Source organism: Methanosarcina sp. Kolksee (assembly GCF_000969945.1).
GTDB lineage: Archaea > Halobacteriota > Methanosarcinia > Methanosarcinales > Methanosarcinaceae > Methanosarcina > Methanosarcina vacuolata.
In genome coordinates, this window is record NZ_CP009523.1 from 1 (window position 1) to 54,381 (window position 54,381).

Annotated in this window: 35 protein-coding genes and 1 pseudogene; 21 read left to right on the forward strand and 15 right to left on the reverse strand. The window is 34.3% G+C overall.

Features of this window, described 5'->3' with window-relative positions; translation table 11 throughout:
- The first annotated feature begins 1,871 nt into the window (after positions 1 to 1,871).
- Both MSKOL_RS00005 and MSKOL_RS00010 read left to right on the forward strand, forming a co-directional pair.
- The gene (locus MSKOL_RS00005) at positions 1,872 to 3,161 is read left to right on the forward strand and encodes a Cdc6/Cdc18 family protein (RefSeq protein WP_048116492.1); all 1,290 of its coding nucleotides are present in this window, start codon (positions 1,872 to 1,874) and stop codon (positions 3,159 to 3,161) included.
- A 1,853-nt stretch (positions 3,162 to 5,014) separates the two neighbouring features.
- Entirely contained in the window at positions 5,015 to 5,422 is a 408-nt protein-coding gene (locus MSKOL_RS00010) for a DUF1699 family protein (protein WP_048116495.1), read from the forward strand.
- Positions 5,423 to 5,560: 138 nt separating this feature from the next.
- Here MSKOL_RS00010 and MSKOL_RS00015 read toward each other — a convergent pair whose 3' ends face one another.
- From MSKOL_RS00015 to MSKOL_RS00030, 3 genes are all read right to left on the reverse strand, one after another.
- The gene (locus tag MSKOL_RS00015; RefSeq protein WP_048116498.1) at positions 5,561 to 6,208 is read right to left on the reverse strand and encodes a site-specific integrase; all 648 of its coding nucleotides are present in this window, start codon (positions 6,206 to 6,208) and stop codon (positions 5,561 to 5,563) included.
- Between the two features lie 360 nt (positions 6,209 to 6,568).
- Positions 6,569 to 7,609 (reverse strand): glycoside hydrolase family 18 protein, encoded by a 1,041-nt coding sequence (locus MSKOL_RS00025; RefSeq protein WP_048116504.1) that lies wholly within the window; start codon positions 7,607 to 7,609, stop codon positions 6,569 to 6,571.
- 171 nt (positions 7,610 to 7,780) lie between these two features.
- Positions 7,781 to 8,482 carry a DapH/DapD/GlmU-related protein gene (locus tag MSKOL_RS00030; RefSeq protein WP_052725288.1) on the reverse strand — a complete coding sequence of 234 codons (702 nt, stop codon included), beginning with the start codon at positions 8,480 to 8,482 and terminating at the stop codon, positions 7,781 to 7,783.
- A gap of 1,169 nt (positions 8,483 to 9,651) precedes the next feature.
- On the opposite strand from MSKOL_RS00030, the gene MSKOL_RS00035 reads away from it, so the two are divergent.
- Positions 9,652 to 9,846 (forward strand): hypothetical protein, encoded by a 195-nt coding sequence (locus tag MSKOL_RS00035; RefSeq protein ID WP_048116507.1) that lies wholly within the window; start codon positions 9,652 to 9,654, stop codon positions 9,844 to 9,846.
- 192 nt (positions 9,847 to 10,038) lie between these two features.
- On the opposite strand, the gene MSKOL_RS00040 is transcribed toward MSKOL_RS00035, so the two are convergent.
- The gene (locus MSKOL_RS00040) at positions 10,039 to 10,911 is read right to left on the reverse strand and encodes a CPBP family intramembrane glutamic endopeptidase (protein ID WP_156150914.1); all 873 of its coding nucleotides are present in this window, start codon (positions 10,909 to 10,911) and stop codon (positions 10,039 to 10,041) included.
- A gap of 102 nt (positions 10,912 to 11,013) precedes the next feature.
- Positions 11,014 to 11,592 (reverse strand): metal-dependent hydrolase, encoded by a 579-nt coding sequence (locus tag MSKOL_RS00045; protein ID WP_048153178.1) that lies wholly within the window; start codon positions 11,590 to 11,592, stop codon positions 11,014 to 11,016.
- 1,229 nt (positions 11,593 to 12,821) lie between these two features.
- On the opposite strand from MSKOL_RS00045, the gene MSKOL_RS00050 reads away from it, so the two are divergent.
- The 8 genes from MSKOL_RS00050 (at position 12,822) to MSKOL_RS00085 (ending at position 23,398) form a co-directional block, all read left to right on the forward strand.
- Complete coding sequence (locus MSKOL_RS00050; RefSeq protein ID WP_048153179.1) at positions 12,822 to 13,676, forward strand: polysaccharide deacetylase family protein; 855 nt, start codon at positions 12,822 to 12,824, stop codon at positions 13,674 to 13,676.
- 833 nt (positions 13,677 to 14,509) lie between these two features.
- Positions 14,510 to 15,031 (forward strand): DapH/DapD/GlmU-related protein, encoded by a 522-nt coding sequence (locus MSKOL_RS00055; RefSeq protein WP_048116515.1) that lies wholly within the window; start codon positions 14,510 to 14,512, stop codon positions 15,029 to 15,031.
- Positions 15,032 to 15,139: 108 nt separating this feature from the next.
- Positions 15,140 to 16,243: a glycosyltransferase family 4 protein gene (locus MSKOL_RS00060; protein WP_052725289.1), complete on the forward strand. Its 1,104-nt coding sequence runs from the start codon at positions 15,140 to 15,142 to the stop codon at positions 16,241 to 16,243.
- Between the two features lie 126 nt (positions 16,244 to 16,369).
- Positions 16,370 to 17,362: an NAD-dependent epimerase/dehydratase family protein gene (locus MSKOL_RS00065; protein ID WP_048153180.1), complete on the forward strand. Its 993-nt coding sequence runs from the start codon at positions 16,370 to 16,372 to the stop codon at positions 17,360 to 17,362.
- Positions 17,363 to 17,384: 22 nt separating this feature from the next.
- Positions 17,385 to 18,665: a phenylacetate--CoA ligase family protein gene (locus MSKOL_RS00070; protein ID WP_048116521.1), complete on the forward strand. Its 1,281-nt coding sequence runs from the start codon at positions 17,385 to 17,387 to the stop codon at positions 18,663 to 18,665.
- Positions 18,666 to 18,857: 192 nt separating this feature from the next.
- Positions 18,858 to 19,985, forward strand: a complete 1,128-nt coding sequence (locus MSKOL_RS00075; RefSeq protein ID WP_231592155.1) for a glycosyltransferase — start codon at positions 18,858 to 18,860, stop codon at positions 19,983 to 19,985.
- Between the two features lie 338 nt (positions 19,986 to 20,323).
- Positions 20,324 to 22,099 carry a hypothetical protein gene (locus tag MSKOL_RS00080; RefSeq protein WP_156150915.1) on the forward strand — a complete coding sequence of 592 codons (1,776 nt, stop codon included), beginning with the start codon at positions 20,324 to 20,326 and terminating at the stop codon, positions 22,097 to 22,099.
- 15 nt (positions 22,100 to 22,114) lie between these two features.
- The gene (locus MSKOL_RS00085) at positions 22,115 to 23,398 is read left to right on the forward strand and encodes a glycosyltransferase (RefSeq protein ID WP_048153183.1); all 1,284 of its coding nucleotides are present in this window, start codon (positions 22,115 to 22,117) and stop codon (positions 23,396 to 23,398) included.
- Between the two features lie 314 nt (positions 23,399 to 23,712).
- On the opposite strand, the gene MSKOL_RS00090 is transcribed toward MSKOL_RS00085, so the two are convergent.
- From MSKOL_RS00090 to MSKOL_RS00100, 3 genes are all read right to left on the reverse strand, one after another.
- On the reverse strand, positions 23,713 to 25,161 hold the full coding sequence (locus MSKOL_RS00090; protein WP_048116534.1) for a flippase: 1,449 nt from the start codon (positions 25,159 to 25,161) through the stop codon (positions 23,713 to 23,715).
- 340 nt (positions 25,162 to 25,501) lie between these two features.
- Positions 25,502 to 26,524 carry a polysaccharide deacetylase family protein gene (locus tag MSKOL_RS00095; RefSeq protein ID WP_048153198.1) on the reverse strand — a complete coding sequence of 341 codons (1,023 nt, stop codon included), beginning with the start codon at positions 26,522 to 26,524 and terminating at the stop codon, positions 25,502 to 25,504.
- A 527-nt stretch (positions 26,525 to 27,051) separates the two neighbouring features.
- A complete protein-coding gene (locus tag MSKOL_RS00100) occupies positions 27,052 to 28,203 on the reverse strand; it encodes a hypothetical protein (protein ID WP_048153184.1) in 1,152 nt (383 codons plus the stop codon).
- Between the two features lie 816 nt (positions 28,204 to 29,019).
- Here MSKOL_RS00100 and MSKOL_RS00105 point away from each other — a divergent pair.
- Both MSKOL_RS00105 and MSKOL_RS00110 read left to right on the forward strand, forming a co-directional pair.
- Positions 29,020 to 30,069 carry an acyltransferase family protein gene (locus tag MSKOL_RS00105; protein ID WP_082090988.1) on the forward strand — a complete coding sequence of 350 codons (1,050 nt, stop codon included), beginning with the start codon at positions 29,020 to 29,022 and terminating at the stop codon, positions 30,067 to 30,069.
- A 376-nt stretch (positions 30,070 to 30,445) separates the two neighbouring features.
- Positions 30,446 to 32,191, forward strand: a complete 1,746-nt coding sequence (locus tag MSKOL_RS00110) for a hypothetical protein (protein ID WP_048153186.1) — start codon at positions 30,446 to 30,448, stop codon at positions 32,189 to 32,191.
- Between the two features lie 61 nt (positions 32,192 to 32,252).
- On the opposite strand, the gene MSKOL_RS00115 is transcribed toward MSKOL_RS00110, so the two are convergent.
- Entirely contained in the window at positions 32,253 to 33,842 is a 1,590-nt protein-coding gene (locus MSKOL_RS00115) for a lipopolysaccharide biosynthesis protein (RefSeq protein WP_231592152.1), read from the reverse strand.
- Between the two features lie 110 nt (positions 33,843 to 33,952).
- The gene (locus tag MSKOL_RS00120) at positions 33,953 to 34,174 is read right to left on the reverse strand and encodes a hypothetical protein (protein WP_048153188.1); all 222 of its coding nucleotides are present in this window, start codon (positions 34,172 to 34,174) and stop codon (positions 33,953 to 33,955) included.
- A 540-nt stretch (positions 34,175 to 34,714) separates the two neighbouring features.
- Between MSKOL_RS00120 and MSKOL_RS00125 the strand changes: the two genes are divergently transcribed.
- Genes MSKOL_RS00125 through MSKOL_RS00145 form a run of 5 tightly spaced genes read left to right on the forward strand, consistent with a single transcriptional unit; the run spans position 34,715 to position 39,982 of the window.
- Positions 34,715 to 35,476: a glycosyltransferase family 2 protein gene (locus MSKOL_RS00125; RefSeq protein WP_082090989.1), complete on the forward strand. Its 762-nt coding sequence runs from the start codon at positions 34,715 to 34,717 to the stop codon at positions 35,474 to 35,476.
- Between the two features lie 39 nt (positions 35,477 to 35,515).
- Positions 35,516 to 36,628 carry a DUF354 domain-containing protein gene (locus tag MSKOL_RS00130; protein WP_048153189.1) on the forward strand — a complete coding sequence of 371 codons (1,113 nt, stop codon included), beginning with the start codon at positions 35,516 to 35,518 and terminating at the stop codon, positions 36,626 to 36,628.
- Positions 36,625 to 37,689, forward strand: a complete 1,065-nt coding sequence (gene wecB, locus MSKOL_RS00135; RefSeq protein WP_048153190.1) for a non-hydrolyzing UDP-N-acetylglucosamine 2-epimerase — start codon at positions 36,625 to 36,627, stop codon at positions 37,687 to 37,689. The genes MSKOL_RS00130 and wecB overlap by 4 nt, the downstream gene beginning before the upstream one ends.
- A gap of 20 nt (positions 37,690 to 37,709) precedes the next feature.
- Positions 37,710 to 38,912 (forward strand): hypothetical protein, encoded by a 1,203-nt coding sequence (locus MSKOL_RS00140; protein WP_048153191.1) that lies wholly within the window; start codon positions 37,710 to 37,712, stop codon positions 38,910 to 38,912.
- Positions 38,906 to 39,982, forward strand: coding sequence for a glycosyltransferase (locus MSKOL_RS00145; protein ID WP_048153192.1), 1,077 nt, complete (start codon positions 38,906 to 38,908; stop codon positions 39,980 to 39,982). Before MSKOL_RS00140 ends, MSKOL_RS00145 begins: the two co-directional genes overlap by 7 nt.
- Before the next feature lie 389 nt (positions 39,983 to 40,371).
- Here the strand turns inward: MSKOL_RS00145 and MSKOL_RS18575 are convergent, their stop codons facing one another.
- The 4 genes from MSKOL_RS18575 to MSKOL_RS00165 form a co-directional block, all read right to left on the reverse strand.
- Positions 40,372 to 44,112 carry a PKD domain-containing protein gene (locus MSKOL_RS18575; protein WP_052725290.1) on the reverse strand — a complete coding sequence of 1,247 codons (3,741 nt, stop codon included), beginning with the start codon at positions 44,110 to 44,112 and terminating at the stop codon, positions 40,372 to 40,374.
- Between the two features lie 1,042 nt (positions 44,113 to 45,154).
- Positions 45,155 to 46,234, reverse strand: a complete 1,080-nt coding sequence (locus MSKOL_RS00155; protein ID WP_052725291.1) for a hypothetical protein — start codon at positions 46,232 to 46,234, stop codon at positions 45,155 to 45,157.
- A 2-nt stretch (positions 46,235 to 46,236) separates the two neighbouring features.
- Positions 46,237 to 48,603, reverse strand: coding sequence for a LamG-like jellyroll fold domain-containing protein (locus MSKOL_RS00160; protein WP_197078746.1), 2,367 nt, complete (start codon positions 48,601 to 48,603; stop codon positions 46,237 to 46,239).
- Between the two features lie 523 nt (positions 48,604 to 49,126).
- Positions 49,127 to 51,508, reverse strand: a complete 2,382-nt coding sequence (locus MSKOL_RS00165; protein WP_197078747.1) for a LamG domain-containing protein — start codon at positions 51,506 to 51,508, stop codon at positions 49,127 to 49,129.
- A gap of 1,120 nt (positions 51,509 to 52,628) precedes the next feature.
- Between MSKOL_RS00165 and MSKOL_RS00175 the strand changes: the two genes are divergently transcribed.
- Both MSKOL_RS00175 and MSKOL_RS00180 read left to right on the forward strand, forming a co-directional pair.
- A complete protein-coding gene (locus MSKOL_RS00175) occupies positions 52,629 to 53,393 on the forward strand; it encodes a ParA family protein (RefSeq protein WP_048116487.1) in 765 nt (254 codons plus the stop codon).
- Entirely contained in the window at positions 53,390 to 53,749 is a 360-nt protein-coding gene (locus MSKOL_RS00180; RefSeq protein ID WP_048153196.1) for a hypothetical protein, read from the forward strand. Before MSKOL_RS00175 ends, MSKOL_RS00180 begins: the two co-directional genes overlap by 4 nt.
- 113 nt (positions 53,750 to 53,862) lie before the next feature.
- Here MSKOL_RS00180 and MSKOL_RS21505 read toward each other — a convergent pair.
- Positions 53,863 to 54,070: pseudogene (locus MSKOL_RS21505) on the reverse strand (transposase); the annotation flags it as partial.
- On the opposite strand from MSKOL_RS21505, the gene MSKOL_RS20830 reads away from it, so the two are divergent.
- Complete coding sequence (locus MSKOL_RS20830) at positions 54,048 to 54,203, forward strand: hypothetical protein (protein WP_231592153.1); 156 nt, start codon at positions 54,048 to 54,050, stop codon at positions 54,201 to 54,203. The pseudogene MSKOL_RS21505 and the gene MSKOL_RS20830 overlap by 23 nt on opposite strands.
- Positions 54,204 to 54,381: the final 178 nt, after the last annotated feature.

Genomic DNA, 54,381 nt, shown 5'->3' on the forward strand with positions numbered 1-54,381 from the left:
CGTGTAAAGTGGAAAACGACAACAGGAAAGCATGAGAATAGTGAAAGTGAAACCTGTAAAGTGGAAACGGTAGTAGGAAAAAAATGCTAGAATAGTGAAAGTAAAACATATAAAATGAAAAACGACAACAGGAAAGCATGAGAATAGTGAAAGTGAAACCTGTAAAGTGGAAACGGTAGTAGGAAAAAAATGCTAGAATAGTGAAAGTAAAACATATAAAATGAAAAACGACAACAGGAAAGCATGAGAATAGTGAAAGTGAAACCTGTAAAGTGGAAACGGTAGTAGGAAAAAAGCTAGAATAGTGAAAGTGAAACCTGTAAAGTGGAAACGGTAGTAGGAAAAAAAGCTAGAATAGTGAAAGTAAAACATATAAAATGAAAAACGACAACAGGAAAGCATGAGAATAGTGAAAGTGAAACCTGTAAAGTGGAAACGGTAGTAGGAAAAAAATGCTAGAATAGTGAAAGTAAAACATATAAAATGAAAAACGACAACAGGAAAGCATGAGAATAGTGAAAGTGAAACCTGTAAAGTGGAAACGGTAGTAGGAAAAAAGCTAGAATAGTGAAAGTAAAACATATAAAATGAAAAACGACAACAGGAAAGCATGAGAATAGTGAAAGTGAAACATGTAAAGTGGAAACGGTAGTAGGAAAAAAAGCTAGAATAGTGAAAGTAAAACATATAAAATGAAAAACGACAACAGGAAAGCATGAGAATAGTGAAAGTGAAACATGTAAAGTGGAAACGGTAGTAAGAAAAAAACGCTAGAATAGTAATGAGTGAAACATGTAAAGTGGAAAACGATAGCATGAAAGCATGATAATAGCGAAAGTGAAACCTGTAAAGTGGAAACGGTAGTAGGAAAAAAATGCTAGAATAGTGAAAGTGAAACATAGAAAGTGCTGTAATAGTGAGTAAAACCTATAAAGTAAAAAACAATAAAAAAAAGTTTGACAGAATGCGGTTTGACTTTACGTAGTCAAACCATTAGTTTGACAATATAAAAACCATGTTGTAGGGTTATGAAATTAATACAATAAATAATTATGTATGACATTTACTTAAAACTTTTATAAAAACTAGTTTTGAAATCTATCAAAAACTTCAGAAATATACTTTATGCTCAAATATGATATTCAAATAAGCAATTTTGAGTTTTGAAACCAGCTCTACCACAAAAGAAAACAAGTGTTCAACTTTATATTCTTTATTTGTAGGTTGAGTCTTTAACATATATCATTTAAATTAGAATATTGTGTTCTACACTGATTTCCACTTTATGCGTTTCACTTTCACTAATAAAATTGTTATATATTAAATATATTATTTATATAGTACCTCTAAAGTGGACATGTCTTATATTCACTCTAATGAATTATAATCTAAAAGCATTGTTTTATTCTTTTCTTTATTTATATTTTTATATATAGTATATGTCCGTAACTTAGGGATATCATTTTTTTAATTGTAAATTATACCTTTTGCTGATTTCCACTTTACGTGCTTCACTAACGTATTACTCTTTTACATTTGTCATTTAAAAATTATAATATTATTCCCTTTATTGTTTTCCACTTTACATGTTTCACTTTTACTGATAATATTATTTATATATTAAATATATGGTTTATATAGTACGCGTAAAATAGAACTGTATTGTGTCTACTTTGATGCACCCTAACCTAAAGCATTATTTTACTTTGATATCTCTTACATTATTATAAATATCATTATGTTGCATGCTGGACAAGATGTACTATTTTTAATCAGAAAATTGTATTACATTGATTTCCACTTTACGCCTTTCACTTTCACTGATAAAAATCGTTAAATATTGAATATGTCATTTATATAGTACAAATAAAGTGGACGTGGATAATATTAACTCTGATACACCACAACCTAAAACATTATTCAATTTTAATAATATTAAAATTTTTAAAAACCCGCATATATTAGATACTGGTTATGTTCCAGATGTGCTGGTTGGTAGAGACGATGAAATTCGAGCCGTGGCTGATATATTTTATCCAATATTTATACATGGGACCCCTGGACATGCTTTTATCTATGGACCCCCTGGAGCTGGTAAAACTGTAGTTTTGGAGCACGTGTTTAGACAATTATATCTCGAAGCTGAAAGTAGCGGCAATTTTCCAGATGGACTTAATTTAAAACACATTACTGTCTCGTGCAAAAAACACGATACAACTGTAAGAATTCTGATGTATTTAATTGCGGAACTGGGGTATACAGGTAAGGTATCTAAGCGCGGGGTCACTTCTGGATATTATTATGACATATTTTATAAGGCTTTAAAAGAAAAAAGTTATTCATTAACAATTATTTTTGATGAAATAGATCGTCTTAGGGATGATAATATCCTGTATAATTTTAGTCGTTCAGGTGAACTTAAAGACTTAAACGAGGGACAGTTTATACACATTATAGGGGTTTCCAATTCAGGTTTATTCATTAATTCGCTTGATCCAAGAGTAGACTCTTCTATGCAAAGGGAAACTATTATATTTCCTCCATATAACGAAGATCAACTTATACAAATTCTAAATATGCGCGTACCATTAGCGTTTTACCCTAATGTTGTAAGTGAGGATACAGTCAACAGATGTGCCAAAGAAGCTGCAGAGGATGAAGGTGATGCAAGACGTGCTATCTATCTTCTTCAGACAGCGGGACATATTGCAATAAAGACATCATGTTATACTGTTCAGCCAGCGCATGTGGTACTGGCAGCACAAAAAATAAAAGAAGATATCAGTTTACAGTTTGTATTAAATATGTCCTATCAGGAAAAATTTGTGTTGCTTGCAATGTTAAATACCGATATATATCTTAAAAAAGGAAAATATTTCACTACAGGAGACGTTTATCGAATTTATTATGACATGTGTAAATTTGTTGGCGAAGAAGAATTCTCTTTAGCTGCAATATCACAAAAGGTATCTAAATTTAAAATGATGGGAATTGTCAATGCTAATACGACAAGCAAGGGGAGAGGTGGACTTACATCTCAAATAGTATTTATTGGCGATCCGACAACACTAAAAAATGCTATCTTTAAAGATGGTAAATTTATACGATTTGTAACATATGTGCCAGATGTAAAAAAGATATGCTCTACTCAAATATGGTAATTTTCATCACTATAAGAGCACGTTTCCACTTTACAGGTTTCACTCACTAACGTGGTTGAATTTTGAAATTCTGAGTAAGATTTCAGAGTTTGGCCTTACTGGCTATTTATAAATTCTTAAAGACATGTGCCTTGAAAAAGGATCTGCTCTATGTAAATATGGTAATTTCCATCACTAAAAGAGCATGTTTCCACTTTACGGGTTTCACTCACTAATGTATATGCTCTACGTAAATATGGTAATTTCCATCACTATAAAAGCATGTTTCCACTTTACGGGTTTCACTCACTAACGTGATTGCATTTTGAAGTTCTGAATAAGATTTCAGAGTTTGGCCTTACTGGCTATTTATAAATTCTTAAAGATATATGCCTTGAAAAAGGATATGCTCTACTTAAATATGGTAATTTTCATCACTATTAGAGCACGTTTCCACTTTACAGGTTTCACTCACTAACGTGGTTGAATTTTGAAATTCTGAGTAAGATTTCAGAGTTTGGCCTTACTGGCTATTTATAAATTCTTAAAGACATGTGCCTTGAAAAAGGATCTGCTCTACGTAAATATGGTAATTTCCATCACTATAAAAGCATGTTTCCACTTTACGGGTTTCACTCACTAATGTATCTGTTCTATGTAAATATGGTAATTTCCATCGCTATAAAAGCATGTTTCCACTTTACAGGTTTCACTCACTAATGTATCTGCTCTATGTAAATGTGGTAATTTCCATTGCTATAAAAGCATGTTTCCACTTTACAGGTTTCACTCACTAATGTATCTGCTCTATGTAAATGTGGTAATTTCCATCGCTATAAAAGCATGTTTCCACTTTACAGGTTTCACTCACTAATGTAATTGCATCTTGGAATTCTGAGTAAGATTTCAGAGTTTGGCCTTACTGACCAGTTCAAAATTCTTAAAGATATATACCCTGGTTAAGGAAGGGCAGTTTTCAATTTTTTAACAAATCAATTGATATATTTTTATTTGGAGGAAAGCAGGAAACTTTTTGAAGGATTCGTCATTGTATATTTTTGTATACCATCTAACTAAACTTTTTTATAAATTCAAGTTCTATATACATTTATTTCTTTGTGTTAATTAATTTTGAACTGGTAAGAAGTAATTATTATAGGTGGCCTTAAGATCTTCTTTATCCTGTTTAAGTTTCTTTTTACTAGGTCCTACCTTATCGATCTCTTTAGCCAAAATTTGATATACTTTTTGGGATAGTCATTTGTTCTATAGCATGCACAAAAAAGGGCTCTTAGTCATTTCCTATGAATAAGATGATTTTCAATTCAAGACCGCATTGGTTTTTATGAGTACATTATGAGAATATCCACATAAAACAACGAAGAGCCAAAATAAAAAAATAAAAATCGCTATGTGTTGGAGCTATGTCTCCTGATATACCTGAATACTAATAATTTTTGATACGAATATATTTGTATTCTTGTATCGTTGCATAAATATATACTTGAATTTTTGTATACATATATATTTTTACCCATATAAGGACAAACAAACTGAGAAATTAAATAAAAGTATAAAATTGATCCTAGAGAATTATAAAGTGTTTGAAAATTATATAATTACTGTTTTCTAACTAAATTATGTTATGAAACCAAGCAAAAGTAAAGCAAAAATAAAAAGTTAAATTGTAAAAATGGTTTTTGATTCTTTCTTTGGCTTTTCTAAATCAGATTATAAGATCTAATATTATCTTTATTCCCTGAAGACTATCTAAATAATGTTAGTTTAATGAGATAATTATTTATAATCAGTATATCTTGTTTATATCAAAGAAAAATTACAAGAAGTCAAGAAGTTTCTAATGGGGGAAAAGTATGAGAATTCGAGTAGTCAGTTCCAGAGAAGAAATTTTCAATCTCAATCCTAATGAGCGTATTGTTCATCTAGCCTTCAGACCTTCAAACAAGGACATTTTTGAACTGGTTGAGACCTGTCCGAAGATTGAGGTAATTCAGTTACCTAAGTCTTACATGGCTACGGTCTCAAAATCCATGGAAATATTCCTTGAGATGCAGAGAATCCAGCTTATTGAAGGAGACGTCTGGGGCCACAGGAAAGACATTAATGAATACTATACCATTCCTTCTTCAGTGACTGAAAAAATAAAGGAAATGAAATCCGAAGGTAGGTCCGCTGAAGATATTGAAGCAAGGGTTTCAAGAGAGAACCGGCTTAATCCCAAGACGGTTGCTTATATCATGAGTAAGGAAGTACCTGCCTGAATTCAGGCAAGATAATAAAGAAAACATAAACATAGCCCTGTTTAGGAAATAGGACACATATGTGAACTGCCACTAAGCTAAAGACTTAGTGGTTTCCTAATCCATAAATGACCATCAGCGCTCGTGTATTGAATGTTATTATAACATTCCCCAGGCAGTAAGCTGTATTTTAATATCCCTAAGTTCGTCAGTTGAAAAAGCAAGACCTTGGTAGTGCTTCATGCTGGTTAGGTTGTCATGCCCCTGGCGCAGACAAACTGTAGATTCCAACATGCCTGCGGCAATACACCAGCTCTCCAGGGTCTTTCTTGTTGTTTTTGCTGAGAGTCCATAGGGGTTGATGTCTGCATCCTCTGTCCACTTCCTGAGATCTCTATTCCAGTTGCTTTCGGCAGGTGGTTTACGGGCTTCAAAAAAGTCATCTAATAGAAGTTCAAACATGCTTGGTAGAGGGTGGATAGTCCTTTCTTGCTGGGTTCTTTTATGTTTCTTCTGGGCTTCGTCTGGTAGGTGAATAATATTCTTCTTTTTTAGATACCATTCTTTATGATCCCAGAGCCTCTGAACTTCAATATACCTCATACCAGTGATCATGAGAACGTCAAAAAGAGTTCGGTGTCGCTTCTGTGGGATTACATTTTTAATGCGCTGGTATTCCGTGGGTACTAAGATCCGGATTTCTCCATTCAAATAATGATGAATTGCCTCAGGATCCCGTTTGAGTTGCAAAACAGGATATTTGTTCACTTCTGTCGTTTTCACATGACTATTTTTCTTTGTTGGCATCCACTCACCAGGTTTATAGTAGTATTAGCTTTTAGTAAAACCTTGCGGTTAGGCTCTATATGCAGGCAAAATGGAGACGAAATTAAGTAAAACTCAGGAAAAACGTCAGGTTTTACGACAAAACCTGATGTTTTTGAACTAGCTTTCTTTAAACAAGGCAGGACAAAGAGGCCATTTATGTGAGTGAAATTCGTGTCTTTGTTCTTATCGAATACGGTTATTTTGAGATATTGATCCCTAAAAAACGACATACACACCTTTTTTGACCTTTTTTGAGTTGTCTGCCATTATTGGAGTGAGATCTGCTGAAGTCAGAAGGTTACAAGATCATCTTGAATGTTATTCTGAATTTCATTTTTGTTAGTTTGTCTCATTAAACACTTCCCAAATGGTAGAATAATTTCTTTCGTATCCCAAAGCCCAAAAACCTACACCACCTAAATTTTTGGATTTTGCGTACTGGTACTTTAATCTGAGTGACTCCTTGTCATCGTACCACACTTGATGCCATGTATTACCAGACCTGTAATAATACCAGGGAGTATTGGAATTTGAGTCCCAAATTTTGCCATGAACCTGAGAATTATTCACAGCAGTTCCTATGAATATGGCTTGTTCTCTGGTAATATTTGCTCCTGGTTGATTGGAGTCTGTCAAATAATCATAACCATAAAACGGCAAGCCTAATATTATTTGGTTTTTCTTAAAATATTTTGATGTTTCACTTACCGAGTCAATCGCATCATATCGTGTTGGACTATTGTATGGTGAATTAGGAGCTGTGGTTCTTCGGTTGCAATAGTCGTAACTCATAAGAAAAACGGAATCTACGTATTTTTTTAGATTTGCATTTTTGAAGGTTGCAGCATATTTTATGCCCCAGGGAGTATCAAGAGAAATATGATATGAAGGATTTTCAGCTTTTAACGTTGCATGAAGATTTGCCATTAAATTTTCGAATAAAGGAACATTTGAAGTTTTGGTAATGATATTTATATCATTAGGCGTTTCCAGGTCTAAGTTTACTCCATCTGCTCCGTACATCTGTAATGACTTTGAAATATTATTTATGAAATCTGTTTGGTGATTTGCAATTACACTGTCTATTACATATGGATCATTTGATTTTATGCACAGTGTTATTTTTACCTCATGTTGGTGTGCCTGATCCCTGATTATATAATAGTTACTCATATTTTCGGGGTTCGTGAGCGTGCCATCACTGTTTAAAGTCCATTTATAATATGAAACGTGAGTTAAGGTATTCCAATCTGGCTGATAGGATCCAAGATAAGGCCAATCTGGCCAAAAACCGTATACTATAGTATTGTTAGGAGTTTTTGGTATTGTTGTAAAGGCGAGAAAAGCCAATAAAAAGAAAACAAATATTTTTTTTCTCATCAAAAATCGCCACTCATGAGGCTATTAATTCCTTTAATCCAATATATGGATTTTCGTATAAAAAATGAAGTCAAAAGTGGCAAATTATGCTTAAAATATATATTGTGATATAAAGTTTGGATATATAAAACAACAAAATTCTCTTAGTAGAGTGAGGAATGGGCCAAGAATCTACTCAGTCTTTAGCTGCGTGGTAGTTCGCTGAATTCTTCTTAAGCTACTCATACCTCTTAATGTCCTGATTTCTTTTGCCCGGTCACCTACTACAAGTGAATTAGGTTTTACATTTGTGGCTACGATAGATCCTGCAGCTATAACGGATCCTGCGCCAATTGTCACTCCGCCTAAAATTATAACATTTGCTCCAATCCAGCATCCATCTTCAATAATTATTTTTTTAGTTATGTGTTTTCCGACTCTTTCTTTTTCAGATCCTAGTTGGTGAGTGTCAGTAATAAATAGTGTATTTGGCCCTATACCAACATGGTTACCAATAACAGTATGATGTCTTACTTCAACGTTATTACTCATTGATACATTGTCTCCAATTTCAACCGGGCCGATTAACTTACAAAAATTTGAAATACGAACGTTTTTCCCGAAAACATACTTTCGAGTTAGCAATTCAATGAAGTAGACATCTTTCCCGATATATGGAACTGAAGCACATTTTATAAAAGGAAATAATATAAGCCCTCTAATTTTCCATAATGGTCTTAATGATGTATCTATAAATATTAATTTTGTCATTAATAAGATAATAGGAGTTACGACTCCATCAATTGCTATTGCTATATATTTACCTGTTTTTAGTAAATAAGAACCGCTAATTATTTTTGGCAGATAAACAGCTATATTCTTTTGCTCAATCATGATTTTTTTCAGCTCATTTAAGCTTTATTAGTTAGAATGCGTTTCAGAGTACGCATATTGAAAACTATTCTTACGAAGATCTCTCATTAGCATATTATAAATCATAATTTACTATATTAAGAAAAAATATCTACATTTATAGTCAAATTCGACTTTACATAGCTATTCTTATCAAACTAGATAAATTCAATAGAATTTTATTTCCTTATGAATAATAGTTTCTAAATATTTTGAGTCTCATTCATACAGTATGCTGATTTTTTCTGTAAACTCACAAATATCCAGAAATTATTGGGTAAAAAATTTCATGTCTTAATGTCTTAAGCTCAAAACAATATCCAATGTACAAATTGGCTTTGTGGAAATTCTGTGTTTCTGGTGCAAAAAATCTAGACTTATTGCATAGATTTATTGCGAAATGAGTGTAAACTTTCACAATTAGGTAAACTGATTCTTTTCGTCACTGGGAAAATTAAATAGAGAGTCTCAATTGCGCAAACTACTCCTAAGTTAAAGACTCAGGGTTTTTACGCTTCTTCATATAAATCTATGAAATCCGGACAAAGAAGATGGGCTCTTCGTTGTTTTGTGTGGATATCCTCATAATATTCTCATAAAAACCAATGCGGTCTTGAGTTGAAAATCATCTTATCCATACGGAATAGCGAAGAGCCAGAAGATGTGATGATTTCTAAGTCCCGAAAAACCGGGCAGGCGGCCCGAAGCTTATCCCATCCTTTTGGGTTGGGTGGCTGTCTGCAATATAATATAAAAATACTTAAAAACTTCTTTGACCTTGTTTATTTTGTCCTAATTTTTTGTAATTAGTAATCATAAGAATAATTTATTCTATTATGTTTATTTATCGGCTAGTTTTCTAATTATATACTAAAAAATTAGTAAAATTTGAATGATTCACTCCGTAATAAACGTCTATACCCAAAATAGCTCAAGTAGTTCTACTCTAGGGTTATTTTAGAGATGAATATTTTAGTGTATAGAAAAATTCGAAAAATGCCAATTTTTGGTTGGTTGTTTATAATGAATATAAGCAATTTGTTGAAGTTAGAGGTTTATCGAAATTCATTTCAAAAACAATATACTAGGAGGGGTTTAACAGGCTAACAAGTATAATTTCGTCGAGCATACTTTCTTCCAGTGCTCTCTCAATGCTAACTGCACCAGGACTTCCTAAATTCAGGCTCGTAGCTGTAATTGGATTGATTTTCTTTCTTTCGCTTAAGGAGATTCTGTCAGCATCAAAGTTTCAGGGAAAAGCTCTGGAAAGTTCTTTAAATATGGGGATTGGGCCACTGTTGGTATCTTTCATTGCAATTCTTGTCTATAAAATTGCAGTGATTTGATTTTGTAACTGGTGGTTTATTCAGGGTTTTTGATATTTTTCATCTTAATCCTCATATTTTTTTTGCACCACGTTTATAGGTAGAAGCGTAAAACCCCGAAGTCTTTAGCTTAGGGGTAGTTCACTGATTCTCTTAACTGATCTCTCCTTCTTTTTCTCTTCTTTCCTTAAAGGAGTATAAATCCAAAAAACATCAAAGCAGCCCGAGGCCAGAACCAAGATGAGGAATAACGCCAAACAAAAATATATTTACAAAGCCGTGGATAAGTGTTATCAACGGCAGGCTTCGGGTTTTGTAGAACATATAACCTATGATGGCTCCTACAAATAATGTGTATAATACTTCATAAAAAGTTCCATAGGCGGAGTGCATGAAGCCGAAAAGAATGCTTGAAAGTATTATTCCTCCCCATGTTCCATAGATCTTATTGAGTCTTGTCTGAATAATCGACCTGAATATTACTTCTTCTATAAGCCCTACAAAGAAGACCATAACCACTGCTAGCTTTAAGAGGTTCAGTGGGGAGAGATCTGGAATAAGGTATCCTGCCTGGATGACCATGTATTCCCCTATCCCTAATCCGAAGCCTATCAGTACCGAAAGTGGGAGATAAAACCATATCTTACTGAGAGTAAGTCCCATATCTTCACGTGTCAACTTCTGATAGGCGACATTAATCGTTACCGGGATTGCCAGGGGAGCATAGATAAAAATAAAAGAGTAAAGGGTTGTGTCAAAAAAGATAGGCATCGAGAGGCTGACTAGGCGAAGGAGTGGAAGAAGCATCAGGGCCTGGTAGGTCTTATAAATGTCTTCGTTTTTTGTGAGTGTTGTGGAAAGAGAGAGGCCTATCAGGATGGCCATGTGTATCCAGAGAGCTTCGTTTATCTTCCCAAAATATATCAGGACTTCTGCAAAAGTCATGGCAAGAATAGGGATTCCCACATAAACTTTCTTATTCCTGATTTTCAGGTTTTCAAGCTCATTAGTTTCCTGATATTCTGCTTCCAGACAGCTTATATTTTCCTTGTTCTTAGCAGGAAGTTCCAAGTTTTCGATTTTCAAACCCCCTGTTTTTTAGTTACATTGATCCATAGAGGCAGGTTTTTATAAGGCATGTTTTTTTCACGAAACCTACCATTTTCTTTATGTTGTAGCCTGCTATTCTTATGATTTATATTTGAACTCAAAGCCAAATCGGTTCAATGAAAATAGTGTCATCATTATAAAAAAACAAATAAATGAGACGAATACAAAAGATGATATTAAATAATGAAGAAGTCCAGTTTCCTGGAAACCTATGTTCATCATTGAGAATATGCTAATGGGTTTATTGTATACTGGATAGAAATAAGTACAACTGGCACCACAGGCATCGTCTAGCAATAGATGAGAAAAGAAAGCAGCTTCGCCAAAAAGGCCTAGGTATATTGCCTTACTAATTTCTCTATATGCAATATATCCTACAAGTGTTCCGAACAGGATTGCAAAAAAACTGAATAGAAGTGAATGTGTTGGAAATGTGCCAATCCAGCAATGCCCCATAGTGCCATTTACAAGTAAATTATAAACGGCTGTGATGTCTGGAAATAGCGAACATAAGCTACCTACAAATAGTAACAACATTAAAGGCATTAAACTCCCAAAAGAGGATCCCTCACGAAAAATTGATCTAACAGTCGCATACACAGCTACTGCACTGATACAGAATATAAAAAACAGTATATGTACAATTGGATAAGGCATAGTAAGCCCCTCTTTTGAAATAGATTTTATATCGGGCAGGCAACTGATTTTTTAATATTTTACTACTTTGATTTTTGTCATCTGTGTAATATTTGATATTTAATTAAAAGTAATACCATCTATAAAACAGCTAGAGAAAATGTATTTAGAAACTATTGTCATAATTGTATACACTCAATTGGCATTAAAGTACGGAACAAAACTGGCTTACAATACTCTTTTTAATTTTCTGCTCCTTATCAAATTTAAGCCTTTGATGGCAATTTGCTGATTAGTTTAGAAATGGTTTGAAAAACCATAGTTAGGACAACCTTACTAGCCAAGGTAATGACGCAGTCGATAGTCAAAAGGGATGAGGTGAAAAGTACTTTCGTTTCTTTGTGCCTGCAATTCGAAGAATATCATGTGCGTTTAATACTTAATTAAATTCTTATATTTTTCAATAAATATGTGAGATTTACTTTTATCCATAACGACTTACAGGATAGTATGCCAGTTTTTCTGAAAAACCACAAATTTTAAAAAGTTGTGGGGTAGAAAATTCCATGCCGGAAGATCAATTTTTTCCATAGTATGCAAAAACTTGACTTTGAATTTACAGCAACTTTGATTTGCACTAACATTTATAATTATTTAATCTAGTTTTTCATGTCTATAATTATTCCTATTTTGTGTTTACTAACCATTTATATCGTTTTATTCTCTAGTTAGTGTATTAATTAGTGAACATATTATTAAAAATATTAAATTGTTATAACGTCTGGTTAATAACAGAGTTGTGTGGGATCTTTTGGTCTCCTGTTTGAAAGGATGAAAATTGGAAATGCATCTAACATAGTTGTTACTTTCGAAAATTTGGACTATGAAACCTGAATCTAAATTATTTGATTTTTCGCTTTGAGATAGCTAGCCTGTAAAATAGTTTGCCATCTCATCTTTGAAGATCAAGATCAGTTTCATAAGCTGGAATTTTGAGCCGTCATCATATGAGAATAGGGGACCTTGCACTTGACTCTTATTATTGCCGCGCTGTCTGCGTATAGTATAGGTCACGTGATTCATGAAGTCGTTCTGGGTCGCAAAAAATACGTGAATAATGATATTTATAAGAATAATTTTACTGAAATCGATTGTGGGGACGATCAGGGATTTATTAAAAGCTAATACTTTTACTCAATTTTTAGAGTAAAACATCTCTATATAAATTTCTATGTTTGGGGGGACTTACAATGAAAAATGCACTGGTCATAGATCTTGAGCACTGGTACTCTAATGAATTTTTGATAGATTATCTTCCATCTGAAAAAGTTGATCAGGATCTTGAAGCCGTAAAGCCTATTCTAGATTTGTTAGATAAATACAATTTACGTGTGACATTTTGTGTACTTGGTACTTTTGCTGAAAGACATCCTGAACTAGTAAAATACATCCATGAGAAGGGGCACGAGATTCAATCGCATGCCTATTCACATAAGACCCTTCATGAGTTAGGCAAAGACGCGTTTGAGGATGAAATTATAAAATCGGTTAATCTTCTGGAGTCAATTACCGGAGAAAAGCCAATTGGTTTTCGTGCACCCAGTTTTTCAATAGACAATTCTACTAAATGGGCTTTTGAAGTTCTGGGGAAATATGGATTCAAATATGATTCAAGTATCTTTCCTATAAAAACAATGTTGTATGGTGAGCCCAAAGCACCTGTAAACATTTATAGGCCTTCTAAAGATAATGTGACAAAAAATGATCCAAACGGCAACATTATAGAATTTCCGATGACAGTTCTTAATTTTGGTATAAATTTCCCTCTAGCTGGTGGCTTTTATCTTCGTGTTTTACCACTCTGGTTTTTAATATTTGGTATTAAATATATTAATAAAAAGAGGCCAGCTATCGTTTATATTCACCCCTGGGAAACTTATCCGAAAACCCCCCGTCTAAAATTACCTTTATTTTCAAGATTTGTCGCTTATTATGGAATAAATTCTAGCTTATTAAAACTTGAAGGATTGTTAAAAGAATTCCACTTTACCAATATTAAAGAAATTTTAGACAACTCTTGCTCTCAGGCATATTTAAAACCTTAACTCAGCTATAGATAGGGAATAACCTCTTCAGATGATCTGGTCTAACTTGTGTTTTTACTTTTTTGGCATGCATTTACATTAACTTCATCAGTTCTAAATGAGATTAAGCTTATTGTGATTTTGAAAACGAAGAGGAGCTTGTTGCCTTGGTATATACTTATACCTAAAGTATCACAGTAGGTGAATTTGTAACTCATAGTGTAACAAAACAAAGACCAAAATATATTAGATGCATTTTTGTCCGAGTTGCACGTGTAATATCCAGAAATTTTGGATATCTAGGTATAAGTCATATTCTGTTTATTCGCCTACATTTTAAATTATTCAAATAAGAAAACTTGTCTATAATTATTCCTACTTTGTGTTTACTACACCTTTATATCTTTTGGTTTTCTAGTTAGTGTATTAATCCATAGATATATTATTAAAAATATTAACCTGTTATAAAGTTTGGCTGATAAAGGAGTTGTGTGGGGTATTTTGATTCCTTTTTAAGGGAGTGAAAATTGTAAATGTATCTAGTGTATGGGTTGTCATTTTTAAAAATTTTGACGACTATGTTTAAATTTGGAGTTGTTTGATTTTTCGCTTTGGGATAGTTGGTCTTTGAGATAGCTGGTAATTTTATATCTTAAGGCCGGGAACAATTCCATAAGCTGGGGATTTAGAGCCATTATCATCTTAGATAAGAGGGATTCTGAGTTTGATTCTTATGATTATACCTGCTTACAATGAGGATCTGTGATTCCGGGTTAAAATGGGGTCTCATAAATATGGTTTCGAAAGATGAACTTGGATACAAATTCAGTGAAAGGTTTTAGAAGTGGGAATCTATGGAAGAACCTGAGGAAATTAATGTACGGGAACTTATGGAGTATCATGGTTACAGTGGTTCATCTGGTGTAATTAAATTTTATTTTCTTTATGCAGTTAACTGGATATTGCAGACGATGGCTAAAGTTTGTCCGCATTTTGGAATATCTGTAAAACTCCAGCGGATGAGGGGCGTAAAAATTGGAAAACACGTATTTTTAGGGTCTGGAGTTCATCTCGATGATCTATATCCTGAGTTAATTACAATAGAAGATTACGTTGGTATCGGGATGGGAACAATGGTCTTTGCACATTCAAACCCCACCTGTTCCCAATATCTTAAAACAAATTATTATCCAAGGGAAGTAAAACCTGTAACTGTAAAAAGAGGTGCTTGGATTGCTCCTGGGAGTATAATTCTTGCAGGAATTACAATAGGGGAAAATAGTGTTGTTGGAGCTGGGAGTGTTGTTATGAAAAATGTAGAACCCAATACGGTTGTAATTGGCTGCCCTGCTAGAGTTCTAAAAAAACTTGAGTGATCAACGGCGATAGTTTTCGTTACAGCAAATTAAATTCACAAAAGCCAAGGATACTTTATACTGAATTTAAAAGATCAAATTGTAGGGGCATCTTTAGGGGGATTTTCCTTGAGAATATTACGTGTTGCAGCTGATCTATATCCCTCTGTGATGGGGGGAATAGGGCTTCATGCTCATGAAATGTCAAAAGAACAGATAAATATGGGGCACAATTTAACTGTCTATACTTGTATTGATTCTAATCCTGTAATCTCATCTACTTATAACTATGATGTCCATGGATTTAAGCCATTTATGCAAATATTTGGAAATTCTATTGCACCCAGCATGATTCTGGATTTGTTCAAAAACATGCATAATTACGATATAATACATGCTCATTCTCATTTATGTTTTTCAACAAATCTTTGCGCGATACTTCGAAAAATGGGTTCGTCTCCCCTGGTGATTACAACCCATGGAGGATTAAATTCTCAAAGGGCTCCGAAGTTAGTTCAGAATGTATACAATGCAACCGTAGCAAAAATGACTTTTGATGCTGCTGACAAAATTATTTGTTATACAGACATTGAAAAAAGTGAAATGATAGACTTTGGCGTTAAACCGGAAAAAATAGCTGTAATCCATAATGGTATTGATACTGATCGATTTATTCCTCTTAAAGAACCAGACTTCAAGAAGAAAAACCTGTTATGGATTGGGAGATACGTTCCTGGAAAAGGTGTTGAATACTTAATTGAGGCATTTAGTCTCTTAAAGCAGAAATACCCTGAAGTATCTCTTACAATGGTTGGAAGGGGTCCTAAAAAAGAAAAAATTATGCAACGAATCAATGAATTGAATCTGCAAAATAGTATTACAATAAAAGATTTTGTTCCGAATTCGGAGATTGTTCAGTTATATCATAGCTCAAATGTTTTACTATTACCAAGCCTCAGAGAAGGCGTTCCAAGAGTTATTTTGGAAGCCATGTCATGTGGCATTCCTGTTGTATGTACTGGATTACCACACCTAGTTGATATCGTTGATGGCAGTGGGTTTCTTGTGCCTTTAAAAGATCCAGATACGCTGGCAGAAAAAACGTCTCAAATATTGTCTGACCCTACTTTAGCAAAAAAATTTGGTGAAAATGGGAGAAAAAAGGTTGTAGAAAATTATTCGTGGAAAGATACTGTGCAAAAAACAATGAAATTATATGCAGAGTTGATTTAAGTGCCAAAGATGGTTGTTACTGAAGGAGCAGGCTTTATCGGATTGCATATTGCAGCATATCTTGTAAAAAAATAGCCATAAGGCATACTGGAAAAAATAATATATTTATTTGGGGGGTTGAGTTAAGTGTCAAAGATCGTTGTCACTGGGGGAGCAGGTTTTATTGGGTCACATATCGCAGAGAGTTTCGCAAAAGATGGGCATGAGATTATCATTGTGGATAATCTTGATCCTTATTATTCAGTTGATCTAAAACTAAGAAACATAGATCTTGTCCTTAAGAGTGGAGATGCCAGTTTCATTCAGGCTGATGTAAGAAACCTTGGAAGAATGAGAGAAATAATTGATAACACGGTAGATTATGTGTACCATGAAGCAGCTCAGGCAGGAGTCCGAATTTCAGTCGATGACCCATTTAAATCAAATGAAGTGAACGTGTTGGGCACTCTGAATGTGCTTCGAGCTTCACTGGAAGCAGATGTTAAAAAGGTAATCAATGCTTCTTCGTCTTCGATTTATGGGAAAGTTAAATATCTTCCTTTTGATGAGCAGCATCCAGCTGAGCCTGTTTCTCCTTATGGCGTCAGCAAACTTGCAGCAGAACACTATTGCAGGGTTTTTAATGAAGTATATGGCCTGCCTACAACTTCATTGCGTTATTTTACTGTATATGGGCCCAGGATGAGGCCTGACCTTGCGATTTCAATATTTACCCGAAAAATGCTTTTAAATGAACCTATTACTGTTTTTGGTGACGGAGAACAGACCAGGGATTTTACTTATATTGAAGATGTAGTGGAAGCAAATAAAAGGCTTCTTGATAACAAAGCCACTGATGGGAAAGTTCTGAATATCGGAAGTGGAAATCGGATCAGCGTTAATGACCTGATCGAAAATTTAAGGGATATTACCTTTTCAAATTCGTGTGTACTAAATGCCGGAAAGCAAAAAGGCGATGCAGAAATTACACTTGCTGATGTTGATTTTGGGAATAAACTGATTGGATATACACCATTGTTTGATATCAAGAAAGGTCTGAATAAATTTGTAGACTGGGTCCGAGCTGAACAGGATTTATGGGGCCGTAGAGAAGAAGTGGTTATGTTGCCATCTGCATAAAACTCAGGAGAAAGTGGGACTTATGGGCTCAGTAAATAAGTTAAGATTACTTCATGAGGCTCGAAGAAATCAGTGGCTTAAGCCTTCAGAACTTGAGGAATTGCAGACTAAAAAACTCAGGTCAATAGTGAAGCATGCCTATGAAAATACTGAGTTTTATCATAAAAAATTCAAAGAGGCAGGGATTTATCCTGATGATATCAGGACACTAAATGATCTATCAAAGATTCCTTTTACAACAAAAGAAGAACTTAAACAACAAAAACTTGAAGCAAGGCTATCAAAAGGTACCAATTTAAGAAAATGCGTGGTTAATCAGACAAGTGGTTCGACTGGAATCCCTTTAGTAGTTGTATTTGATGAAGCGGCAGATGATTTTAGTAAAGCTATTAATCTACGTTCTCATATCGAAAATGGATTAAAATTAAGGAGCAGATGGGTTGTTTTTGCAAATCCCTACCGTCATCATAAACCCCTTTGGTTTCAAAAATTAAAATTTTATCATCCTATTACAATGTCTCCATTTGAACATATGGACGTGTTAGTCGATAAATTAACAAAATTTAAACCAGAGGTACTTGATGGTTACACTTCTTCAATTGGACAGTTAGCAGAAGCTGTTAAAACAGATGATATCAGAGGTATTAATCCTAAAGTTGTGTTTGGAACATCTGAGCTTTTAGACCCAGAAACTAGAAAACTTGTAAATTCTGTTTTTGATGTTGAGATGATTGACCACTTTGGTTGCGTAGAATTAAACAGGACCGCATGGGAATGCAGTGAACATGCTGGCTATCATATAGATACAGATGCTGTAGTTATGGAATTTATTGAGAATGGAGAAAATGTTTCCCCTGGAGAAAAAGGAGAAATCACATACACTGGATTGTATAACTATTGCATGCCTTTAATCAGATATAATATAGGAGATATTGGAATTCCAAGTGATGAATTGTGTCCTTGTGGAAGAGGTTTACCTCTTATGAAATTAATAGAAGGTAGGACAGATTCTTTTATGCATATGCCAGATGGCAGGACTCTTTCTCCAAGGACATGGCCAATAATACTTAAAAAATTTTTAGAAATTGAACAATTTAAGGTAATTCAGGAAAAAAAGGATCTTATTAGAGTATTGGTTGTTAAAAGCACTGGCTTCTCACAAAATACAATCTCTCAAATAAAATACGATATTAAGGAAATTATAGGCCCAGAAGTCAATGTTAATGTAGAGATTGTTGATGAAATTCTGAAGGAGAATTCAGGTAAAGTTAGGTGTGCAGTTTCAAATGTAAAAGTCAATTGATGATCATTATGAGTGATAATATTTTGGTTTGTACAACTGAATATTATCCACATAGTTGCAATTGCAAATGTAACATGCAATATAAAATGAACTCTAAAAAAGAATATATAATGCTATTAGTGAGTTGATAATACGAAAACAAAAAATCTGCTCATAATAAGCAATGATTTTCCAGATATTAAGGATGAATATATAAGCAATGTATTTGTCAAAGAGCAGCTCAAATACTTAAAAAATTACTTTGAGAATATCTATGTTATCTGTCCTGTGGCTTATGGTATGGATTATCTAAGAAAGGTTCAGCATAAAGACTATATTTTTGATAATGTGCATGTTTATTTTCTAAATTATCTTAATATTCCATTGTTTTATTTCTATTCACGCGATCTCTGGGCTTCAATAGAGTATTCTGCAATAATTAAGTTTATAAAAAAAAGGAATCTCAGGTTTGACTATATTCATGCACATTATACCTGGCCTTCAGGGGTAGTTGCTGCAAAATTGAAAAAAGATATCAATGTACCGCTAATAATTACTGAACACACTTCAGAAACTTTTATGAAGGCTATTAGAAACAAAGATTCTCAATTTGTCAAAGCATGGGAAATCAGTGATTCGATTATTCGTGTAAGGCGTGGGGATATAAGTTTATTCCATGATGTTGGAATTTCATTGGATAAAATTCGTAATGTTACAAATGGCTATGATTCCAATAAATTTTATCCCATGGACATGTCAATCTGCCGAACAAAACTTGGGTTGCCGCCTGATACAAAAATAATTTTAAATGTAGCCAACCTATATAGTACAGTAAAAGGGCATGAATATTTAATAACAGCAATGTCTGAAGTTGTGAATCAAAGAAAAAACTCTCTTTGTATTATTATAGGAGAAGGCAAGTTACATGATCATTTGGTAAAACTTGTAGATGAGCTAGGTATGAAAGATTATATAAAACTTGTTGGCAGTAAAAATCACGATGAGATTCCCCAATGGATTAACTCATGTGATCTGTTTGTGTTGCCTAGTTTGAATGAAGGAAATCCAACTGTTATGTTTGAATGTTTGGGTTGTGGTAAACCCTTTATTGGTACAAAAGTGGGGGGAGTCCCCGAGATTATTGTAACTGAAGACTATGGGCTACTATGTGAACCTGCAAGATCAAAAGAACTTGCTGAGAATATATTATTGGGGTTAAATCATAATTGGGATTCTGATCTTATCAAAGAATATTCTAGCCAATTTTCGTGGAGTTCTATTGCAGAAAATATTTATAAAGTATACTCTCAAATTAATAGCAATAATAACTGCTGTCACTAATTACTGATAATAAGTTGTTATTATGTGACTTTAGAGTATGAAGATCAGACTCTTACATTCTTTGCAGTAAAAGTTTCTGGATTACTGTATATTGCTTTAGGTGTACTGTTATAATATATTATAAAAGATATTTTAAAACATTAGATAAATGCCAGAAAATACGCTAAAACAAATTTGGATTGGGATCTAATTTCAGATATATACCTTGAATTATTCACAAAATAATTATTAAAGTAGGGTTTGAGATATATATGAATCTGAACTTAATATTTTGCAATAAAAGGAGCGTTTTTTTCCTATATATACTTCAGTTCATATTGATCACTTATTCTTTAATCGTGGCACATAACTCACCTGCTAAAGGTTACGAAGCCTCTGTTTATACAGGTACACCTTTGATTGTGTGGTTTTCTTTAGGGTTCTGCATATTCCTAAGTGTTGTCATTGTTATATCTCAAATTGTAAATGAGCATGTGGAATCAAAAAATCTTTGGATTTTTGGCTTACTGATTATATATATTGTTTATGTTATAGCTTTGTCTCTATTTGTTATCAGGAATTATTATGGATGGAGTTTTAATGGTGATCCGGGTGCTCATATTGGACATGTTAAGTCTATCGTTGAAAGTGGTCATATTCCTGATGAACTTTTTTATCCTTTTGTTCATGTTTATGCATCACAAATTTCATTGATCCTTAATTTGGATATTATTATTTTACATAAATATATTCCTTTACTCTTTGGAATGTTGTATGTACCTTTTATGTATATTTTTTCAAAGTCAATATTGCCAAATAGAGCTCAGCTTATACTGACTACTGTTGCAAGTATGACTTTTATAAATGGATGGTACTTAAATTTTACACCAAATGCTCTAGCTAATCATTTTATCCCACTTTTTCTTTTTATATTTTTAAAAATATTAACTAAAACCAGTGCAGAATGGGAGATTCTAATTGTAATTCTAGTGTTTATGTTTCCAATATTTCATCCTGTTCCCACTCTTTTCTTAATTATCTTGCTTGTATCTTTTCACTATCCAAGTAAGTTGCTTTCAGTACTGAAAATAAATTCGAAAACTTCTATTAACGATTGTTCCATAAGAACCAAGCACATCTTTAAATTTACGTTAGTCTTGCTATTATTTGTATGGGGAGTTACGTGGATATCTTCTTTTGGTGTTTGGGACCGAACAATAAGAAACATTAGTATTTTAATTAACGAAGGAGGAACTACAAAACTAGATTCTCTTGTATCAGATGTGCATACTGCTGAGGGTTATGGATATAATGTCATTGACTATGTTATTAAAACTCTTGGCTCAACGGCAATTTATTTTTTAGTTTCTTTACTTTGTATTCCATTATTATTGAAAGAGAGAAGGTTAAACTATTCAAGCCTAGGGTTAAAAACTATATTTTCATTGTATGGGCCGTTATTTTGTACGGTTTTATTTTTCTTTTTACTTTATTTTTTAAACTTAGCTTTTGGACCATTAAGAATAATTTATTATATAGTTGTAATATGCACAATTTTCATTGGATATTTTCTAAACCATGAAATTAGGAGAGTTAGGTATCAGTATAGGGGTTCGATTTTAAAAATCGTCTGTTTGTGTATTATTTTTATGTTAGTTGGGGTGTTCTTCAATGGCATGATGCTTCTATATCCCTCAAATTATAAATTAGAATCAAACCCCCAAACCACAGAAACTAGTTTTGAGGGAATTAAATGGTTTTTTAAGACACGTAATATCGATATGGAAATCACTGGAATGTATATAGTTCCATACAAATTTGCGCTTATATTGTTGATTCCAGTAGAAAAGATACAAATGGAATGGACAATACCGAAAGAACTAGCCGTCCCTTATCATTTTGGATATAATAATTATTCATCTCTTTCTGAATCTTACATTCGCAAAAATGATTTATATCTAGCAATAACCGAGAGAGACAAGGTTACAGCAGAAAAAATATTTCCTGATATTGCAAAAGATAGGTGGACTTTAAGTGATTTTGAAAAATTAAATTTTGATTCAAGTCTTGATAAAATTTATTCAAATAATGGATTTGAATTATATTATGTAAACTGCCGGTATATTGATACTTAATAGGGGGACTTATTTTTGAAAAAAGCACTATTGATCTCTTACTATTTTCCACCGGACCCAGAAATAGGGGGTTTACGTATGCAAGGTCTTGCCAGATACCTTCCTGAATTTGGATGGGAACCTATAATATTGACGAAAGAATTACATGAGGAATCAGATTCACAATTTAGAATTATACAAGCTCCTTCTCCTGATGATTTTTTATTGAATTTGTTGTATAAATATTTTGGATCAGATCCAGTTTATGGGGTTAAAAAGAAACTCAAAATTAATACTCAAAAGAATAAAAAATCGATAAGATACTTATTTGTATTATCTATTGCTGAGATTGTTACATACCCGGATATCCATAAAAAATGGAAAAAATCACTGAAAATAATTGGTACTGACATTTTAGAAAAAGAGGACATAAAGGTAATAATAAGTAGTTCTTCTCCTATCGTTACTCACCTTGTCGCAAATGATTTAAAAAAGGAGTTTAATATTCCATGGATTGCTGATTTAAGAGACCTTTGGTCACAGAATCATTATTATAAATATAGTTTCATAAGGAAATTTTTCGAAAAAAAGCTTGAAGTAAAAACGTTAACTGAATCAAATGCTATAACAACAGTTTCCACATATTTAGCTAATGATTTGAAAAAATTGCATGGCGAAAACAAAGTTTTTGTTGCTCCCAATGGTTTCGATCCAAAAGACATAGATAACTCAGTTGTGGATATCACAGATAAGTTTACTATTACATATACTGGTACCCTCTATCAAGGAAAAAGGGATCCATCTAAATTGTTCAAAGCCATTAATGAATTAATTTCAGAAAACAAAATTGATAAAAATGATATAAATATTAGATTTTATGGTAAACAAGAGGATTGGTTGTATAAGGATATTGAAAAATACAATTTAAAAGATGTAACTAATTATTATGGTTTTGTTTCTAGAAACCTTGTGGTTACTAAGCAGAGAGAATCACAATTATTGCTTCTGCTATTATGGGATAATCCAAAGGAATCGGGTGTGTATACTGGAAAAATTTTTGAGTATCTTGCTGCACAAAGGCCAATTATAGCAATTGGGCCTTCTGTTGGTGGTGTTGTCAAGGATCTGTTGGAAGAAACGGGAGTTGGAATTTATACCTCTTCTATTCAGGAGTTAAAAGAATATTTAGTACAATGTTATTTTGAATATAAAACGAAAGGTAGAGTTTTATATAATGGAAGAAGAGGTCAAATAGAAAAATATAGCCAAAGAGAAATGGCAAGAACCTTTGCAAGACGTATGGATGAACTTTCAAGATAAATACTGTTTTTCATTCTCTTATTTCATAGTTAGTGTTATCCATGTTAATTTGTAGTACAAACAACGTTTGTTCAGGAAAATAGTATATTTTTCTTTATCCTGTTGCAGGATAATTGATGGGACGCCTGCGGAACGTGGGGAAGGATTTGGGGACTTGTTTTCGAAAGAGAAGGGAATGAACCAGGAAGTTTCTCCCTTTAAACTGAGCCGAAAGGCGAAGAATTAGGGGAGAGGTAGTTCACTTGTGTCTATTGAACCGTATTCAAAATAATATTTTATTAAAAAGCTGCACAAATGTGCTTAAAAATGTGGGGTTAAGAGGTAATACTGAAGCTTTTTAGTAAATTTAATTCATTTTTACTAATCCCTTTGATTAAAATCATTATGGAAAAATACACAAATACACCCAATAATACCGAAATGAAAAAATTCATAATATTAGAGGGATTAAAACAAGAAATAACTCCTAACATGATTAAAGAAGCCATGATACTTTTCAAAACAAAACCTAAATTTAAATTGAATTCAATATGCTTAAAAGAAACAAGGATACAAGTTGCTACCATTAATGTATATGAAATTAAAGTTGCAATTGCTGCTCCAACAATTCCAATTGACGGTATCAATATAATATTAAAAACTATGTTTAATAAGGCAGCAAAGATATGGATGTATAAGTTGAACTTTGTTTTTTTTACAAGGTGTGTAATATTAATAATTATCTGAAAAATACCTGATAAAAGTCCTGACAAAGCAATAAAAGGAATAACAACATTTCCTGAAATAAATTCTTGTGTTGTAAAAATTTCCAACATGGGCTTTGAAAGTGCAGATAATCCAAAAACAGCAGGAATTGCTATTAAAAGGAAATATTTCATTGAATAATCTAAATAAACCTTTACTTCATCGATTTTTCCTTCATCATATAAACGCGAAAGTTCTGGAAACAGAATAAGTTGGATTGGTGTAATAAACAAATGAATCAGATTTCCAATGGTATACGAAGCTGAATAAATCCCGGCTTGGCTTAAGCCTAAAAAATAACTGACCATATATCTATCACTTGAATCAGTTATCCATCTGATAAGAGAATTTGGAGTTAATGGTATAGAGTATTTCAAATATTCACCGATCTGATTAAATTTTGGGATTTCAAAGCCTACCTCGGATACAATCTTATAAATGGAAATTATGAACAATAATCCCTGAATAATTAGTACAGCTAGTATAACTCCAAACAAGCCTAATTCCATAAAGATAAATAATAAAATTAAAATTAATTGCCCAAATGTCTGAAATAAAGTTAAAAAGGCAAATTTATTGGTTTGTCGGGATACTCTAAAATAAAAAATTGAAATTTGATCAATTGCACTAAAAAAAATCATAAAAGCTCCCACTTTTATGAAACCTGATGTACTTATATCTTTGAATATACTTGAAGCCAAAAAATCAGATAAGAGAAATACCACTATAGATACTAGTAATCCAGTAAAAGCCACAAAAAATATTACAGAAAAAAATCCTTCTCTTAATTTTTTTTTATCTTTTTCTGAAGAGAGAAATCTTACAACTCCCATAGATAAGCCCATTAGAGCAAGAGGAGATAAAAGAGACACAGTAATATTTATTTGTGCCCAGATTCCATAATCCTGAGACCCCAGAGTTTTTGTGATTACTGGAAGCAAAAAGAAGCTACTTAGACCTATTAGGGCCTGAGTGATTCCTATTAACCCCACATCTTTTATAAATTTTTGATATGTCATTAAAATCACATATTGTTTTTTTTACCATTTTTTTATTAATTTTGAATTGTATTTCTCCGTTTACTCATTCATTTAAACCTTAGTGTTTTGGTAGTAACAATTGAGATCTCAGATAATCTTAATAATCATGAAAATTTCTCCAAAAACGACAACAAGAATATTATTTATCTGAAGAAATCATTTGCGGAAAGACAGGTAAAATGTCTGTATTTATGATCTAAATTTGAAGTTAATGTTGCCTATTATCCTCATTGTAGGAATAGCTTAGATTTTAACACAGTCTTATATCCTTATATGCTGGTAGAGATCTAAGCAAAGACTATATTCAATAATCAGATTGTCATGACACTAGATTACAAATTTCCTCTCCACTTGTAATCCAGGCATTCTTTTTAGAGCAATATTCCAAAATCTTCTCATAAAATTTCAAATTTTCTCCCTGCATGTATGTATTATGCCAGAGTATTGTAATCACTCCATTGTACTGCTCAACAGTATCAATAAGATTCTTTACGAACTCCAAAGCTTTTTTAAAATCAAGTCGCATGTAATCTTCAAATAAAGTACAATCCATAATTGTCAAGGGGATCTCCAGAATATCGATCTGTTGTCCAGTATTCACATTAAAAGGTTTGAATGGATGGCACATTCCATTTCGGAATCCAGCACAGTCAGCATAACCAAATGTAGAATCATATTTGAAACCGGCTTTACTCAATAATTCCCAAGTATTCGGTACCTTAAATCTTAAATAGTGATTTCTATATCCAATTACTTTTTTGCCGAGAACCTTTTCAAGCTTTTGTTTTTTTTTCTTGATATCCTCAAGGTTGTTGTAAGATTCATTTCCTCCATGAAGACCAAGTTCCCATCCATTGTCTGATATATTATTTAATTCATCTTTGATGTCCTCTATATTATAGCTATAGTCACTTTCTCCTGATTCTAGGGTTAAAAAATAAAAGCTGGATTTTGCATCATATTTTGCTTCTAACTCTATTATTTCTTTAAAGTTCCAGTAAGGATTTAGTTTCTTATTAACTCTAGAAAAAGAAATTTTTATGGCATCTATTAAGTTTCCTTTTACAAAAGCTCTTGTGGCTTCAGACACTGAATACAGTCTACTGGGTTGAATAATGTCAATATCATGAGTAAGACAAACAGCAAATTTTTTTTCATCTGGATACTGTGGTCTTAGCCCATTTTCGAATAGAAATTTGGAAACACTGGGCTCAAAAATGCTTCTGTGACTGCTTAGATAGTAGGGAAACCTATTATACTGATCAGAGAAAGTTAAATTGTACTCTTCTTTTCTAGTAAAAAGGTCCCAGAGTTCGGTATTTTCTTTTAGTTTTTCATACATAATGTTTTTCTTTGTTCCAGGATTGACAACGTATGAATCGTGCACCATAACACTGGCTCCGGTTTCCAGGCAAAGAGCTTTGTGAGGTTCTAAATGCCTTATTATTGGGCTCATTTTTATGATTTTGAGTCTGTTGCCAGAATAATTATCAGCTTGATAATTTTACCCTGTCTATGCCAGATAGTCCTCCAAACCAACTTAATTTTTTTCAAAAGACTATCCTTTTCAACTTAGTTAAATTTTTTGGTCAACGCTTATTACATGTAAATCCGGTAAAAGAGAGGAACTCTCAAATATGAGAAATTAAAGACTTATTATAAGATTAATTAGTCACAAAGGTCAATGATACTTTTTTGAAAAAATTTGATAAATATTGAAGAAATCGACGTAATTTTTCATGATTCTTTACTTTACCGACGACACATGAATAGAAGCTAAATTGAATAAAACCCAGAAAAGTTGAAAAGACTTGACAGACGACCAATTCAGAGGAATTTAAGAATCGGAATTCGGAGAAACTAATGACTTCAAGTGTGGAACTGATGTATAATTTCCCAGCAATCAGTTAGGAATGGTCTGATATCTTTTACATCATATACTGCAAGATATGTTTTATCACTTTGGAGAAGATTTCTGAAAAATATACGATAGTATCCTTTTCGTTTTGCTAAGTTAATTATTTCATGTTTTATATATACAAAATGTATATTTTTGTCTTTTATTTGAGTTTGGGGTTTCACTTTTTTTCCAATAGCATCTAAGTATTGAGAGTATTGTAAATTGACTCCTGAAAGGTTTCCCATCCTGTGCCACATCATTGAGCGTAAGTTTATTTCCATTAGTTTGTATTTTTTGTCTCTCTGATCATATTTAAATTCGGGCTCAGCAATCCCTTTTATGTTCATACCATTTAATAAAATTCTTCCTTGTTCGAGAATTTCTTCTGGGGCTTCATTTGAGGCACTTGAAAATACACCAAAATCATTTGGATACTGGGATAACTTTTTTCCTGTCCATTCATTCAGAATTTTTCCATCTTGATTTCTGTAGGCTACATATGCATATATGCAGGATCCGTCCCCCGGAATTATTTCTGAAGCCAAAAAGCTTATTCCAGTATCAAGGTGTCTTTCAAGATCCTTTCTGTTTTTTTCAACTTCTTTTAAACCAGTCAGAATTAAGTTACGAAAAACATTTGTCTTCATATCTTCTCTTTTTTTAGGTTTAATGATGATCGGGAATTGAATCTTTTTTATGTTTTCTATATCTTCTTTTTTTTGTATTTCCATTGTTTTGGGATATGGTACTCCTAATGCTTCACAGTATGAATACTGAACATATTTGTCTAGACATTCTTTCAGATTTTCTTGATTAAAGGGTAAAAAGCAGAAAGGACTGATTTTATCATAGATAGCATGCAAATTTTCAAGATACAGATCATCGGAAGGAAACACAATTACTCGTTCATATTCTTCATGCAGATTTCTAATCTCTTTAAGCAGGCTTTCTGGGGTTTCGTCAATGAGTATGAATTTTTTTATTTTATTGCTATATGATGCCAACTTCTTAGAACTATCAAAAAGTATTATGTCTTGTACTCTTTTCTCATGTAACTCCTGAATTATCGAATATCCATTTACATATCCACCAAGAACCAGAGCACAGTGATCTCTTTCCATACCGAACACCTTAATTACATTTGTAAATTTTGGATACACCTAGTGCATCGACTTTTGATTAATTATATATTTTCAAGTTACCAAAGATGGCACTACCTGGATTATGGTTTACCTTGGGAGCAACTATGCTCTTAGCCAAGATGCTTTGAGAAGTAGTTTCAGCATGAGTAATCGGACCCTGTTTACAGATTGACATAAATATTACTATTAAAACTAGGAAAAACAGTACTAAAACTGTAGCTTTGACTCTGATTTTAAGCATATAGATACAGCCAGGTATTTTTGGAATAGGTCAAATTTAGTAATGTAGTGAGTTATTGATCAACTCCAAAAAAGCAAATATATCCATTTTTTTAAGAAAATGAAGATAGTTTTATGCACATGTTTTCGATAACTCAAATCCACTGTTATAAATTATTTATAAGTATGTGTGTCTTACAAAATAAATTTTTCTACTCAGTTTGACCGTATACTAAAAGTTGTGTAAATACGATTGACTTAATATCTGTTTTCTTAATATAAAAATAAGAAATGACTTCGGACACTTCTGTTTTCAAAAATGTTTGTGGAAAATTCATGGCATATCATTATGGAAACGAACTGTGGAGTGCAACTTGATCAAAATCAAGTCCTTAAATTAAATAAACCCTCAAAGGAAACTTTTCTCTCAAAACGGAGCTTATTGATCTCTGTCAATGGCTCATTTTATAGTTAATCCACAAACAACTATCTTCAAACAATAGGTTAGTAAGTTATATAAGGAAAGTAGTTTCTTTAACGTTGTTAATAAATTTAATCTGTAATAAAGAGACTTGTATGCGAAATAACTGGATAGACTCCTTGAAAGGTATGGCAATAATACTTGTTGTTATTGGTCATCTAAGTACTCTATTTAGTGGATTAGTATTTTACAAATTAAATCAATATATATATTCCTTCCATATGCCATTGTTTTTTTTCATATCTGGATATTTAATTAATTTTGAAAAATATATGAATATAGAGAAAACTTATTTCAAAAAAAGAGTTTATTCTTTAATTATCCCGTATTTCTTTTTTTCAGCAATAGCTTACCTGTTTTATATTACAATGGATTATTTATATCAACCACAGATTCATAATATTGAACTATTTGAAAAGAGTGTAGTTTTTAACCTCTACGCTATTTTTTGTTCTGCAAATGGTTATCTTTTAGATACTCCATTGTGGTTTTTACCCTGTTTATTTATAACTGAAATCTTGTTTTTTATATCAAGAAAAAATCTTAAAGAAAACTATCAGCTTTTAGCGCTGGTAATATTCTTCTCACTTACTGGTTTCTTATATAGTACTTATATTCCATTAAGAATGCCCTGGAGCTTTGATATAGCATTAACAGGTGTGGTTTTCTATTTAGCAGGTCATTTTTTCAAAAAAAACTATGAAACTGTTTTTTTTAGAAAAAGATATATTTTTATTTTTGTTCTTTTTCTAATACACATAATGTCCTCTTTTACAAATTCCAGGGTTGATATGTATAAATTAATTTATAATAACTACTTCTTATTTTATCTTTCAGCTTTTTCTGGAATACTTGTGTATTTTTATATATTTAAGAGGATAAAACCCTCAAAAATTTTACAGTTTTATGGAAGAAATAGCCTAATTATTTTAGGATTCCATTATATAATAATCTCTACACTAAAATATACACTTCCAGTCCTGTTCAGTCACTTAAACTTAAAAATTAGTGAAACTCTATTTTTTATAATCAGTATATTTTTAGTATTACTTTCATTAATTCCTGCTATAGTTATAACTAATAGATATTTTCCATGTATTTTAGGAAAGAAAGCAGAAAAACCACATATTTTAGCAGTGGGATGAATGCATCAAAATATTCATTTTCTTTTTAAAGTTTACAAATAAAAACCAATAAACACTTGTTGTTAACTCAAAACTTCATAAATAAATTTATATACACATCAGTTCAATATCATGGTGGATGTTTATTTTAATCTATGTAACAAAGCTAGTACCAGTTGCTTCAGTTAGTAATATTATATGCCATGAAGTTTCTCCACAGAATTCTAAAATCGCTACAGAAACTGGCAGGCTAAAATATTATATCCAGAGTGTTGATAAATATTGTAGTTTTTACAATCTGATATTATTTATTTTAAATACCCCATTGCTTGCACCAAAATACATCCCCAGGCCCTTGGGTTTTCGGCTAGACTCTTAATATAACTGGAGACATTACATGTCAAAATACTTTTCTAATAAGTTTCAGTTATTATCTACATCAATATCTTTTGTACTACTATCGTATTCTCTTTTCTTGATTGCAAGAAAACCAGCTACAGGATATGAGATCTCAATATATTGGGCTACACCGTCAATTTTTTGGATAGCTTTAATATTCAGTTTAATAAATGGTATATTTCTTTTATGGTCTTCTATTTATACAGAAAACAGGAAACAATTCAACATAGGGTTTTTTCAGGTAATTTTTTGTAATATTTTATTAGTTCTGCTTCCCAAATTAAGGAACTACACTCTGATCATGGGGAGAGGAGATAATGCCGACTATGTAGGATATGCAATGGATATAAGCATTTATGGCTATCTTCCTGATTACAATTTTTATCCATATACTTCCGTACTTATTTCTCAAATAAGTCAGATTGTAAATATCTCTGCCCTGGAAGTATCAAAATATATTCCATCTTTATTTATTATTATTTATATGCTGGCTATTTATTGCTGGGCAAAATCATTTAAACAAGGCTATAATTTTATTACATATTCGGTTATAGCTTCAATACCTCTATTCTTTGCTTGGTTTTTTGCGACAATATATTACATGCTTATCTCAACCTTAATGTTACCGCTTTTATTTTATATTCTTAATAAAAATACTGATTTTAGATATAGAATTCTTGCTATTATACTTTGCTTAGTGCTTCCGTTTACTCATCCAATTATATCATTAATTCTTTTATTGTATCTCATATGCATGTTTTTTGAAGAGACATTGTTGGATCACAAATCTTATAAAGTATCTTTACGGTTAATCATGATTTTTCTAATAACTTCTTCTATCTGGTATCTGGCTCAGTATTCCTTAACAAAAAATGCCATTGAGATTCTTGAACAAGCAGAAAATAGTCTTCTCATGAAAAGTTCAGGTGATACCACATTGACCGTAGCAACGGGATATCTTAATAAACTGGGTTATCTCACAGCAGTAAAGTCATTGATAATTATGACATTTGATGAATTAATGTACTATATTTTGTCATTCATTTCAATTTTTATTATTTTTAAAAATCCAAAACAAGATTTTGAGGACCTGAAGCCGGTTTCTTTATGCTTTATCTCTGGTAGCATTTTCTATATCTTTCTGTTTATCTCTTCTCGCGCTCATACTCCATACAGATTCATTAATTTAGACGCAAATATGATATTTGCACCCCTGCTGTTAGGATACTTTATGGTTTTTTTGAATAAACAATACAGAAAAGTTCTAAATCTCATTATTATTATATCTGTGATCACCGCGATTGCTTCATTATATCAATCTCCAATTACCACATATCCAAATGATCAGTTCACTGCTTATGATATCTCCGGAGGAAAATGGCTATTGGATTCTAAGAGTGAAGAGATACCTACAATTACATTACTGAGTCCTTTAAATCGGTATTCTTCTCTTATCTACGGTTCAAAATATTCATTCCTTCACAAGTCCTCAGTTAGACCCTGGTCCAGTTTTCCAGCGGATTCAAGTTCGTTTGAAACTGGTATTTTTCCAGCTAACAATACTCAATATTTTTCAATAACACAGTATGAAAAACAAGCCTATTCCACAGTATGGAAAGATATTGGACAATTTAATGAAAGTCATCTAACTTCAATCAATTCTTGTAAAAATGTATACCATATATATAATAATCAGGAATTTTCAACTTATCTTATAAAACCCTGTGAACTACCACAAAGCTAAGACTTCGGGGTTTTACGCTTTGATCTATAAAGAAGAGACTAATTTCATTTACTAAATATTTTTATTTCGTACTGCTTTTAATATTTAGTTTAAGTCTGTGTTTTATAGCAGAAGGAATCATAGACATTACCATTTGATATTCGGCATTTCCTTTAGTAAAGGTCCATATGCTACCTATATATACTATTGTTACAGCGATTCCAGATATAATCAAGGCTCCAAACCCTGAAATCGGTACAAATAAATTAATAAACCTGCAAGAACCCGCTATTATAAACACTGCTAAGAACCCAGGAAGCATGGAACTCACAAAAGTGGTTCTTGGAATTCCAAGGACCTTAGTAGCATACCAGGGAATAAAAAGTGCATTTTTAAGGGTTAATACAATCGCTCCTGCAATTGCAACACCATAATATCCCCAGCCAGTGAGGAGCGGAAGCATTATCTCCAGTAAAAAATTGCCTATTCCCATACAAAATGTGACAATTCCTGGAACTCGTACCTTGTTGTATGCAACGTTGATATCAAAGAGAAGCATTACTGGAAGATTAATTGCAAGGTGAGACAGCATTATTAACATCAGTGGCGAGAGTTTTACAAATTCAGGGCCTACCCAGAGGGAAAGGAGTTGTGGAGCAAAACCACAGATAAATCCAATTGGAAGAGCAAGTGCAAACCCTGTAAGTTTTATGGCACTTTTTGATAAACTTATAAGGTCTTCAATTCTGCCCCTTATATAGTAATTTAAAATCACCGGTGTAAGTATATTTATAAACACACCTGCAATAGTGCGTAGCATTGAACTCCATGTAAAGGCTATTGAGTATTCTCCACCTGCAAGAGTACCAAATAATTTGGTTACAATTATAAGATCTATCTGGAGAAAAAGAAGAGAACCGATCTGACTAATGATGACCCAGCCTGCCATCCCTGAAATTTCCTTTACTTTTGATCTGCAAAAGTCTTTTATATTTATCTTAAGATGAGGGTTTATCCTGCATGAGAAAAAGACAGTAAGAGCAAAGGCAATTATGGCAGCGATCAGATAAGCTAACCCTATGTAAGCAAGATTTGGAGAATATAACTTAAATAATAGTACTATTAGGCCAACCTGAACAAGAATATTTATGGCATTTATTATGTTTAGAAAGTCAAGTCTATTGTAGGCGAAAATAGAAACTCCAAAATTACTGCCCCAGGCCCGCAATAGGAAGGCACTTAGAACCCCAAGAAAAAGGAGTCTCGTAGTATTTTCCTGGTTTGACGGAACTTCAAAAAAGGAAGGAGAATAATACGATAGTAGAACTACTACAGGAAACATGAGTAGAATAATTCCAAGTGTTCCAAATAGAGCAGTGTTAAAGGTCACATTTGCTTTTTTAAACTCTTTTTTCTGTAATTCAATCGTTATAGGTCTTGAAACTGAGGTATTAAGTGATACCATAATTAAATTTACATAAGCTGTAAAAGAGGTCGCTAGTGGGATCATTGCATAGCTCGCAACACCAAGTGAATTAATAAAATATGGTACTAAGAATAGCCCACTAGCGAGGTTGACTATAAAATATAAAATATTGGTTATGAGATTCTTAGGCACTTGCTTGCTGAAGACATCCTGAGGCTCTCTTGAATTTAACATTCTTACCTTCATTTTCTAGGCTTAACTAGCAGCAGTTTTTTATTTTTGGCCAAATATGCCAAAATTTGAGAAATGACCTGAATAATTAAACAGCCTGAGAAGTCCTGTAATACAGAACAGAATCAAATAATTTCCATGATCTTAAAAATGGCAATTCCGATAAAACTAAAAGTCAAAGGAATAATTGCAATAGTAAATGAACATTTAACATCTTTGTTCCATTTATCGGTTGCAGCTATAGTCTCCATTAAAGACAAAAGTAGTAAAAGCTCGATAATAACTGCACCCCAATACTCAGGAAGACCAATTGTTGCAACAGTAATGGGCGTGATGATTGTTAGCATAAAGATTCCTTTGCGAGTTATGCGATGATCCCACTAAAAAGTGGATATAACAAAATAACGATCCATATTGGATTAATAACAGATCATTAAGTTAACTTATTACAAATTATAAAAACTTTTCCTCATAAAGTCAGGTTTGAAAATATATAGTCTTTTCTGGTCAATTTAATTAAAACTTGTGTTTTGTGTATTGATATGAATTTTTTTGCAAAGTTAGACTAATTTTATATTATTACTGATATTTTGGTATTTTTAAAGATAAATTAAAATGTGGTATTAACCAGCTAATGAATCACAACTAGTTTAGTTATTTAGAGTTTATATTCATTTATTTTAATTTTTAAATTGTAATTTTAATAAATATGCAAATTTGTTCATAATTTTACATATATTCAATAAGAGTATTAAATATTTTTCTTTTTTGTACACTTCACTTAATTTAGAAGGATATGAATTTCTACTTAAATATATTTCTATAAATTGAAACAGTTAAATATTTTATTGCATATCTTTCGATTGTGAGTCAGGGGGGACATACAGATGAGTAGTGAGTCTAGTGTTAGTAACAAATACGAATACGTAACTTTGAGTAATTATTCGCAAACAATGCGCACGACTACTCAACAGATCTCAGTAATTCTTCCTGCATATAACGAAGAAATTCCCATAGGAAGCATGGTTCACCTCACTAAATTGTATGCAGACAAAGTTATCGTGGTCGATGATGGCAGCTTGGATCGTACAGCTGAGGTTGCCAGGAACGCTGGAGCTGAGGTAATTGTTCATGAGATAAATAAAGGAAAGGGAGTTGCTCTTAAAACCGGTTTTGAAATCGCAGTCATGCTGGGTGCTGACATAATTGTAACGATGGACTCCGATGGCCAACATAATCCTGCCGAAATCCCGAAATTAGTGGCTCCAATAATTAAAGGCGAAGCTGAGATGGTAAACGGCAGCAGATACTTAAATGGCCTGGAAAAAAGCACTCCTGCATACCGTCGCATTGGCCAGACCATCTTGGATAAGTTCACTAACATAAATTCAGGCCTTAAGATCACAGATTCACAGAGCGGCTTTCGTGCCTTTGCCGCTTCAACAATTGGAAATTTCCGTTTCAATGCACAGGGAATGGCTATAGAAAGCGAAATGCTCGCAGATGCAGGAAGTGCCGGTCTTCGCATAAAAGAAGTAAGTATAGGTGTCCGTTACGATGTTGACGGTTCCACCAAAAAACCAGTTTCTCACGGCCTTGAAGTCCTTTTAGCGATTATAAAAGACATGGTCTTCAAGAAAAATACTTAATATAATAATTGGGAGATAATATTTCAAGGGGGTATACTTTTGAGGATTGCATTTTTTATAAACACACCCGCACATGTTCACTTATACAAAAATGTTATAAAATCCCTGGAACTTAGCGGGCATCAAGCTATCATCCTGGCAAGAAATTATGGAGACACTGTTAACTTATTAGATGAAATGGGTTTTGAGTATTTTGTATATGCCAATGTACCTGATTCAAAATATGGAAAAATACTAGCTCTGCCCTTTAATGTGTTAACAGCGTACAATTTTCTCCGAAAGAAAAAGCCTGATCTATTAGTTGGAATGGGAGTTTACTCAGCATATACATCACAATTACTGCACAAAAAATGCATAATTTTTAATGATTCTGAACCTACACCTTTTCAGTTCATGCTTTTTAAACCTTTTGTGGATGTAATCCTTACTCCTTCATCGTTTACTGTAGATCTGGGTCCAAAACACATCAAATTCAATAGCCTTAAAGAAATTGCGTATTTACATAAAAACTACTTTACACCAGATTCAAAAATTTATGACTTTCTTGGGATAAGTCAAGATGAAGACTATGTTCTTTTACGTTTCAATGCATTTGATGCTGTACATGATTTTGGCATAAATGGTTTTTCCATTGAGCAAAAAAGGCTCCTGGTTAAGGAACTCAGCAAGTATGCACGTGTGTTTATCTCATCTGAACTAAAATTACCAGACGATTTTAACAAGTATCTATTGAAAATCCCAAAATCCCGTATTCACGACATCCTGTATTATGCAAAACTTGTCATAGCTGACACCCAGACGATAACCACCGAATCCGCTGTCCTGGGAACTCCAGTTATCAGGTTCAATTCTTTTGTAGGCAAGAAAGATATGGGCAATTTCATTGAGCTCGAAAACAAGTATAACCTTATTTTCAGCTTCAATGATCCTGAAAAAGCCATTACCAAAGCAGTAGAACTTATTCAGGAACCTGATTTAAAAAGCAAATGGAAAGAGAAAAGAGACCGTCTCCTGGTAGACAAAGTCGATGCTACCAAATTTTTGGCTTCATTTATTGGAAATTATCCTGACAGCTTATATAAAACCCGGAACGAAAAAAGTTATTCCAAAAAAGACAACAGCTCTATCACCCTGCAAGGTGATCTACTATGAAGATTGCAAGTGTTGTGGGCGTTAGACCTCAGTTCGTAAAAGCCTCTGTAGTTTCAAGAGAATTAAGAAAAAGTAACAAAGAATGTTTGATTCATACTGGTCAGCATTACGATTATGAAATGAATAAAATCTTCTTTGAAGAGTTGGGTATCCCCGAGCCTGACTATTATCTCGGTGTAGGTTCTGGCTCACATGGTCAACAGACAGGAGAAATGCTTCGGAAATTAGAAGAAGTTCTCATGGTTGAAAAACCCGATCTCGTGCTGACTTATGGGGATACAAATTCAACACTTGCAGGAGCCTTAGCTGCATCAAAGCTTGGAATAAAAAACGCACATATAGAATCTGGATTAAGAAGCTTTGACAAATCTATGCCTGAAGAAATTAACCGCATTTTGACTGACCATTGCTCTGATATCTTATTTTGCCCAACTCAAAACGCAGTTAACAACCTGGAAGAAGAGGGAATCACTAAAAACGTGTATTTAACTGGTGATGTCATGGTTGATTCCCTTCTACTTAATAAAGAGATTGCAGAAGCTAAATCCTCTTTATTAAATGACCTTAACCTAAAAACCAGGGATTATATAGTTGTTACAATTCATAGAGCAAGTAATACTGATAACTTTGAAAACCTTCAAAATATTATTGAGGCTCTTCGGGAATTAAATGAAAATATTATTTTTCCCATCCACCCACGAACTGAAAAGTTGCTTAAGAATTACGATTTATACGATAGCCTACCCTCTTCTATTACGTTAGTAAAACCTCTTGGCTTCCTTGATTTTATAAAACTTATGAATCATGCCAAGATGATTCTAACCGACTCAGGAGGAGTTCAGAAAGAAGCCTACATCTTAAAAGTCCCTTGTGTCACACTCAGGGAAAACACAGAATGGATCGAGACCATTAAAGATGGATGGAATGTACTGGTTGGTTCCAATAAAGAGAGAATTATTAAAACAGTAAACGGGTTCATGCCTTCAGTCCAGGAACATTGTAATCGATTTGGAGATGGAAGTGCAAGCAATAGAATTGCTGCAGCAATTAATGCACTCTAATGTAAACCGGGGGCTAGCTTATGACTTTCGACGCACTTGTGGATGATTCAATAAGATCTCTTCACAGTTGGGTAAAAAATGAAGGATATTATGGATGGGATCCTTATGATGCACTAAATAGCGAAATAGTAAGCAGACTATGCTCTAATTCTCAGCCATTGGAGATACTAATAACTCAATTAAATAAGTACTCTATCTTGAACATCAGGCCAATTCTAGGTATTGAAAAAGGGTTAGATATAAAAGGTATATCACTTTTTGCTCAATCATTTGCAAAAATTTATTCTTTGACAAGCGATCAACAGTATAAAGATGATTTATCAGAATGCATTAACTTTTTAAAAAGTAAATCTCTCAAACAAAAATATGGTTTTGATTGCTGGGCAGGCCACTATTTTAATTATAGGGGCTTTGACGGAAGCACATTAGCTCCAGATATACCTGATGTTATTACAACATCAAATGTAATCAAAGCAATAGCTGACAGTTACTCAATTTTTAAGGATGAGGAGCTAAAAGATATCGGAAAAAGTGCCTACGATTTCTTAATCAAATATCTACTAAGAAAAACAGATGACGGGCTTTATTATCTGAAATATGATACATTAAGTGAAAACAAAATTGTAATAAACGCTTCTGCTGAAGGTCTAAGCGCTATATGCAGATTAATGCCCTTATTTAACGATGCTGAAATGAAAAAAATCGCGTGCCAGCTTTCCGAATTCTTAATGTGTACTCAGGATTCAGACGGTTGTTGGATATATAGTAAATACAAAAGTGGAAAGATAAGACGCCAAACTGACTTTCACCAGGGTTTTATATTAGATTCTCTGGTTGAATACCTTCCTTTTGCTGAGCCAAAAAAACAGGACCAGTTAATGAAATCAATTAATAAGGGAGTAAATTTTTACAGAAAAAAACAGTTTTTAGACAACGGTAGATGTTATTATAGATATCCCAAACTATACCCTGTAGACATACATAATCAAGCTCAGGGTATAATCACCTTTAGTAAGTTAAGTGTATTTGACGCAGAGTTCCTTGAGTTTGCAAAGAAAATTTTAGAATGGACAATTCTTAATATGCAGGATAATTTGGGATACTTTTTCTATCAAAAAAACAGGATACTCACAAACAAAATTCCTTATATGAGATGGGGAGCGGCCTGGATGATGCTGTCTATGGCAACATATTTAGAGAAAGTGGGGGTGGCAAAATGGTAAGAGTTTTAATGTGTGGATCTGTAGCTTCCTCAGGAGGAGTTTCCACACATACTAAGAACTTAATGGAAAATTTGTCTGTTGACGCAAACAAAATATTATTGTACAATTATTATACAAATACAGATGGTTCAAAAAACACAAATTTCGAAAAGGTATACCGACGTACTTTTGGATTATTCTTCCAGATTTTATCCAACAGAAAAAAGTATGAAATAATTCATGATCAAACATCAGGCGGTATATTCAGCTTTATTTCTGCAATAACTGCATCCATAGCATCCAAAATCGTAGGTAAAAAGTTAATAGTCACATTCCATCACTCAAAAACAGAAGAGTTTGTAGAAAAATACAAACTATTTTTTAATTTCGTTTTAAAAAATATAGATACAATGATTTTAGTTTCAAATAAACAAAAAGAATTTATTTCCAAGACTTTCCCAAAATACTCAAATAAATTAGTTGTAATTCCAAATGGGTATGATTCAGCCTTTTTTTTCCCAAGAGATACCAGCGAATGCCGATCTGCTCTGAGTATTCCTATGAATAAAAAGGTGATATTTAATATCTCAAACTTAATCGACATAAAAGGTCACAAGTATCTTATTGAAGCAATTGGCAACATTGCAAAAACCAGATCTGATATTTACTGTATCATTGCAGGGAAAGGTTATCTATTAGAAACTCTAGAGCAACAAATAAAAGACTCTAAACTCGAGGACTATATAAAATTAGTAGGGTGGATCCCTGACAATGAGATCCCTATTTACATAAACACCAGTGATTTCTTTGTCCTTCCAAGCCTGGGTGAGGGAAATCCTATTGTTATGTTTGAAGCAATAGGGTGTGGAAAACCCTTTATAGGAACGAAAGTCGGGGGAGTTCCTGAGATTATAGCTTCTGAAGATTACGGATTATTATGTGAACCTGCAAGTTCAGAAGAACTAGAAAAAACTATAATGTCAGCATTAAATAAAAATTGGGATACTTTAAAAATTAAAGAATATGCTGAATCTTTTACCTGGAAAAATATTGCAAAAACAACTAAATCCATCTATGAGCAAACTTCGTGAACCAGCCCACCTGCAAATCTAACAACTCGCAAGAAGGCGTTTTGGTTCATTTCTTTAAAGTCAGACAAGCCATATGTTCTTCAAAGTGGACACTAGTCATTAAAAAGTTAAACCAGCAATTAAAGAAATGAAATCAGTAATCAAAAAAATTAAAATAAAAACTAAAAAATTAAACTGGTACTTAAAAAATGAAATTAGTACTTAAAAAATTAAAATCGTTCCGTTGCCAGGTACCAGTAACAGGAAGTAGGGCTGTTCGTGCTCTTATTGGTGAGCCAGCCCATCATTCCTGGTTTTCCAATTGTTAGCTGAGGCAAACAACTGGAACTTTCACTGTATCGCAGGCATTACATTGCTGTCACTGGTCTTCAGTTTCAGGACTGGTGACATCACCTTCCAACTATTATTATATTGGCTGCAGTACTTGATTTGTCACCGTTAGTTGCAGTTAATTTTACAATGTAAAATCCTGTTGTGTAGGTGTGACTCGGGTTTGATTCGGTAGAGGTAGTTCCATCACCAAAGTCCCATTTTATTGAGGCAGCATTGACAGATCTATCTGTGAATCTAACCGTAAGAGGAGCACGCCCAACCTGAGGTGCCAATGTAAAGCTTGCTGTCGGTGAAGCAGATGTTCCAGTAACAGTTATTGTCTTACTTATGGTATCTGAACCATCGGCATTGCTTACAGCCAGGTTAACTGTATAAGTTCCTGCAGCAGCATAGGCATGTACCGGGCTTGCATCGGTAGATGTGGATCCATCACCAAAGTCCCAGTTCCATTCATTTGGATTGTTACTGGATGCATCATTAAACTGAACCGTAAGCGGCCCTGTCTGCTTTGCAGTGAAGTTTACAACTGGTGGTGTCGGTACACGATTTACTTTAATATTCATTGATTTTGGATCACTGGAACCGTCATCGTTTGTTGCAACCAGGGTAACACTGTATGTTCCCTCACCATTGAACACATGCACAGGGTTCTGCTCAGTTGATGTACTTCCGTCCCCAAAGTTCCAGTTCCATTCATCTGGATCGTTAGTGGATGTATCAGTAAACTGAACAGTCAGTGGAGCAGAGCCTTCTGTAGAATTTGCAGTAAAGCCTGCAACTGGTGAGACTGGTACACGGTTTACTTTAATATCCATTGATTTTGGATTGCTGGAACCGTCACCATTTGTTACAATCAAGGTAACCCTGTATGTTCCCTCACCACTGAACACATGTACAGGGTTCTGCTCAGTTGAATTAGTTCCGTCTCCAAAGTCCCAGTTCCATTGAGCTGGACTGTTGATGGATGTGTCATTGAACTGAACAGTCAGAGGAGCATAGCCTTCTGTTACATTTGAAGTGAAGTTCGCAACTGGTATTAAGCGGGTTACGGTGATAACCATTGATTTTACATAGCTGGAACCAGCACCATTTGTTGCAACCATTGTAACAGTATATGTTCCCTCACTATTGTATACGTGTACAGGATTCTGCTCGGTTGAATTAGTTCCATCTCCAAAATTCCATTCCCATTGAGTTGGATCATTAGTAGATGTGTCAGTGAACTGTACAGTAAGACTTGCAGTGAAGTTTGCTATAGGAAGAACTGGTGGCACAGGGCTTTTCAAAGTGTATGTCCCATTACCAATACTCATGAACTGAATACCGTCAGATGTCTGACTAAATGGTACCGACACACCATCACAGACCAGGCTCGAAGGAGAAATCGTAGTCTGCACGTTTATATTGACTGGATACCCACCACTCGTATTTAGCTGGAACTTTAGATTATCCTCATCAGATTGTAAAACTTTAGTGGTAGCAGTCTGTGCCATTGAACTGTAATACCATTCTGAGAAATCAACCAGATTAATATTGTTTGAATTCAGATTGGTCACAAAAGTCTCGAACAGATCTGGACTTATTGAATATTGATCAGCCGGGCTATTATCTGTCTCATGTGTAAAGCATGGAGAAATTGCACCGTGTGCTGAACTCTCTGACCACCAGGCCCATGTCTCGTTCGAAAGGGTATTAACATTAGGAATAAAGGCCATACCCATTGGACCATTTCTATACAGCGACCCGTACTTATTGTACGCATAGATTGCATGTGTTATATTATCTTGATTTCCGCTAGAACTCCATGAAGCCGGTGTCAAACCAAAGGTTCCGTTCATAGCCCCAATTTGAGAGTCTATTGTTCCATTTGCTTCTTCAAGAGGCAAAGACTCAAGTCCAGGATAAAAGTGTATACATCCCTCAAACCCACTGGCAAACAGACTGTTATCATACGCAGTATCAGTAGAGTTTTTCATATTATTTTCAGAAACGTAAATGCTTGCAGTTTGATCCCGAGAAATTAAGAAATCTATACCATTCTGGTTATTTGTAACATTCGGGTAATCCAGACCAAATGCCATTATATCGTTTCGCGCGTATGGCGTGATAGTTTCTCTTGGAATGGATTGAGTTATGTTGTAGAGGTGCACATTAACCCAACCGTCTGCACCTGATGCATAACAGTTAAGGTAGATCAAAGGCTGAATTACGTTTGCATAGGGTAGCTTTCGTGTTTTTTCTGTTGTATAAGGAGTAATAACATACATCTCAGGCCCAGCTGTAACAATATTCGTACGGTTTGAGTCATCACTGTGGATACTAACCGTAACTCTATTATCAACAACTGAACTTGCAGGAATCGTGAAACTAGAATTTAACAGACTGCCATCATCGCCTGTCCAGTAAGACACGATCTCATAACTATCATCTAGAGCATGTCTGACACCTACATAGGCAACTGAAGTATGTATATACCCATATGACCATTGTGAACTTGAGTTAACTCCCATTGTAAATGTCAGGTTTTCGTTAACAGCAGGATACGCACCTGTGATATAAGTAATTCCACTATCATCACTCTGACAGCTAGAGTCAATGGACCCTAATGCAGAATTGTACGCAAGACTCAAATTTGAGATATATGGATCAATTGGATTAGCCGTGTAAATATTATCTGGAACTTCGCTTACTTTGCTTGCATCAAATGTCCAGAGTTGCAGCTCAACTCCACTGTTATCTGGTAGTTCTGGTTTTGTAGCTGTGTAATTAATAGAATTGTTCCAGGCAACATTACCTGCTGCATCCTCAGAGGACACATTTACAAAATGAGTACCTTCAACTGCTACAATACTTCCATTCCAGATACTTCCACTCTGTTTAACGAGTGAAACATCATTTACCTTTACACTGCTAACTCCAACGTTGTCAGTTGTATTAACAGTCACAAGGATAGAATCACCAGTGTTAGGTGTATAGTCATCGAGATCGACAGAAGTGATGACAGGAAGTTCCGTATCTGTTGGGCCTGGTGTTGTAGCTATGTAGGAAGTATCATTGTTCCAGGCAACATGGCCTTCTGAATCTGCAGAGGATACATTTACAGAATGAGTACCTTCAACCGCTGTAATACTTCCATTCCAGATATTTCCACTTTGATTAACGAGTGAAACATCGTTTGCCTTTACCTCACTAACTCCTACATTATCAGTTGTATCAACAGTTACAAGGATGGAATCACCAGTGTTGAGTGTACTCTTATTGAGATCAACAGAATTAATTACAGGAAATTCTGGATCTAATACATTTATTTTACTTGGGGTTGCATCAAGAGTCAAATGAACAAAGTCGGGATTATCAGAATCATAATAGGAATCTTCCAATATGTTTAGATCTGAAGTACCTGCTTTTTTTCCAGTTATAGTAATAGTTCCAAGCAAAACATTGGTCTCACCAGGTTTAATTTGGCCAATTTCGTCATCTGGATCGGTTTTATTTAAATCAATAGCTTGTATCCAAACCGAACTAGAAGGAACTGTAGAGTTCGTTTCTAGCGAGCTCCAGTCAGGGAAAGAAACTGTAGTTATTTCCACAATTTCCGGGTCTAAAACCGAAATATTGAGGCTGAAACCTGAAAGTCCATCAGGAACCTCATCCAGCACAAGCTGGATATTCTGGGAAGAACCTATGTCCATCTGAGTTGTTTGAGGATTAAACGAAATGTTATTTGCTGCAGATGCACATGGTATCCCAAGTCCAAAAAAGACTAGAAGGATTAAAACTTTATACAGCTTATTCATATGTTACATCTCCTTCGATCTTAACATAAAGTGTTACAATGCCACCAAAATTAATCAAATTGTTAATATATAATCAAGAAGGGGACAGTATTATTTTTTTTAATTGATTCATGTTATCATAGTGTGTTACAAGATTTTGTATCGATATCTTAGTCACTCTTGTCTCCTTCTATACTATGTAAATAAAATATAATTTTTTCAATATCTTTTTAAGCATAATATTTCATGTAATCAAATTCATCTCCTGTCTCTTCATAATACTTTTCTACTTATATGAGTGATAACAATACTAATAATAAAACACACAGACTATTTAAATTTTTGTATAATGTTGTGTGTGGTATAAGTCGATGGAAATACCCCTTTTGGCTAAAATTAAGCAAAAGTTCTAAAAAATTCCCTAGAAAAAACATATAAAGTATATATGAGTGTTCACTGTGAAATGAACATGATAGAAATATAAACACTGCAATCAATATCAAAAAGTCTCATTTTAAAATCAAAGTTTTATAATTATCTGACACCTACGAAACATGGGAAAGAGCTTAAGGACTTGGTCTCAAAAAAGAGAGGAATGAACTAAGGCCCCGTCACAGAACAACCTATGCATATTCCCGATTGGACGTTGTGATTTTCACTATCAAGGTCGCCAGTCAAAGTTACAATAAATTCTAAGTTGCATAGGTTATTTCGTTGCGGGCACTAAGAAGCCTCTTCCTCAAAACTAAGCCCTCAAGCGATGAATTCAGGAAAAAATAGTTCACACCTCTTTTTATAGTGTATTTAAGATTTCTAGTCTAAATCAAGACTAGTGTCTAAGCAATTTAGTTATGAATCATTATAATTAAGAACGGGACTAAGGATGAAATAGTGTCTATGTATTAACGTATCATAACTAAGCTGCCATGATACTAGTGTTGAGTCAACAACAAAATGTCGTATTAAATCGATTGCAATTATTTGGACTTATTGAATCTTTGATGATTGACTCAACACTAGAGGGATTAAAACTCTATACAATTTCTTTATAGGGGTTACTTCCTCAAATTTTAACATAAAGTTTTACAACATCATTAAAGTCAATAGAACCATTATTATTAAAATCAAAGAAAGCAACAAGAGCATTTTCTTTTATCCAATTCATTTTAGCAGAGTATTTTACGACATCATTGAAATCCAGTACCCCATTTCCATTGATATCTTCAAAGAGACCATCATTATCAAGATCTTTTGGTGGATAAGTACAACCGGGGAAAGGAGGAATTGCTGTTATGGTATTATATTGATACACCTGATAGTCCCCAGAAGCAAGCACATATAAGTTATCATTGGTCACGACCAGTGCAGTTGGATAACTAAGCCCGGTATATTGAGTCAAATAACTAAAGTTACTGTCATACTCAATCACCCTGTTGTTGTAGTAGTCAGCTACACAAATATTTCCAGAAGAACTGTTCGCGACTGCTATACTGCTATTAAATTGTGTGTTACCAGTTCCTTTGCTACCTAAACTCGAGACATAATTTCCATCTAAATCAAATTTCTGTATCCTGTAATTACCCATATCAGCAACATATACATAATTTCCACTTACAGTGATTCCAGCCGGCAATTTCAGATTTCCATTACCTGATCCTGGTGTACCCCAGCTTGTTAAATAGCTGCCCGAAGAGTCTAGTTTCTGAATCCTGTTATTTTCCATATCTGAAACATATATATTCCCTGAAGAATCCAATGCAATCCCAGTAGGAAAATTAAAGTACCCATTTTCAGTCCCAGTACTGCCCCAGGTATTTAATCGAGTACCGGCTGAATTGAATTTCTGGATTGAATCGTTCACAGTCGCATAGATATTTCCAACTGAATCAATTGCAATATCTCTAGCAGATATGTTGAATTCTGTGATATATTCGCCATTTCCACTGAATTTCTGTACCCGGTTATCAAGCTCAGCTACATAGATATTACCGGAAGTATCAGTGGCAATTCCACTCATGCCATAAAATTGCCCTTCATCATTTCCAAATGAACCCCATGTCTGCGGAGATGTAAATTGAGCCGAAGCAATTGAGACAAGGGAAAGAGCACCAACCAGTGCTAATATCATTACTAATTTCTTCATATTCAGGCCTCCAGTGTAATAGTATGCGTCCCAGTCGACAGATCCATCCAGAAAATCGTATCCACTCCATTGGTTTTTGTATTCAGTGCCACACCATCAAGTTTAGGAGAGTAAGTTCCTTCGACTCTCATAGAAAAGCCCTTTACTGCGTCAGGATTGCGATTCACAATAGTGTAAGTATTCGCTCCTGTGCATTTCACTTCTACATTGCTTGCAGCAATCCAGTAATCAATATACTCAGATACGGTTGGATTCCAGAGCCTACCTGCTTGTTTTTGGGCTGAGATATTGCTCAATAACCCATCAAAGGTTTCATTGATTTCATGCGTGGATTTATTATAATAATAGTCAGACGACGATGAATTGTCAGGCCAATAATCATGCCATATACTTAACCCGTAAGTTGACAGCATGTCATCAATTGTACTGTTACCGTAACAGGTAAGTGCCAGTCCTTTTCCTGTAGCGCATGATTTCCACTGATAAAGAGAAGTACCATTGTCAAGTGCCAGATTTGTGTTTTGCCAAACGACATCAACAGGCAACCCAACTGAGCGAACCTTGGATGTACTGAGGTCTCCTTCAGCCGTTACATCAATAAAAGCCCAGGCATATGGCATGTCATACTGCTGGAACAAATCCATAATGTAATACTCGCTTGCAGGATCCCATCCAAGGCTCTTTAATTGAGAGTTTCTGGCACCACTAGCCAGACCGTGATCTATCCAATTCCGACAGGAATAATTTGTAGCATACCAGGGTAGATAAGTTTCTGTCATACTACGGTCAGGAAGACCTTCATTTACTCTTGAGGTAAAACTATGCGGCGTTATTTCAAAACCGTGATCAGACATTTCGTCAGTTACCGATTTCAGCGCAGGACTATCCAGGCCTTCCCCACCATACGACGAAACCGCAAATACAGACCAGGTCCCTGTAAGATTATGACCAATGAAACCTTTTTTTCCGTAAACAGGACTCGTAGTATTATTGGTTCCATACATAACAGTCCGCAGTGAATCGTGATCTGTATAATCTGCGTGTTCTGCAAAAATTAAAGCACCCAAATATCCAGAGGGAACAGGCATAGGAGTTAACTGAGGTGAAGAAAGCGGAAAGTCTAATGAACTAGCTCTAGTAACACCAGCATCCCTGGTTTGATAATATGAATATACCTCTTTACCGGTCTCATTATACAGTACATTGCATTGAACCTCTGCATTGTCTGTGTACAGCATAACGTTATTTCCATTAATCGTGTTCAGGCCTTCTCCATAGAATTCATATGCACTGCCACCATTTACAGACACGCCGTCTTTTCTGGTCTGAGTCTGTCCCAAATAAGTAACTGAATGATTAAGATTAAAAGAGTCTTTAGATAACAAACAGGTATCTTGAACACTACGATTCTTTCCTGTGTATGTTAAAACAGCACTTGACCCAGGAGCATAGCAGTCTTTCCATTGAACGCCATTAATTGCGGCTTCTACAAGCAAACAGCTAGCCAGTGATTCATTATTATTCTGAAAAAAAGGCGTCCCTACAGAGCTGTAAACATCCAAATTATTATCCAATACATTTAAACCATAATCAGACTGCTGAATCACATATGATCCCATATACCTGGGTAACCCACCATCACCATAAGCCAGTTTTTTAATGATAGTTATATCATCAGGAGAAACACACCTTAAACTCTTGTAATTTTGTAAAACCTCATTCTGGGAAAGTGACCTATTGTAGAGTCTAAAAGTATACGTAGTACAGTTACTGTAGGTTAATCCAGAACCGAATCCTATGGTAATATCTTTAGTGTTCCTTACTATAGGTGAATCCCATCTACGAGGCTCAGCTGAATCCATCCCATTTACATAAATGTGAGTAACATTATTATCATAAGTTGCTACGATATGGTATAGCTGGCCAGCAACAAGATTGATGTTTGAGTTATACCCTCTTTGACCGCTCTCCAAGACTGCACTAAAACGGATATTATTGTAAGGATCATCAGGTGAACAACTCAGATACCAGCCATTAAGTGGTCCGCTACTATACTTGCTCACAAGTGATCCATATCTCGAGAATGTATTAATTGAGCCAAAGAATTCAATCGATATAGGACCGGAAACATCAACCTGTTCATTACCAGAAATCTCTATCTTACTATCAACGCCATTAAGGTTTATGTAATTCGCACCAGTTGATTGATTTGTCTCTTGAGTTACATTCGTAGCATAGCCCGTATTATTATTTCCGCTGAGATCTACCAGTGTATCCCCAGATAAACTACCGTTATAATAAACAACCAACCCATCTGTTACCGGTACTACACATGTTACAGGTGCTGCTTGAGCACATGAAACAAGCAATAACACTCCCATTACTGTCAGTAAAAAAAACCGATTATTTACCATAAGATCTACATTCCCTTTTTAGTTCGGTGATTATCAACTTCCAGCTGCTGTCACGTGTATTAAAGCGCATGTTGGCACTATCAAAGCTCCTTTCTAACAAGAACATGAGAATTCTTTTTTCAGAGCAAGGTGACAGTAGTGATGAAAACCTCAACTTATCGAATAATATGTATGTGTTGCCCGCTTTCAAGAAGTATCACATGTATAAAATATAAATACTGTTGTGAATAATTAGTGTTCCCGCTATATATAACACTTACTAAAATATATGAAACTGTTAGAAGTAAGGAACGTTTATCGTTTATCAATGAACCCATGAACTACAAGGAAGTAAAGACCCAGGGGTTTTACGCTTCTTCAGATAAAATTGCCAATTTTCCAAAAACTTCACAAAATCTTGATTTTGTAAACTTTCAGCTTTTGTAAACTTTCACCTGCACATACATATATAAAAAAATTAAATTGTATAAGGAACTTTTTAAATCCTCGCAAGTGTCAGTAAATGCGTACCAGGTGAGAGGTCCATCCAGAATACCGTGTCGTTTCCGTTCTTTTTGGTAGTCAAATCATTGCCATCTATTTTCACAGTATATGATCCAGTGACCCGCATAGCATAACCAGGGACAGGATCAGAATTATGGTTGATCAAAGTGTATGTGTCTTGACCAGTACACTTACATTCAACGTTACATGCAGCTCTCCAGTAGTCGATATACTGACTTACAGTTGGGTTCCAAATCCTGCCAGCCGCATTTTGTTCAGATATATTTAGCAAAAGATTGTCATATGTCTCGTTGATGCTGTAAGGATTGCCTTTAGTAAAATAATAGTCTTCAAAGGTAGCATCATTTTGCGCAGTGTAATCATGCCAAAAACAGACCCCATAACTGTTAACCATAGTTTGAAGTGTTTCTTTGTTGAAATAATCCAAAGCAGTTTTATCTGGCGCCCAGGTTGAAGTCCATTCGTACATTGGCGTGCCATTGTCCCAGGTAAAATTTGTATTCGTCCAAACAACATCATAGGGAAGCCCAAGAGACTGAATACGACTCGTAGAAAGACCGTTTCTTACCGGAACATCTTGATACGCCCAGGCATACTGAAAACCATATTCACGCATTAAATCCCCTATATAATACTGCGGTGAGTTTTTGTCCAGGCCCAAACTCTTTAAACCAGTGTTTCTATTTCCTCCATTTAACCCATGGTCAATCCAATTTTTTGAAGAGTAACTGCTGGAGTACAAGGGTAAATAGTATCCAGTAGTCTCGCGAGTTGGGTTACCTTCGCCAGCCGAACCAATTACATTGTGAGGTATTATTTCAAAACCTTCTTCCTGCATATCATCAAGTACTGATTTAAACGAGGCGTTATCAAAACCAACTCCACCACCAGAAGAAGCTGCAAATGCTGCCCATGTGCAGATTAGCCCATGCCCGATATACCCTTTTGTACCATAAGTAGAATTATTTACGTCGTTGGTTCCGTACATCATTGTTTTCAGGGAATCCGGATCCTGGGCATCAGCATGAATTGCAAAACTTAGAGAACCAAAGTATCCACTCGGACAGGGCATTGGAGTCAATTGTGGAGAAAAAAGAGAAAGCTCAACTGAATTGCTCCGGGTAGTTCCAGACGTGCGATTTTGATAATAGTTATAGATAGCTGCACCTGACGAGTCCAAGATACAATCGCTTTGAATCTCACCATTATCGGTGTAGGCCTGAACAGTGTCTTCTGAGATTGTGTTCAATCCATCACCATAAAATTGAAAAGCATTACCAGTGACTGGAACTGCATCTTTACGAACCAGTGAGTCTGCAGTATAAGTCACAGAATTTAAAAGATGAAGAGAATTATTTGTAAGATTGATATCTTCCAGCCTGTTTCGGTTATTCCCAGAAAATGACAGTGAAGCAGAAGAACCAGGTGCATAATAATTCTTCCATTTTACACCTGATATTAAAAAGTCCGAAAGGACGTAATTGGTCTCTTCGCTTCCGTTATCCTGATAATATGGCGTTGATACCGATCCAAGAGAAGACATATTCGAATCGACCACGCTCACTCCGGATCCTGACTGGCTCATAGCATGTGAACCCATATATCGAGGCAACCCACCGTCACCGTATGCCTTTTTCTTCAGGTCAACGATGTCCGAAGGAAGCTCTGGCACATATCTCCATCTGTCGTTTTGATAATTCTGCTGTACTTCAGATGATGTCAAAGCGCGATCATAGAGTCTGAAAGCCAACATATTGCAATTGAGATAATTCAGACCATTCTCTGCATAAGCAATCGACGTGTTGTAATTATTTCCGGACATTGAGGCCGCCCATATTGGACTATTATCAGTGGACGAATCAACACCATTAACATAAACGTGTGCAATATTTCCGTCGTATGTTGCCACAATATCATAAACTTGACCAGCTACCAAAGGAATATCGGATCTAAAATGATGCAAAACCCCGTCCGAGTCGTACAACCCAAATACTATTTTTTTTAAAGAAGGATCACTCCTGCACGACAGGTACCACCCTGTACCTTCTTCGTCGGAATATTTCGAAACGATTGCCCCGTAACTGGAAAACTCGTTGATTGAGCCTATGAATTCTATAGAGATTTCGGATGTGATGTTTGTGTTCGCGTTGTTGAGAATATTTGCCTGGCTATTTGAACCGGAAAAAGAAACATAATTAGCGCCTGTGGATAACAGCATCCCTTGAGTGGCATTTATAAGATACCCATTATTGTGATTCCCAGATTCATCCAGTAGAACATTATCAGTGATATTCCCATTATACGAGGCCACTAATCCGTTTGTTACGGGTGATGCTACTCCAGGAAATGCCAACATGGAGAGCAGCAACAACCCTAATAAAACTTTAGATATATTTATCATAGTTTTTCATTCCTTTTGTTCAGGTTATCGATATCAGTAGCATAGTTTTAGAAATTATCACATTATTCATATTAAATTTATGTCTTGATAATATAACGTATAACATGTATATAAACCCATGAACTGTTTAAACAAATATGAACTGTTTTGCTGCTATGCGGATATGCATGCAAGTGAGCAATAATATATGTATAAATGTATACAAATATCCAAGCATCCAAGTATTCAAGTAAGATAATATACATCAGAAAAAAGAAAGCAAAATTTACCGTAACCTTGCTTCAACCTCTGAGCAGGAGACACCTTTCTCAAAATGAAGCGTCAGGCTAAGAATTCAGGATAGGTGACTGACATTAATTTCAAGCATCATTTGTGATTTGGTCGAGATGTACAGGTCTCATCTGTAAACCATTTTTACTTAACATGAGTATAGCACTCTACAATACCTAGACAGACATATAACTATATAAACAAATTAATATATAACAAATATTGTTAGACAAATCTTCAAGTATGAAAGTATACATAAATACAAAAATACTTACATATAAAAATGCTTATATACAAAAATACTCATATACAAAAATACTTACATACAAAAATACTCGTATACAAAAATAATTACATACAAAAACACTCATATATAAAAATACTTACATACAAAAGTACTCACATACAAAAATACTTACATACAAAAGTACTCACATACAAAAATACTCATATACAAAAATACTCATATACAAAAATACTCATATACAAAAAAAATTTGAATATAAAAAAACAAATTAGAAAGCCTTCTAGAGATCAAAATGCAACAAGTCAAGAAAAAGTATTCAATGATATTAGATTATAGGTATGAGTATATACAAAAATACAAGCATAACTGCATATAAGTATAGTTATATACTGACAGATATAGGAACAAATATTCTTAATTACAGGTATACAAATAAACATAAAAACAATTATCCAATTATGTATGTTGTGAACTACCCCTCTCTAAACTCTTCGCAAAGCTCAGAGTTTTATGGAAGGGACTTCACGCCTTATTGTTAAAAATTAATGAGGTATATGCATGGCCAGAACAGTAACTATTAACAATGTTAAAGGGGGGGTCGCCAAAACAACTACTGCAACAAACCTAGCTGCAGGGCTAGCTCGAAAAGGCAAACGGGTCTTATTAATAGACTCTGATCCTCAAGCAAACGCATCTTCAAATCTATATCCTGGATTAAGAGCAGAAAAAACAATAAAGGACTTGTTCCAGGGAACCCCGATAAACGAAGTTATTTCGCCATCCGTAGAAACCGGATTGGATATTATTCCTTCTTGCCTGGCATTCTCAACAATTGAACTGGAACTGGCTGCTCATCTTGCCAGGGAAACAGTTCTAAAAAGAGCACTGAAACCAATCGAAGAAAATTACGATATTATATTAATTGATACTCAGCCATCGGTCGGAGTGATCCCTATTAATGCATTGTGTGCAGCTGATGAGGTCATTATTCCTGTGCATGAGGCATACGCTCTGGATGCCATGAGCCAAATGGTCAATGTTATACTACAAGTCAAGCAGACACTGAATCCAGGTCTTGTGATAGGAGGAATCCTGCTGACAATGTATGATCCAAGGACTACCCTGGCAAAAGAGGTCCGGGAAAGGTTGCTGAAAAATTTTGGTGCAATTCTGTTCGAGACAACTATTCCGAGAAATATTCGGCTAGCCGAATGTCCAACTCACAAAAAGTCAATCTTTGAGTATGCACCTGAATCAGCAGGGGCAGTAGCATACCAAACATTAACAGAAGAAGTTATGAAACGATGGGGGATGACAAAATGAGGACAGCTATAGGTAATACGACGATCGATGAAAACGACAATATAGGAGCTCTGCTGGGGCAGCAGCAAACTCATGTTAACGAAAACACAGAAAGCTGGAAAGAAACACATGCAGGTAAAACCGAAAACGAGATAATGAGAAGCCAAGAAAAAATTACTGACAACGAGAAACTAAAACACAACCGATCTGCTAAATTTACTGATTTGGAAGTAGAGCAGTTAGAAAAGATAATGCTTGCAATCGGAACCGATAAAGTGTCCAAGGCCCTAAGATGGTGCCTGAGTAAAGCATGGGAAACACACAGGGATGAAATTGAAAAGATGGCTGAGGAAAAAAAGAATATTGGTACGCTGTAAAGTATAACGATTCCTATCTTTTAACATATTTGTAAATTCATGTCAATCTGTCGAAACTATACATACACTAATTTCCGACGTAACCCAAAATTAATTTGTTCATAGAATTATGTAGAATCACTAAGAGTCTGCGCAAGACAGTGATTCTTCTGCACCCCTTTTAACATTCAGAGTTTCCAGAGCAATAGCTTGATTCTCGCTGATAAATTTAGAAGAGAGTTTATGCTGAAAATCATGTATCTGATTGCTTGTTTTTTAATGAAGTTTTGAAAGTAGCAGTCTTGACTTCTCTCGATTTTTGTATCCTTTAATCTTTTTTGTACTTCTTATAGCTTCGACAGGTGCATGGACATTTTTCACTGCTGTTAAGCAGCCTCAGGAAATTCGGTTTACTGCGGGAACTCTACTCTTGACCGATGAAAACGAAAACCCTAATGCTCAATGGACATGGTAACAGGAAAATCTGTAGTAGTGATTGAAACCTGTAAAGTGGAAAACAATGACAGAAAGCGTGATAGTAGTAAATAGAACATAATAACAAGTGAAACACGTAAAGTGGAAAACGATAGCATGAAAGCATGATAGTAATGAGTGAAACGTGTAAAGTGGAAAACGACAACAGGAAAGCATGA

What these genes read in the sequence shown, in the direction of transcription:
- MSKOL_RS00180 (WP_048153196.1), top strand. Translation starts at nt 53,390, where the DNA reads ATGAGGACAGCTATAGGTAATACGACGATCGATGAAAACGACAATATA.
- MSKOL_RS00105 (WP_082090988.1), top strand. Translation starts at nt 29,020, where the DNA reads ATGCGAAATAACTGGATAGACTCCTTGAAAGGTATGGCAATAATACTT.
- MSKOL_RS00110 (WP_048153186.1), top strand. Translation starts at nt 30,446, where the DNA reads ATGTCAAAATACTTTTCTAATAAGTTTCAGTTATTATCTACATCAATA.
- MSKOL_RS18575 (WP_052725290.1), bottom strand. Translation starts at nt 44,112, where the DNA reads ATGAATAAGCTGTATAAAGTTTTAATCCTTCTAGTCTTTTTTGGACTT.
- wecB (WP_048153190.1), top strand. Translation starts at nt 36,625, where the DNA reads ATGAAGATTGCAAGTGTTGTGGGCGTTAGACCTCAGTTCGTAAAAGCC.
- MSKOL_RS00035 (WP_048116507.1), top strand. Translation starts at nt 9,652, where the DNA reads ATGCTAACTGCACCAGGACTTCCTAAATTCAGGCTCGTAGCTGTAATT.
- MSKOL_RS00155 (WP_052725291.1), bottom strand. Translation starts at nt 46,234, where the DNA reads ATGAAGAAATTAGTAATGATATTAGCACTGGTTGGTGCTCTTTCCCTT.
- MSKOL_RS00015 (WP_048116498.1), bottom strand. Translation starts at nt 6,208, where the DNA reads ATGCCAACAAAGAAAAATAGTCATGTGAAAACGACAGAAGTGAACAAA.
- MSKOL_RS00120 (WP_048153188.1), bottom strand. Translation starts at nt 34,174, where the DNA reads ATGCTAACAATCATCACGCCCATTACTGTTGCAACAATTGGTCTTCCT.
- MSKOL_RS00115 (WP_231592152.1), bottom strand. Translation starts at nt 33,842, where the DNA reads ATGAAGGTAAGAATGTTAAATTCAAGAGAGCCTCAGGATGTCTTCAGC.
- MSKOL_RS00095 (WP_048153198.1), bottom strand. Translation starts at nt 26,524, where the DNA reads ATGTATGAAAAACTAAAAGAAAATACCGAACTCTGGGACCTTTTTACT.
- MSKOL_RS00010 (WP_048116495.1), top strand. Translation starts at nt 5,015, where the DNA reads ATGAGAATTCGAGTAGTCAGTTCCAGAGAAGAAATTTTCAATCTCAAT.
- MSKOL_RS00145 (WP_048153192.1), top strand. Translation starts at nt 38,906, where the DNA reads ATGGTAAGAGTTTTAATGTGTGGATCTGTAGCTTCCTCAGGAGGAGTT.
- MSKOL_RS00100 (WP_048153184.1), bottom strand. Translation starts at nt 28,203, where the DNA reads ATGGAAAGAGATCACTGTGCTCTGGTTCTTGGTGGATATGTAAATGGA.
- MSKOL_RS00045 (WP_048153178.1), bottom strand. Translation starts at nt 11,592, where the DNA reads ATGCCTTATCCAATTGTACATATACTGTTTTTTATATTCTGTATCAGT.
- MSKOL_RS00030 (WP_052725288.1), bottom strand. Translation starts at nt 8,482, where the DNA reads ATGATTGAGCAAAAGAATATAGCTGTTTATCTGCCAAAAATAATTAGC.
- MSKOL_RS00025 (WP_048116504.1), bottom strand. Translation starts at nt 7,609, where the DNA reads ATGAGAAAAAAAATATTTGTTTTCTTTTTATTGGCTTTTCTCGCCTTT.
- MSKOL_RS00165 (WP_197078747.1), bottom strand. Translation starts at nt 51,508, where the DNA reads ATGTTGGCATTTCCTGGAGTAGCATCACCCGTAACAAACGGATTAGTG.
- MSKOL_RS00175 (WP_048116487.1), top strand. Translation starts at nt 52,629, where the DNA reads ATGGCCAGAACAGTAACTATTAACAATGTTAAAGGGGGGGTCGCCAAA.
- MSKOL_RS00090 (WP_048116534.1), bottom strand. Translation starts at nt 25,161, where the DNA reads ATGACATATCAAAAATTTATAAAAGATGTGGGGTTAATAGGAATCACT.
- MSKOL_RS00125 (WP_082090989.1), top strand. Translation starts at nt 34,715, where the DNA reads ATGAGTAGTGAGTCTAGTGTTAGTAACAAATACGAATACGTAACTTTG.
- MSKOL_RS00055 (WP_048116515.1), top strand. Translation starts at nt 14,510, where the DNA reads ATGGAAGAACCTGAGGAAATTAATGTACGGGAACTTATGGAGTATCAT.
- MSKOL_RS00070 (WP_048116521.1), top strand. Translation starts at nt 17,385, where the DNA reads ATGGGCTCAGTAAATAAGTTAAGATTACTTCATGAGGCTCGAAGAAAT.
- MSKOL_RS00050 (WP_048153179.1), top strand. Translation starts at nt 12,822, where the DNA reads ATGAAAAATGCACTGGTCATAGATCTTGAGCACTGGTACTCTAATGAA.
- MSKOL_RS00140 (WP_048153191.1), top strand. Translation starts at nt 37,710, where the DNA reads ATGACTTTCGACGCACTTGTGGATGATTCAATAAGATCTCTTCACAGT.